Origin of the sequence: Pseudothioclava nitratireducens (genome assembly GCF_029210495.1) — a bacterium.
GTDB lineage: Bacteria > Pseudomonadota > Alphaproteobacteria > Rhodobacterales > Rhodobacteraceae > Pseudothioclava > Pseudothioclava nitratireducens.
The window spans coordinates 1-54700 of the sequence record NZ_JARGDK010000008.1 but is presented as its reverse complement, the minus strand read 5'-3'; the positions used below and the strand labels follow the sequence as shown (position 1 = coordinate 54700).

60 protein-coding genes (1 of these 60 cut by a window edge) are annotated in these 54700 nt (G+C 64.0%); 23 read left to right on the top strand and 37 right to left on the bottom strand.

From position 1 onward, the window contains the following. Together clpA and P0X85_RS10770 are read left to right on the top strand one after the other, a co-directional pair. Window positions 1-2301: the 3' portion of an ATP-dependent Clp protease ATP-binding subunit ClpA gene (gene clpA, locus P0X85_RS10775; protein WP_275812747.1), read on the top strand. 24 nt of this gene lie to the left of the window's left edge; the window shows 2301 of its 2325 coding nt (coding positions 25-2325); its start codon lies off the left edge, out of view; the stop codon is at window positions 2299-2301. Further along, window positions 2298-3263, top strand: coding sequence for a M23 family metallopeptidase (locus tag P0X85_RS10770; protein ID WP_275812744.1), 966 nt, complete (start codon window positions 2298-2300; stop codon window positions 3261-3263). Before clpA ends, P0X85_RS10770 begins: the two co-directional genes overlap by 4 nt. 3 nt (window positions 3264-3266) lie before the next feature. Here the strand turns inward: P0X85_RS10770 and P0X85_RS10765 are convergent, their stop codons facing one another. The 3 genes from P0X85_RS10765 to P0X85_RS10755 form a co-directional block, all read right to left on the bottom strand. Continuing rightward, window positions 3267-4658, bottom strand: coding sequence for a peptidoglycan -binding protein (locus tag P0X85_RS10765; RefSeq protein WP_275812740.1), 1392 nt, complete (start codon window positions 4656-4658; stop codon window positions 3267-3269). A gap of 3 nt (window positions 4659-4661) precedes the next feature. Then, window positions 4662-5852, bottom strand: coding sequence for a biopolymer transporter ExbB (locus tag P0X85_RS10760; RefSeq protein ID WP_275812737.1), 1191 nt, complete (start codon window positions 5850-5852; stop codon window positions 4662-4664). A 73-nt stretch (window positions 5853-5925) separates the two neighbouring features. After that, window positions 5926-6459 carry a gamma-glutamylcyclotransferase gene (locus P0X85_RS10755; protein WP_275812734.1) on the bottom strand — a complete coding sequence of 178 codons (534 nt, stop codon included), beginning with the start codon at window positions 6457-6459 and terminating at the stop codon, window positions 5926-5928. 62 nt (window positions 6460-6521) lie between these two features. On the opposite strand from P0X85_RS10755, the gene P0X85_RS10750 reads away from it, so the two are divergent. Next, window positions 6522-7499 carry a DUF2125 domain-containing protein gene (locus P0X85_RS10750; RefSeq protein ID WP_275812731.1) on the top strand — a complete coding sequence of 326 codons (978 nt, stop codon included), beginning with the start codon at window positions 6522-6524 and terminating at the stop codon, window positions 7497-7499. Here the strand turns inward: P0X85_RS10750 and P0X85_RS10745 are convergent, their stop codons facing one another. The 8 genes from P0X85_RS10745 to modA all read right to left on the bottom strand — a co-directional run bounded on the left by P0X85_RS10745 (window position 7500) and on the right by modA (window position 14960). Next, entirely contained in the window at window positions 7500-8102 is a 603-nt protein-coding gene (locus P0X85_RS10745) for an extensin-like domain-containing protein (RefSeq protein WP_275812727.1), read from the bottom strand. It lies immediately after the preceding gene. Further along, entirely contained in the window at window positions 8099-9028 is a 930-nt protein-coding gene (locus P0X85_RS10740) for a prephenate/arogenate dehydrogenase family protein (RefSeq protein ID WP_275812724.1), read from the bottom strand. Before P0X85_RS10740 ends, P0X85_RS10745 begins: the two co-directional genes overlap by 4 nt. Continuing rightward, a complete protein-coding gene (hisC, locus tag P0X85_RS10735; protein ID WP_275812721.1) occupies window positions 9025-10113 on the bottom strand; it encodes a histidinol-phosphate transaminase in 1089 nt (362 codons plus the stop codon). Before hisC ends, P0X85_RS10740 begins: the two co-directional genes overlap by 4 nt. Before the next feature lie 194 nt (window positions 10114-10307). Further along, window positions 10308-10928 (bottom strand): 30S ribosomal protein S4, encoded by a 621-nt coding sequence (rpsD, locus tag P0X85_RS10730; RefSeq protein WP_275812719.1) that lies wholly within the window; start codon window positions 10926-10928, stop codon window positions 10308-10310. Between the two features lie 256 nt (window positions 10929-11184). Next, the gene (locus P0X85_RS10725) at window positions 11185-12246 is read right to left on the bottom strand and encodes a Hint domain-containing protein (RefSeq protein ID WP_275812715.1); all 1062 of its coding nucleotides are present in this window, start codon (window positions 12244-12246) and stop codon (window positions 11185-11187) included. Window positions 12247-12407: 161 nt separating this feature from the next. Continuing rightward, a complete protein-coding gene (gene modC / locus P0X85_RS10720; protein ID WP_275812931.1) occupies window positions 12408-13508 on the bottom strand; it encodes a molybdenum ABC transporter ATP-binding protein in 1101 nt (366 codons plus the stop codon). Beyond that, complete coding sequence (gene modB, locus P0X85_RS10715) at window positions 13505-14200, bottom strand: molybdate ABC transporter permease subunit (RefSeq protein ID WP_275812712.1); 696 nt, start codon at window positions 14198-14200, stop codon at window positions 13505-13507. The genes modC and modB overlap by 4 nt, the downstream gene beginning before the upstream one ends. Before the next feature lies 1 nt (window position 14201). After that, on the bottom strand, window positions 14202-14960 hold the full coding sequence (gene modA / locus P0X85_RS10710) for a molybdate ABC transporter substrate-binding protein (RefSeq protein WP_275812709.1): 759 nt from the start codon (window positions 14958-14960) through the stop codon (window positions 14202-14204). A gap of 133 nt (window positions 14961-15093) precedes the next feature. On the opposite strand from modA, the gene P0X85_RS10705 reads away from it, so the two are divergent. Both P0X85_RS10705 and P0X85_RS10700 read left to right on the top strand, forming a co-directional pair. Continuing rightward, window positions 15094-15582, top strand: coding sequence for a cupin domain-containing protein (locus tag P0X85_RS10705; protein WP_275812705.1), 489 nt, complete (start codon window positions 15094-15096; stop codon window positions 15580-15582). A gap of 185 nt (window positions 15583-15767) precedes the next feature. Then, window positions 15768-16481, top strand: a complete 714-nt coding sequence (locus P0X85_RS10700) for a hypothetical protein (protein WP_275812702.1) — start codon at window positions 15768-15770, stop codon at window positions 16479-16481. Window positions 16482-16571: 90 nt separating this feature from the next. Here the strand turns inward: P0X85_RS10700 and ychF are convergent, their stop codons facing one another. Further along, complete coding sequence (ychF, locus tag P0X85_RS10695) at window positions 16572-17669, bottom strand: redox-regulated ATPase YchF (RefSeq protein ID WP_275812698.1); 1098 nt, start codon at window positions 17667-17669, stop codon at window positions 16572-16574. 117 nt (window positions 17670-17786) lie between these two features. Between ychF and P0X85_RS10690 the strand changes: the two genes are divergently transcribed. Together P0X85_RS10690 and trpA are read left to right on the top strand one after the other, a co-directional pair. Then, on the top strand, window positions 17787-18209 hold the full coding sequence (locus P0X85_RS10690; protein ID WP_275812695.1) for a VOC family protein: 423 nt from the start codon (window positions 17787-17789) through the stop codon (window positions 18207-18209). A gap of 76 nt (window positions 18210-18285) precedes the next feature. Beyond that, complete coding sequence (trpA, locus tag P0X85_RS10685; RefSeq protein WP_275812691.1) at window positions 18286-19077, top strand: tryptophan synthase subunit alpha; 792 nt, start codon at window positions 18286-18288, stop codon at window positions 19075-19077. A gap of 177 nt (window positions 19078-19254) precedes the next feature. Here the strand turns inward: trpA and P0X85_RS10680 are convergent, their stop codons facing one another. Continuing rightward, window positions 19255-20034, bottom strand: a complete 780-nt coding sequence (locus P0X85_RS10680) for a ZIP family metal transporter (RefSeq protein WP_275812687.1) — start codon at window positions 20032-20034, stop codon at window positions 19255-19257. 156 nt (window positions 20035-20190) lie between these two features. Between P0X85_RS10680 and P0X85_RS10675 the strand changes: the two genes are divergently transcribed. Beyond that, window positions 20191-21354, top strand: coding sequence for an alpha-hydroxy acid oxidase (locus P0X85_RS10675; protein ID WP_275812684.1), 1164 nt, complete (start codon window positions 20191-20193; stop codon window positions 21352-21354). 27 nt (window positions 21355-21381) lie between these two features. Here the strand turns inward: P0X85_RS10675 and P0X85_RS10670 are convergent, their stop codons facing one another. After that, window positions 21382-22128, bottom strand: coding sequence for an NERD domain-containing protein (locus P0X85_RS10670; RefSeq protein ID WP_275812681.1), 747 nt, complete (start codon window positions 22126-22128; stop codon window positions 21382-21384). Window positions 22129-22366: 238 nt separating this feature from the next. Here P0X85_RS10670 and P0X85_RS10665 point away from each other — a divergent pair, with 238 nt between their 5' ends. Together P0X85_RS10665 and pth are read left to right on the top strand one after the other, a co-directional pair. Then, window positions 22367-22990, top strand: coding sequence for a 50S ribosomal protein L25/general stress protein Ctc (locus tag P0X85_RS10665; RefSeq protein ID WP_275812678.1), 624 nt, complete (start codon window positions 22367-22369; stop codon window positions 22988-22990). A 160-nt stretch (window positions 22991-23150) separates the two neighbouring features. Then, window positions 23151-23843, top strand: a complete 693-nt coding sequence (gene pth, locus P0X85_RS10660; RefSeq protein WP_275812675.1) for an aminoacyl-tRNA hydrolase — start codon at window positions 23151-23153, stop codon at window positions 23841-23843. Here the strand turns inward: pth and P0X85_RS10655 are convergent, their stop codons facing one another. The 3 genes from P0X85_RS10655 to P0X85_RS10645 are packed head-to-tail and all read right to left on the bottom strand — an operon-like array spanning window position 23844 to window position 26757. Continuing rightward, window positions 23844-24278: a VOC family protein gene (locus P0X85_RS10655; protein ID WP_275812672.1), complete on the bottom strand. Its 435-nt coding sequence runs from the start codon at window positions 24276-24278 to the stop codon at window positions 23844-23846. Between the two features lie 51 nt (window positions 24279-24329). Then, on the bottom strand, window positions 24330-25796 hold the full coding sequence (locus P0X85_RS10650) for a tetratricopeptide repeat protein (RefSeq protein WP_275812669.1): 1467 nt from the start codon (window positions 25794-25796) through the stop codon (window positions 24330-24332). Between the two features lie 13 nt (window positions 25797-25809). Continuing rightward, window positions 25810-26757: a thymidylate synthase gene (locus P0X85_RS10645; protein WP_275812665.1), complete on the bottom strand. Its 948-nt coding sequence runs from the start codon at window positions 26755-26757 to the stop codon at window positions 25810-25812. Window positions 26758-27008: 251 nt separating this feature from the next. Here P0X85_RS10645 and thyX point away from each other — a divergent pair, with 251 nt between their 5' ends. Further along, entirely contained in the window at window positions 27009-27923 is a 915-nt protein-coding gene (thyX, locus tag P0X85_RS10640) for an FAD-dependent thymidylate synthase (RefSeq protein ID WP_275812662.1), read from the top strand. Between the two features lie 21 nt (window positions 27924-27944). Here the strand turns inward: thyX and P0X85_RS10635 are convergent, their stop codons facing one another. Both P0X85_RS10635 and P0X85_RS10630 read right to left on the bottom strand, forming a co-directional pair. After that, window positions 27945-28412, bottom strand: coding sequence for a TIGR02391 family protein (locus P0X85_RS10635; protein WP_275812659.1), 468 nt, complete (start codon window positions 28410-28412; stop codon window positions 27945-27947). 4 nt (window positions 28413-28416) lie between these two features. Then, on the bottom strand, window positions 28417-29091 hold the full coding sequence (locus tag P0X85_RS10630; protein ID WP_275812655.1) for a DUF5343 domain-containing protein: 675 nt from the start codon (window positions 29089-29091) through the stop codon (window positions 28417-28419). A 235-nt stretch (window positions 29092-29326) separates the two neighbouring features. Here P0X85_RS10630 and P0X85_RS10625 point away from each other — a divergent pair, with 235 nt between their 5' ends. Further along, window positions 29327-29767 (top strand): DUF1810 domain-containing protein, encoded by a 441-nt coding sequence (locus tag P0X85_RS10625; RefSeq protein WP_275812652.1) that lies wholly within the window; start codon window positions 29327-29329, stop codon window positions 29765-29767. 93 nt (window positions 29768-29860) lie between these two features. Here the strand turns inward: P0X85_RS10625 and P0X85_RS10620 are convergent, their stop codons facing one another. Further along, window positions 29861-30694 (bottom strand): alpha/beta fold hydrolase, encoded by an 834-nt coding sequence (locus tag P0X85_RS10620; protein WP_275812649.1) that lies wholly within the window; start codon window positions 30692-30694, stop codon window positions 29861-29863. A gap of 60 nt (window positions 30695-30754) precedes the next feature. Between P0X85_RS10620 and P0X85_RS10615 the strand changes: the two genes are divergently transcribed. Then, on the top strand, window positions 30755-31345 hold the full coding sequence (locus P0X85_RS10615; protein ID WP_275812646.1) for a hypothetical protein: 591 nt from the start codon (window positions 30755-30757) through the stop codon (window positions 31343-31345). Window positions 31346-31348: 3 nt separating this feature from the next. Here the strand turns inward: P0X85_RS10615 and P0X85_RS10610 are convergent, their stop codons facing one another. The 4 genes from P0X85_RS10610 to fabA all read right to left on the bottom strand — a co-directional run bounded on the left by P0X85_RS10610 (window position 31349) and on the right by fabA (window position 34674). Next, entirely contained in the window at window positions 31349-32020 is a 672-nt protein-coding gene (locus P0X85_RS10610) for a haloacid dehalogenase type II (RefSeq protein WP_275812643.1), read from the bottom strand. Between the two features lie 78 nt (window positions 32021-32098). After that, complete coding sequence (locus tag P0X85_RS10605; RefSeq protein ID WP_275812640.1) at window positions 32099-32887, bottom strand: enoyl-ACP reductase FabI; 789 nt, start codon at window positions 32885-32887, stop codon at window positions 32099-32101. Window positions 32888-32907: 20 nt separating this feature from the next. Further along, complete coding sequence (gene fabB, locus P0X85_RS10600) at window positions 32908-34137, bottom strand: beta-ketoacyl-ACP synthase I (RefSeq protein WP_275812637.1); 1230 nt, start codon at window positions 34135-34137, stop codon at window positions 32908-32910. A 27-nt stretch (window positions 34138-34164) separates the two neighbouring features. Beyond that, entirely contained in the window at window positions 34165-34674 is a 510-nt protein-coding gene (gene fabA, locus P0X85_RS10595) for a bifunctional 3-hydroxydecanoyl-ACP dehydratase/trans-2-decenoyl-ACP isomerase (protein WP_275812634.1), read from the bottom strand. A 167-nt stretch (window positions 34675-34841) separates the two neighbouring features. On the opposite strand from fabA, the gene irrA reads away from it, so the two are divergent. Then, complete coding sequence (gene irrA, locus P0X85_RS10590; RefSeq protein WP_275812928.1) at window positions 34842-35258, top strand: iron response transcriptional regulator IrrA; 417 nt, start codon at window positions 34842-34844, stop codon at window positions 35256-35258. 33 nt (window positions 35259-35291) lie between these two features. On the opposite strand, the gene P0X85_RS10585 is transcribed toward irrA, so the two are convergent. Further along, window positions 35292-36050, bottom strand: coding sequence for an SDR family NAD(P)-dependent oxidoreductase (locus P0X85_RS10585; RefSeq protein ID WP_275812630.1), 759 nt, complete (start codon window positions 36048-36050; stop codon window positions 35292-35294). Window positions 36051-36174: 124 nt separating this feature from the next. Here P0X85_RS10585 and P0X85_RS10580 point away from each other — a divergent pair, with 124 nt between their 5' ends. Next, complete coding sequence (locus P0X85_RS10580) at window positions 36175-37185, top strand: permease (RefSeq protein ID WP_275812626.1); 1011 nt, start codon at window positions 36175-36177, stop codon at window positions 37183-37185. 12 nt (window positions 37186-37197) lie between these two features. Beyond that, window positions 37198-37431, top strand: coding sequence for a thioredoxin family protein (locus P0X85_RS10575; protein WP_275812623.1), 234 nt, complete (start codon window positions 37198-37200; stop codon window positions 37429-37431). Between the two features lie 55 nt (window positions 37432-37486). On the opposite strand, the gene efp is transcribed toward P0X85_RS10575, so the two are convergent. After that, window positions 37487-38056: an elongation factor P gene (efp, locus tag P0X85_RS10570; RefSeq protein ID WP_275812620.1), complete on the bottom strand. Its 570-nt coding sequence runs from the start codon at window positions 38054-38056 to the stop codon at window positions 37487-37489. A 100-nt stretch (window positions 38057-38156) separates the two neighbouring features. Between efp and epmA the strand changes: the two genes are divergently transcribed. After that, on the top strand, window positions 38157-39200 hold the full coding sequence (gene epmA / locus P0X85_RS10565; RefSeq protein ID WP_275812617.1) for an EF-P lysine aminoacylase EpmA: 1044 nt from the start codon (window positions 38157-38159) through the stop codon (window positions 39198-39200). Here the strand turns inward: epmA and P0X85_RS10560 are convergent. The 5 genes from P0X85_RS10560 to P0X85_RS10540 all read right to left on the bottom strand — a co-directional run bounded on the left by P0X85_RS10560 (window position 39197) and on the right by P0X85_RS10540 (window position 42125). Continuing rightward, a complete protein-coding gene (locus P0X85_RS10560; RefSeq protein WP_275812614.1) occupies window positions 39197-39577 on the bottom strand; it encodes a DUF2237 family protein in 381 nt (126 codons plus the stop codon). The two genes, epmA and P0X85_RS10560, sit on opposite strands and share 4 nt — an antisense overlap. A gap of 22 nt (window positions 39578-39599) precedes the next feature. Next, window positions 39600-40757, bottom strand: coding sequence for a serine hydrolase domain-containing protein (locus P0X85_RS10555; protein WP_275812612.1), 1158 nt, complete (start codon window positions 40755-40757; stop codon window positions 39600-39602). A gap of 102 nt (window positions 40758-40859) precedes the next feature. After that, entirely contained in the window at window positions 40860-41363 is a 504-nt protein-coding gene (locus P0X85_RS10550; RefSeq protein ID WP_275812608.1) for a MarR family winged helix-turn-helix transcriptional regulator, read from the bottom strand. A 115-nt stretch (window positions 41364-41478) separates the two neighbouring features. Further along, window positions 41479-41751, bottom strand: a complete 273-nt coding sequence (locus P0X85_RS10545) for an FAD assembly factor SdhE (RefSeq protein ID WP_275812605.1) — start codon at window positions 41749-41751, stop codon at window positions 41479-41481. Then, window positions 41748-42125 (bottom strand): helix-turn-helix domain-containing protein, encoded by a 378-nt coding sequence (locus P0X85_RS10540; protein ID WP_275812602.1) that lies wholly within the window; start codon window positions 42123-42125, stop codon window positions 41748-41750. The genes P0X85_RS10545 and P0X85_RS10540 overlap by 4 nt, the downstream gene beginning before the upstream one ends. Window positions 42126-42207: 82 nt before the next feature. Here P0X85_RS10540 and P0X85_RS10535 point away from each other — a divergent pair, with 82 nt between their 5' ends. Both P0X85_RS10535 and P0X85_RS10530 read left to right on the top strand, forming a co-directional pair. After that, complete coding sequence (locus P0X85_RS10535) at window positions 42208-43410, top strand: pyridoxal phosphate-dependent aminotransferase (protein WP_275812599.1); 1203 nt, start codon at window positions 42208-42210, stop codon at window positions 43408-43410. Window positions 43411-43445: 35 nt separating this feature from the next. Continuing rightward, window positions 43446-43862, top strand: coding sequence for a hypothetical protein (locus P0X85_RS10530; protein WP_275812596.1), 417 nt, complete (start codon window positions 43446-43448; stop codon window positions 43860-43862). Here P0X85_RS10530 and P0X85_RS10525 read toward each other — a convergent pair. The 5 genes from P0X85_RS10525 to ppk2 all read right to left on the bottom strand — a co-directional run bounded on the left by P0X85_RS10525 (window position 43859) and on the right by ppk2 (window position 48302). Beyond that, a complete protein-coding gene (locus P0X85_RS10525; protein WP_275812593.1) occupies window positions 43859-45217 on the bottom strand; it encodes an MATE family efflux transporter in 1359 nt (452 codons plus the stop codon). The genes P0X85_RS10530 and P0X85_RS10525 overlap by 4 nt on opposite strands. A 117-nt stretch (window positions 45218-45334) precedes the next feature. Continuing rightward, window positions 45335-45940, bottom strand: a complete 606-nt coding sequence (locus P0X85_RS10520) for a cytochrome b/b6 domain-containing protein (RefSeq protein ID WP_275812590.1) — start codon at window positions 45938-45940, stop codon at window positions 45335-45337. A gap of 3 nt (window positions 45941-45943) precedes the next feature. Further along, a complete protein-coding gene (locus tag P0X85_RS10515) occupies window positions 45944-46408 on the bottom strand; it encodes a c-type cytochrome (RefSeq protein WP_275812587.1) in 465 nt (154 codons plus the stop codon). A 128-nt stretch (window positions 46409-46536) separates the two neighbouring features. Then, entirely contained in the window at window positions 46537-47139 is a 603-nt protein-coding gene (locus tag P0X85_RS10510) for an SAM-dependent methyltransferase (RefSeq protein WP_275812584.1), read from the bottom strand. 83 nt (window positions 47140-47222) lie between these two features. After that, window positions 47223-48302: a polyphosphate kinase 2 gene (ppk2, locus tag P0X85_RS10505; RefSeq protein ID WP_275812581.1), complete on the bottom strand. Its 1080-nt coding sequence runs from the start codon at window positions 48300-48302 to the stop codon at window positions 47223-47225. Window positions 48303-48462: 160 nt separating this feature from the next. On the opposite strand from ppk2, the gene P0X85_RS10500 reads away from it, so the two are divergent. Together P0X85_RS10500 and parE are read left to right on the top strand one after the other, a co-directional pair. Beyond that, a complete protein-coding gene (locus P0X85_RS10500) occupies window positions 48463-49128 on the top strand; it encodes a glutathione S-transferase family protein (RefSeq protein WP_275812578.1) in 666 nt (221 codons plus the stop codon). Window positions 49129-49352: 224 nt separating this feature from the next. Beyond that, window positions 49353-51314 carry a DNA topoisomerase IV subunit B gene (gene parE, locus P0X85_RS10495; RefSeq protein WP_275812575.1) on the top strand — a complete coding sequence of 654 codons (1962 nt, stop codon included), beginning with the start codon at window positions 49353-49355 and terminating at the stop codon, window positions 51312-51314. Window positions 51315-51317: 3 nt separating this feature from the next. Here parE and P0X85_RS10490 read toward each other — a convergent pair whose 3' ends face one another. Next, entirely contained in the window at window positions 51318-52763 is a 1446-nt protein-coding gene (locus P0X85_RS10490) for a hypothetical protein (protein ID WP_275812572.1), read from the bottom strand. Window positions 52764-53029: 266 nt separating this feature from the next. On the opposite strand from P0X85_RS10490, the gene P0X85_RS10485 reads away from it, so the two are divergent. Both P0X85_RS10485 and P0X85_RS10480 read left to right on the top strand, forming a co-directional pair. Beyond that, a complete protein-coding gene (locus tag P0X85_RS10485; RefSeq protein WP_275812569.1) occupies window positions 53030-53614 on the top strand; it encodes an ANTAR domain-containing response regulator in 585 nt (194 codons plus the stop codon). After that, on the top strand, window positions 53611-54666 hold the full coding sequence (locus P0X85_RS10480) for a CmpA/NrtA family ABC transporter substrate-binding protein (protein ID WP_275812566.1): 1056 nt from the start codon (window positions 53611-53613) through the stop codon (window positions 54664-54666). Before P0X85_RS10485 ends, P0X85_RS10480 begins: the two co-directional genes overlap by 4 nt. Window positions 54667-54700: the final 34 nt, after the last annotated feature.

Sequence of the window (54700 nt, the reverse complement as noted above, 5' to 3'; positions counted from 1 at the left end):
GAACAAGCCATTCACGGTGCGCTGGCGCTTGCCAATGCGCGGCGCCATGAACTCGCAACGCTCGAACACCTGCTCTTGGCCCTCATCGACGAGCCGGACGCCAGCCGCGTGATGCGCGCCTGCGCGGTCGATCTCGACGAATTGCGCCAGACGCTGACCGAATTCATCGACGACGACCTCTCGACCCTCATCACCGAGGTCGAGGGATCGGAGGCGGTGCCGACCGCCGCCTTCCAGCGCGTGATCCAGCGCGCGGCGATCCATGTCCAAAGCTCGGGCCGCAATGAGGTGACGGGGGCGAATGTCCTCGTCGCGATCTTCGCCGAGCGCGAATCGAACGCCGCCTTCTTCCTGCAAGAGCAGGACATGACCCGCTACGACGCGGTGAATTTCATCGCCCACGGCGTCGCAAAAGACCCCGAATTCGGAGAGGCGCGCCCGGTGCTCGGCGCCGATGACGACCCCAAGGCCGAGGCAGAGGCCGCAGGCGGCGAGGCCAAGGAATCCGCGCTTTCGAAATATTGCGTGAACCTCAACGAGAAGTCGCACAAAGGCGATATCGACCCGCTGATCGGCCGCGAAGCCGAGGTGGAGCGCTGCATTCAGGTGCTTTGCCGTCGCCGCAAGAACAACCCGCTTCTTGTGGGCGATCCGGGCGTCGGCAAAACCGCCATCGCCGAGGGGCTCGCGCTCAAGATCACCCGGGGCGAGACGCCCGAGATCCTCTCGAAATCGACGATCTACTCGCTCGACATGGGCGCGCTGCTCGCGGGCACCCGTTATCGCGGCGACTTCGAGGAACGCCTCAAGGCCGTGGTCAAAGAGCTTGAGGACCACCCCGATGCCGTCCTATTCATCGACGAAATCCACACCGTGATCGGCGCGGGCGCGACTTCGGGCGGCGCGATGGATGCCTCCAACCTGCTCAAACCCGCGCTCGGCGGCGGCAAGCTGCGCTGCATGGGCTCGACCACCTACAAGGAATTCCGCCAGCACTTCGAAAAGGACCGCGCGCTCAGCCGCCGGTTCCAGAAGATCGACGTGAACGAGCCCTCGGTCGGCGACTCGATCAAGATCCTCATGGGCCTCAAGCCCTATTTCGAAGAGCATCACGACATCCGCTACACCAATGACGCGATCAAGTCGGCGGTGGAGCTGTCGGCGCGTTACATCCACGACCGTAAGCTGCCCGACAAGGCGATCGACGTGATCGACGAGGCGGGCGCGGCGCAGCACCTGCTGCCCGAGAGCAAGCGGCGCAAGACGCTTGGCCCCAAGGAAATCGAGGCCGTGGTCGCGAAAATCGCCCGCATCCCGCCGAAGAACGTCTCCAAGGACGATGCCGAGGTGCTGCGCGATCTGGAGAAAACGCTCAAGCGCGTGGTCTTCGGGCAGGACAAGGCGATCGAAACGCTGTCCTCGGCGATCAAACTCGCCCGTGCGGGCCTGCGCGAGCCGGAAAAACCCATCGGCAACTATCTCTTCGCCGGCCCCACCGGCGTCGGCAAGACCGAGGTGGCAAAGCAACTCGCCGATACGCTCGGCGTGGAACTGCTGCGTTTCGACATGTCGGAATACATGGAGAAACACGCGGTCTCGCGCCTGATCGGCGCGCCTCCGGGCTATGTCGGCTTCGATCAGGGCGGCATGCTCACCGATGGTGTCGATCAGCACCCGCATTGCGTGCTGCTCCTCGACGAGATCGAAAAGGCGCACCCGGACGTGTTCAACATCCTCCTGCAGGTGATGGACCACGGCAAGCTGACCGATCATAACGGGCGCACGGTGGATTTCCGCAACGTGATCCTGATCATGACCTCGAACGCGGGCGCCGCCGAACAGGCCAAGGCCGCCATCGGCTTTGGCCGTGCGCGCCGCGAGGGCGAGGATACCGCCGCGATCGAGCGCACCTTCACGCCCGAATTCCGCAACCGTCTGGATGCGGTGGTCAGCTTCGCGCCGCTCCCGCGCGAGGTGATCCTGCAAATCGTGGACAAGTTCGTCCTGCAACTCGAAGCGCAGCTGATCGACCGCAACGTCCATATCGAGCTGACGCCCGCCGCGTCGAACTGGCTCGCCGAAAAGGGCTACGACGACAAGATGGGCGCGCGCCCCCTTGGTCGCGTGATCCAGGAACACATCAAGAAGCCGCTCGCCGAAGAGTTGCTGTTCGGCAAGCTCACCAAGGGTGGCGTGGCGAAAGTCTCGGTCAAGAACGACGAGATCGTCATCAAGGTCGAAGAGCCGGACAAGCCGCGCCTCTCCGGCTCCAAGAAACCGCGGTTGCTGCCCGCCGGATGATCGGCAAAGCGGCCCTGCCCCTTCTCCTGCTCCCGGCCCTGCCCTGCATGGCCGGGAGTTTGCAATTCTCGCAGCCTCTCGATTGCACGCTGGGCGAGACCTGCTTCATCCAGAACTTCGTGGATCGCGACCCCGGCCCCGGCTGGCGCGACCATCTGTGCGGCGCGCTCAGCTATGACGGCCATCAGGGGACGGATTTCGCTTTGCCAACGGTCGCGGACATGGCGGCGGGCGTGACCGTGCGCGCCGCCGCGCCCGGCCGCGTGCTCCGCACCCGCGATGGAGAGGAGGATGGCGCAATGGCCGCGGGCGCAGATGTTTCAGCGGCGGAATGCGGCAATGCGGTCGTGATCGCCCACGAGGACGGCTGGCAATCGGTCTATTGCCACCTGCGCGAGGGCTCGGTCCGGGTCCAGCCCGGCGCGATTGTCCTGAACGGCGCGCCTTTGGCAGAGGTCGGCATGTCCGGCGCGGCGGCCTTCCCGCATCTCCATTTCGCGCTCTATCACAACGGCCAGCTTGTCGACCCGTTTCAGCCGGACCTGACCGAAAGCTGCACGCTCGCCCCCACCGACACGCTCTTCGAGCCAGAGCTGACCGCTGCCGCCACAGGCCTCATCGCCGCCGGGTTCGCCACCACCCCACCCGACTACGCGACGATCCAAACCGAATTGCCCCGCCTCGACACCACCACGGCAACCGCGCCCGCCCTCATCGCCTGGGGCTATGGTTGGGGCATTCAGGCAGGCGACATCCTGCGGGTCCACATCGACGGTCCGGGCGGTTTCAGCTTCACGCATGACACGCCCTTCGACGCCCCGAAGGTCCGCTTCTATCGCCTCGCAGGCAAGAAAATGCCGCCCGGCGGCTGGCCCCCCGGCCCCTATCGCGCCACTCTCGAAATCCTGCGCGCCGGCACCCCCGTCGCCACCCGCGAAATCCGGATCGAGATCACAGACTAACGCTCAGCGCTCGGTCAGCTTCAGCTCGATCCGCCGGTTCGCCGCCCGCGCCTCGGGGCTGGTGCCCCCCATGACCGGACGGAACTCCGCAAACCCGGTCGCGGCCAAGCGGCGCGGTGCAAAGCCCAGATCGTCGATCATATAGCGCACCACAGACAGCGCCCGCGCCTGGCTCAGCTCCCAATTATCCCGAAACTCACCCTGCCCCGACAGCGCCACGTCATCCGTGTGCCCGTCGACCCGGATGATCCAGTCGATCTCGGGCGGGATCTGCCCGGCCAAGTCCTGCAACATCTGCGTGACCTGCGCGATCTGGCCCTGCCCCGCAGGCGAAAGCGTCGCAGAGCCGGGCGCGAACAGCACCTCCGACGAGAACACGAACCGATCCCCCACCACGCGCACGCCCTCGCGCCCGGCCAGCAATTCCGACAGCCGCCCGAAGAACTCCGAGCGATAGCGCGCCAGATCGCGGGCCTCCTCTTCGGCCTTGATCCGCGCCGCCTCTTCCAGCGCCGCGCGGCGTTTCTGCTCTGCCGCCACCTGCGCCAGCGCCGCGTTCAACTGCGAGCCAAGCGCCTCGACCTGCACCTGCGCCGAGGCGTCGCGCGCCTGCGCATCGTCCAGAAGCGCCTGCAACTCGCCCAACTGCCCGCGCAGTGCCGCAATCTGCTCATTGAGCAGCGCCACTTTGCGCGCGTTCTCGGTCGAAAGCTGTTTCTCCTCGGCCAGCGCCGCCTCAGCCACCGCCTTGAGCGCCGCCTCCTTCTCAGCCGCGCTCAGTTGCACATCCAGCCGCGTCTCCAGATCGGTTTTCGCCGCCTCCGCCGCCGCCAGAAGGGTCAATGTCTCCTCGGCATCGGCCCGCGCCTGCTCCAGCGCCAGCGTCATCGCCGCCAACTCGTCGCCCGAGGCCTGCAACTTGCCGCGCAGCTCCTCGATCGTCGCGCGGTCGAGCCGCAATTCCTCGGCCCGGGCAATCGCCTCATCGCGCGCCGCATCGCGCTCGGTCAAAAGCGCGGCCACCTGCGCCTCAAACGCCGTGATCCGCTGGCCCGCCGCCTCAAGCTCCCCCTCGCGCGCCTCAAGCTGCGAGGTCAGCGTGGCAATCAGGCTCGCCTGCGCGCTGGCCTGCTCGCGCGCCTCGCCCAAAGCCCCCGTCAGATCGCTCACCTCCGCCTCGCGCAGCGACAAGGCCGCGGCCAGCCCCGCCACCTGCTCGGTCAGCGCCGACAGCTCGTTTTCCTTGGTCGAGATCGTCTCGCGCAGCACCGATTGCACGATCATGAAGATCGACAGCACGAACATCAGCACCAGCAAAAGCGCCGTCATCGCATCGACGAAGCCCGGCCAGATCGTTGCCGAGAACCTCTGTCCGTTCCGCCGCGCCAGCGCCATGGATCAGCTCCCCGTGCTTCGCGCCAAAATCGCACGTGTGAGCGCCGCGAAATCGTTGCGCAGCTCCGCCATGCTTTCCTGCCGTCCCGCCGAAATCTCTTCGAGCAGCCGCAAGAGTTGTGTGTCGATCGAGCGCAGCCGCATCCGCAATTCAGCCTGCGTCTGAAGCTCTTCCTCCTGCTGCGCCACCGCCATGGCATTGGCCTCGAGCGCCCCGGTCAGCCGGTCTTGCCCCTCGGCCATCCGCTGCAAACTCAGCGATTGCGCCGCGCGGGCATCGACTTCGGACCCCATCCGCTCAGAGAGCACAGACACCGCCTCGACCAGATGCGCGAGCCGCTGATCGGTCGCCTGGCGCCCCATCTCGGCTTGCGCGAACAGCCCCTGAAGCCCTTGCATCTGCTCGGACATGTGGTCGAGGATTTCGGCCACGACCGACGCCTCGCCATCGCCTTCGGCAGCGGCAAACGAGAGCCGCGTGATCGAGGAAATCCATTCCTCCAGCTCACGGTAAAAGCGGTTCTGCCCATGCGTCGCGAACAGCTCCAGCAACCCCACCACCAAAGAGCCGGCAAGGCCCAGAAGCGACGAGGAAAACGCCGTCCCCATGCCGCCCAGCTGTGCCTCCAGCCCGGTCATCAGGTTGTCGAAAACCGCGATCCCGCTCTCGCCCTCCTGCGGCGCGAGCGAGCGGATCGTCTCGACCACCGCCGGAACGGTCGTCGCCAGCCCGTAGAACGTGCCCAAAAGGCCAAGGAAAATCAAAAGGTTGGTGACGTAGCGCGTGATGTCTCGCGCCTCATCGATCCGCGTTCCCACGGATTCGAGGATCGAACGCGCCGAAGAGGTTGCGATCTGCCGCGAGACCCCACGCGCGCCCAAAAGCGCGGCCAACGGCGCCAGCATCTGCGGCGGCGTGTAATTCGGCCGCCCCGGACGGTCGGCGGCAAAGCTCTCGATCCAGTTCACCGCTTTGACAAGCTGGAACACCTGCCAGAAGCAGGACAACAGCCCCACCACGAACACCCCAAGGATCAGCCCGTTCAGCCAGGGGTTCGCAAGGAAGATCGGAAACACCCGCGCATAGGCGAACCAACCGCCCAGACCCACAAGGGCCAGCACGATCAGCATCAGCGTAATCTGCCGGACGGGTTGCGAAAATTGCGGTTCGAACCGCTCGCTGCGGGGGCGCATGTCTGGCCTCTCTGCCTGCCTCATTGCGGGCAGGATAGGCGCGCCACGCCCCCTTTGCCAAGGGCGAAGGCGATCACGCCGTCAGCATCCGCACCTCTTCGGCCAGCCAGTCGAGATCGGGGTCGTTCAGCCCCATCTCATGCAGATGCCGCGCGGTGTTCCACAGGTAGTCACGGTTCGGCCCGCGCCCGCCCGTCGCCCCCGCGATGATCCGCGCCTGCTCGGCCAAGGGCAGATCGCAATACTGGTGATGCGCCTTGTCGATCACATAGGTCACCGCCTCGACCGCGCGCCCATCCACCAGATCGAGCGCGATCCGCCGCTCCAGATAAGCGTCCGTCACCAGCTCCCGCGCCCGCAACTTGGCGATCACGCGGTCTTCCTCGTCGGGGCGCACGGCAAAGCCCATCCCGTGACACATCGCACCCTCGGCCGCATCGAGCGCCAGCACCAGCCCCGGCGCTTCGGGCGTTCCGCGATGCACCATCGAGCGCATACAGAACGAGCGATGCCAGCCCTTCGCACAGGCCTGCACCGCCTCGGCCGGATCGAACCCCGGGTCCCACAGCAGCGACCCATAGCCGAAAATCCATAACTGTTTCGTCATCGCGCTTTCCCTTTGCGGGTTGACCTTCTACATCTGCGGGCAGGTTTTGGAAAGGGTCCGGCATGAAGCGTCTCATCACTGTCGTCGCGGTTCTGGCCGCCGCTTATGCGGGCTACTGGTATGTCGGCGCGCAGGCGGTCGAGGCGGGTGCGCGTGCGGCCCTCACCGAGGCGCGCGCCAATCGCTGGGGCGATGCGGGCGCGGTCACGCTTGCCGGCTTCCCCTCGCGGTTCGATCTGACCTTCGACGGCCCGCGCCTGCAAAGCCCCGATGGGAGCATCGCATGGGCGGCCCCGGTGGCCCAACTCTTCGCCCTCTCCTACCGCCCGAACGCGATCATCGCATGGCTCCCGCCCGAGCAGGAACTCCAACTCGACGGCCAGAGCTACCAGATTCGCAACGAGGACATGCGCGCCTCCGCCCGCTTTGGCCTCGCCACAGACCTGCCGCTGGCCGAGGCCACCGCCGTGATCGAGGCCCCCGAGATCGCCGCCTCCGGCCTCGGTCCCCTTGGCAAGGCCCGCCAGCTGCGCGCCGCCCTGGCCGAGGCCTCGCCGCTCGAAGACCTGCCCAACGCGCCGACCTATCGGATCGGCCTTGAGGCGCTCGACGTGGACAGCCTGCTGCTCGGCGCACCGATCCCGCGGGTGACGCTCGACGCCATCGCAGCACTCCGCGCGCCCCTCGACCGCGCCTCGCTCGAAGCCGGAGAGATGCCGCGCCCGCAACAGGTGGACCTGCGCGGACTGCATCTCGACTGGGGCGGCAAGCGGCTCGATGTGACCGGCATGGTCACGCTCGACCGCGCGGGCAACCCGGACGGCACGCTGGAACTGCGCACGCAGGACTGGCAGGCATGGCTTTCCGAGGCGATCGCGCGCGGGTTGATCCCCGCCAAGCAGCAAATCCTGATCGGCAGCGTCGCCCAGGGCCTCGCCCAGCAAAGCGCCGATGGCGCGCTCGTGTTGCCGCTCAGCTTCCGGGGCGGCAAGACCTATCTCGGCCCGCTCGCCCTTGGCCCCGCGCCGCGCTTCTGGTGATTAACGGCAATAGGGCCCGCTCCGATAGCGGGCCGTGTCGACATGGATATGGTCTTGGTGGAAGCGGTCGGATTTCGGCCCGAGCACCGTCCCGAACGGCCCGCAGGCCGACCCGTGCACGGCCTTCATCACCTTGGGCGTCCTGGTCCAGTCGCGCAGGACCGTCAGTTCCGACCCGTCGCGCAGGATAATCCCCGACACATCCACCGCGCGCCCCCGCCCATGCTCGGAAATCCGTGCGCCCGATTGCGAGTTGCGCGGGCGGCAGACATAGGAGGCCGCGATCCGCAGCGACTTGACCCCGCCACCGCGCGTGCCGACCGCAGGCTTGATCCCGGTATCGACCCAGGTCTTGAGCGCCCGCGCCGTGGTGCAGTCGATCCGCGCGGGCGTGCTCAGCCGCACCCCGGAGACCGCCGTGACCGACAGCCCATCCTCAAGCCCGCAACCATCCACGCGCCCCTCGATCGGGTCGATCGCCTCGCCCTCCAGCCCCGGAATACCGCAAAGCATCCCGGATGAGGCGTAATCCACCGATTTGCTGCGCCCGCAGGACATTTGCGTGGCCAGCGCCGCCAGCGCCAGAAGCGTGACCGCCCTCATGCGCCCGGCTTCGGTGCAGGCGCGCGCCCGAAATCGGGGGCGTCGGTGTCCTGACCGGCCTCGATGATGCCGCGGCGAATGGCGCGCGTGCGGGTAAAATAGTCATGCAGCATGTCGCCATCGCCCATCCGGATCGCGCGCTGCAACATGAACAACTCCTCGGTGAACCGCCCCAGAATGTCGAGCGTCGCCTCCTTGTTGGTCAGGAAGACATCGCGCCACATCACCGGGTCGGAGGCCGCGATCCGCGTGAAATCCCGAAACCCCGAGGCCGAGAACTTGATCACTTCGGATTGCGAAACGCGGCGCAGGTGGTCCGCCACGCCCACCATCGTGTAGGCGATCAGGTGCGGCGTGTGCGAGGTGACGGCCAGCACCAGATCATGATGCGGCGCGTCCATCTCCTCGACATTCGCGCCCATCGCCTCGACGAAGCTGCGCAGCCGCGCGACCGCGTCGGGCTCGCTCTGCGCCACCGGCGTCAAAAGCCACCAGCGGTTGACGAACAGCGTCGCAAAGCCCGCACGCGGCCCCGAATGCTCGGTCCCGGCCAGCGGGTGACCGGGGATGAAATGCACGCCCTCGGGCAGATGCGGGCCGACCGCGTCGATCACCGCCTGCTTGACCGAGCCGACATCGGTCACCGTCGCACCCGGCTTCAGATGCGGCGCGATCTCGGCGGCGATGGCATCCATCGCCCCCACGGGCACACAGAGGATCACCAGATCCGCGCCGCGCACGGCCTCGGCCGCGGTCTCGAACACCTCCGAACAAAGCCCGATCTCCAGCGCCGTCGCCCGCGTCTCGGCCGAGCGCGCATGGCCCACGACTTCGCGCGCCAATCCCTTCCACTTGACCGCATGCGCGATGGACGAGGCGATCAGCCCCAGCCCGATCAGCGCCACCCGGTCGTAGATCACGCTCATGCCGCGCCCGCCTTGAACAGCCCGATCAAATGCGCGACCCGGCGGCAGGACGGCTCGTCGCCCACGGTGATCCGCAGGCAGTTGGGCAGGTTGTACCCCGCCACGCGCCGCACGATCAGCCCCTCGGATTTGAGATAGGTATCGCAGGCCGCCGCCTCTTCCTCCGAGGCAAACCGCGCAAGGATGAAATTCGCCGTCGAAGTATCCGACGGCACGCCCTTCTCGGCCAGCGCCTCGGCCAGCCAGGCGCGCAGCCGGGTATTGTCGTCGCGGCAGCGCTTGACCCAATCCTGATCGCGCACCGCCGCCTCGCCGACCTCAAGCTGCGGCGTCGACATGTTGAACGGCCCGCGAATACGGTTAAGCACGTCGATGATCTCGCGCGGGCCATAGCCCCAGCCGATCCGCAACCCGCCCAGCCCGTAGATCTTCGAGAAGGTCCGGGTCATGAACACGTTGGGCAGACGCGTCGCCAGTTCGGCGCCGCCATCATAGCCCTCGACATATTCCGCATAGGCCCCGTCGATCACGAGGATCGCCTGCTTCGGCAGCCCCTTCGCCAGCCGCTCCAACTCGGCCAGCCCGATCATCGTGCCGGTGGGGTTGTTCGGATTGGCGATGAAAACCAGCCTGGTCTTCTTGGTGCAGGCCGCAAGGATCGCATCGACATCGGTCGTGCGCTCGCGCTCGGGCACCGACACCGGGGTCGCGCCCGCCGCCATGGTCGAGATGCGATACATCAGGAAGCCGTGCTCGGTGAACACCACCTCGTCGCGCGGGCCCGCATAGGCCTGACAGAGGAAGTGGATGATCTCATCCGAGCCGACCCCGCAGATGATCCGGTCCGGGTCCAGCCCATGCACATCACCGATCGCCTGCCGCAGCCCGGCGTGGTCGGTGTTGGGATAGCGGTGCAGCTTGTGCCCCGCGCGCTGGAACGCCTCCTTGGCCTTGTCGGAACAGCCGAACGGGTTCTCGTTCGAGCTGAGCTTGATGGCATCCGAAACGCCCGCGACATGGGCCTGCCCGCCCTCGTAAAGGGCGATATCCATGATGCCGGGCTGGGGACGGATTTGCGTGGTCATGTCGGTTTCCTCGTACTTCGGCGCTTTCTAGCGGGCGGCGGGACGCAATGCCAGCGCAAGTTGAGTGCGCCCGCACGCCCGCGCCCCAAACCGGCGCGCGCCCGCAACAGGTCGCCCCCGAAGGACCGCGCCGGACAAACGAAAAGGCCGCCCAACCGGACGGCCTTTCCAGAACTCGCAGGTGTCGGCGAAGATCAGTTCTTCGCGTAGAATTCGACGACCAGGTTCGGTTCCATCATGACCGGGTAGGGCACGTCCGACAGCGACGGCGTGCGCACGAACGAAGCGGTCATTTTCGAGTGGTCCACATCGAGGTAGTCCGGAACGTCGCGCTCTGCGGATTGCGAGGCTTCCAGAACCAGAGCCATTTGCTTCGACTTGTCACGAACGGCGATCACGTCGCCTTCTTTGACGCGGTAGGACGGAATGTTGACGCGCTGGCCGTTCACGGTCACGTGGCCGTGGTTCACGAACTGACGTGCAGCGAAGACGGTCGGCACGAATTTCGCGCGGTAAACGATCGCATCGAGGCGGCGCTCGAGCAGACCGATCAGGTTTTCACCGGTATCGCCCTTCACACGCTCGGCTTCGGCGTAGATGCGGCGGAATTGTTTCTCGGTCAGGTCGCCGTAGTAGCCTTTCAGCTTCTGCTTGGCGCGCAGCTGGATACCGAAGTCCGACAGCTTGGCCTTGCGGCGCTGGCCGTGCTGACCCGGGCCGTATTCGCGGCGGTTCACCGGCGACTTGGCGCGGCCCCAGATGTTCTCGCCCATGCGGCGGTCGATTTTGTACTTGGCAGACGTGCGTTTGGTCACGGCTGATCTCCTTCTTTAGGGTTCGAAGGGCGTTGTCCTCCTCCGTCCACCCTTGCGGGCTTCGGGCGACAGGTTTCCCCTCGCGGGGTCCACCAACACCAATGAATACCCCGGCAGCCTGCGCTACCGGGATGGCGGGCTTATACAGCCGCCCCCGCGCGAGTCAACACCCGCTCCCTCATTCTGCCGCAAATATCCCGGGGGTGAATGGCGCCCAGCGCCAGAGGGGGCAGCGCCCCCTTGCGCGTGACCGCGCTCAGGCCGCGAAGTCGTGGCGCAAAATCGCCGCTTCCGAGCGCCGCAGCGCGCGCCGCGCGTAACCGCCATAGCTGAACGGGTCTTCGCCCGCATCCGGCACGATCTCCAGAAGCCCCGCGCGCTGATCCTCCGCGATCATATCGAGCGCCGTCGAGGCCGGATGGAAGCTCTCGGTCTCCATCCCATTCGCCCAAAGCACCTGATGGCGCTCCAGCATCAGATGGATGTAATGCACCTCCGGCAGGCCCTGCTCGATGCGCACCGACTGGTCGTTGACCAGATCGCAGGCCTGCACCAGCACCTCCGCCTCATTGAACAGCGCCCGCGCCTGCGGACCGCGCAGCAGCATGCGGTGCTGCGGCGAGACCAGCAGGTCTCCGGTCGGCCGCCCGATCCCGAAGGCCCCCGCGCGGATACGCACCGGGCGCAGATGCGGCATCGCATAGAGCCGCGCGCCCGTCATCCGGCGCGAGCCGACCCAGAGCAATTCCTGCGCGCCATCGTCGCGCGTGCTGATCCGGTCGCCCGGACGCAGCGCCTCGACCGGGCGCTTGCCGTCCGGCGTGTCGATCAGCGTGCCCGGCGTGAAACAGATCACCCCCGGCTGCTCGATCCGCAGCGGCTCGGGCCGCAGGTCGATCGTGCGCTCGACCACCCACAGCTCGCAATTGGCCGGCGGGATGCGCCCCGCGAACATCAACAGACGCGCTGACGCGTCCTCCAATTCGATCAGCGTGACGATATAGACCTGATAGCCATCGGTGACGGCAAAGCTCTGATCGGGGGCCATGATCTCCGGCTCGACCGCGTTGATCTCACGCCCTGCGACCGCCGCGCCCACCAGACGCCGCACCATACGCGCAGCCTTTTGCCGGATTTCCGCCTCGCCCTCTGCGCCCGACAGGATCAAGAGATCCTGCGGACCGTCGACACGGACAGGCTCTCCCCACCAACGCCAACAGGCGCCGACCGTGACGCCCGCAAGGGGTGCCGCGACAACGCCGTCGAGTTCCGTCTGTGCCCAAGAGATGACAAACGTGCCCTGATAGCCCGTTTTCATTGCCTGTATGTCCCGCCTCATTTTATGGACCTTTTGGCCCTTGATTAAGACGACGCTAACACGGGTGATTCGGCTTGTGAATCCCCTTTATTCACGAAAATGACATTCGACGCCCGGAGGGGGAAAACGTCGCGCGATGCCCGGCCTCGCCTCGCGCGCGGTCAGTCGGGTCTCGCCGCCTGATCGCGTGCAACCGACACCGCCTTGAGGACTGCGAACAACTCCAGCCCCGACCTCAACCCAAGCGCCGAGACCGAGCGCGCCGTGACCCGCGCCAGCAGCGTGCTCTGCGCCCCCGCCATCCCCGCACCAAGCTGCACCAGCGCCCCGTCCGCGCCCACGGGCCGCACATCGCGCACCACCGCCGGGATCACGTTCAGCGCCGAGATCCCCTCGGGCCGCACCAGTGCCAGCATCACATCCTGCGCGCGCACATGGACCCGCAACGCCGCGCCCTCGGGCCGGTCCACGCGCGGCACCCAAAGCACCTGCCCACCGGCCTGAACCTCGCTCAGCCCGTCGGCGTGATGCGCAACCACCCGCGCCTCCAGCATCGCACCGGCCTCGCGCGCACCCAAAGGCGTCAGCCCCGGATCGCCCAAAATCTGCGCCGCCGAGCCCTGCCCGCTCACCCGCCCCGCCTCGATGGCCACGACACTGGTCGCCAACCGCGCCACCTCGCCCGCGGCGTGGCTCACGTAAAGGATCGGGATCGACAGCTCGTCGCGCAGCCGCTCGAAATAGGGCAGGATCTCGGCTTTGCGCGCCTCATCCAGCGCCGCCAGCGGCTCGTCGGCAAGGATCATCTCCGGCCCCGCCAAAAGCGCGCGCCCGATCGCCACCCGTGACGTTTCCCCCCCCGACAGCCGCGCGGGCCGCCGCGCAAGCAACCCCTCCAGCCCCAGCATGCCCACCACCCGGTCGAACTCCGCGCGTCCGGGCGGCACCGGCGCCAGCTTGCGCCCGTAATCGAGGTTCTGCCGCACACTCATATGCGGAAACAGCCGCGCATCCTGAAAGATATAGCCGATCCGGCGCTTCTCGGGCGGCAGCCACAGGCCGCGCTCGGTATCGGCCAGCACCCGCCCGCCGATCTCGATCCGCGCATGATCGGGCCGCAGCAACCCCGCCACCGCATTGACCACCGTGCTCTTGCCGGACCCCGAGCGCCCGAACAGCGCCGTCAGCCCCGCCGGGGCCTCGAACCGCGCCGCAAGCGTGAACCCCTCGAACCGATGCCGCAGATCGACCGAAACCGTCATGCGCCCGCCACCCGCCGCGCCAGCGCCCGCGCGATCCATTCCGACACCAGCAAGGCCCCCATCGCAATCACCACCGACACGATCACCAAGCGCAGCGCGGCGTCTTCCCCCCCCGGCACCTGCAAGAACGCGTAAATCGCCAGCGGCATGGTCTGGGTCTCGCCCGGAATGTTCGACACGAAGGTAATCGTCGCGCCGAACTCGCCCATCGCCTTCGCAAAACCGAGCACCGCACCGGCCAGCATCCCCGGCAAGATCAGCGGCAGCGTGATCGTCGCAAAGCGCCGCATGCGTGACGCGCCCAGCGTCGCCGCCGCCGCCTCAAGGCGCGGATCGACCGCCTCCAGCGAAAGCCGGATCGCCCGCACCATCAGCGGAAATCCCATGATCCCCGCCGCCAGCGCCGCGCCCGTCCAGCGAAAGGCGAACCCCATCCCCAGATCGGCCAGAAACCCGCCCACAGGCGCGCGCGGGCTCAAGACCACGAGCAACAGATACCCGGTCACCACCGGCGGCAGGATCAGCGGCAAATGCACGATCCCGTTGACGATCTGCTTGCCCGGAAAGGCCCAGCGCGCCAGCGCCCAGGCCGTCAACAGCGCCAGCGGCATCGCCACGACCGTCGCCCAGGCCGAGACCCGGATCGACAGCCGCACCGCCTGCCACAGCTCTGGTCCCAGCCAGCCCTCCATCTCACTCACCGATCACATCAAAACCGTGGCGCGTGAACACCGCCCGCGCGGCCTCGCCGCCCAGATAGGCCAGAAACGCATCCGCCGCCGGGGTCTCGCGCCCCGCGATCCGCGCCACCGGATAGGTGATCGGCGGGTGCGTGTCCGCCGCAAATGTATCCAGCACCCGCACCCGAGGCTCCGCCTGCGCATCCGACCGATAGACGATCCCCAAAGGGGCCGCCCCCGTCGCCACCAACGCCAGCGCCGCGCGCACATTCTCGGCCTGCGCCACGCGCGGCGCCAATGCCTCCCACTGGCCCAGCGCCTCCAGCGCCGCCTCGCCGTAGATCCCCGCCGGAACCGCCTCGACCAGCGCCATCGCCAGCCGGTCGTCCCCCAGCACCGCCGCCAGATCGTCGCCCAGACCCACCTCCGGCCCGTCCGGCGCCCCGATCAGCACCAGCGCATTGCCCAGCAAATCCCGCCGCGTGCCCGCCACCAACAGCCCCTCGGCCTCGACCGCATCCATCCAGCCCGGATTGGCCGAAAGGAACAGATCCGCCGGCGCCCCCGCCATGATCTGCCGCGCCATGGCCGAGGACCCGGCAAAGGACAGCCGCACCTGATCCCCGGTCTCCGCACCAAACCCCGCGGCGATCTCCTCGAGCGCGGTCTTGAGGCTCGAAGCCGCAAACACCGTGACCGTTTCGGCCCGCGCCAGACCCGACCCGGCCAGCATCAGACACAGCGCCGCAAGAGCAAGACGAAGACCGGACATGGGGGCGCTCCAAGCAATATGTTTCGCAAAACATATCGCTCAGCCAACCCGCCCGCGCAAGCCTTTTCTGCGCGCCATTGCGCCACGCCCCTTCAGGGTCCACACTCCCCCAGAGCCGCGAAAGGACATGCCGATGACCGAGCCGACCTATCTGCTGACCGCCGCCGAGATCGCCGCGATGGAGGGGCTCAACAAGACCCACTTCCTCAACCCGCGCGCGCGCCGCGTGAACAAGTCGCTCGGTGACCGCACCGGCCTCACCGGGCTCGGCTTTCACATCATCGAAGTGGCGCCGGGCGATCTGAGCACCGAATACCATGTCCATCACCACGAGGACGAATGCGTCTACGTCCTCGCGGGCACCGGCACCGCCCGGATCGGCGAGACCCGCCACGCCATCGGCCCCGGCGATTTCATCGGCTACCGCGCGGGCGGCCTGCCCCACGCCATCGAGAACACCGGCACCGAGATACTCCGCCTCATCGTCGCGGGCCAGCGCCTGCCCCATGACGTGGGCGACTACCCCGACCAGCAAAAACGCATCTACCGCAACACCGGCCTACCGTGGCAACTGGTCGATCACGACGCCATCGAAGAGGTGCAGGCAGGCGCGAAGAAATAGGAAGAAATTGGAGTGAGAGGCTGCTTTGAGCCCTTTTTACCTCATTGCGCATGCGGGGGATTTCGCCGCCGCAGCGTAGGTCCGTAGGAAAGCTCGACCCTCTGCGGAAAGACGCGTCACCTTCCTATGGAATTTGTTGCTCTCTATAGTAGCGATAGAAACGTAGCGAGCCTAAGGAGCATTAGATGATTGATCGGCGCTCAACTCAGATCCATTCTCAGATTCTCCGGGTCGAAAAAATCTTTGAAGAGCTGGCTATCGCTTACAAACGCGACCTCGAGAACAAAAGCATCAGCGATGAAGCTTTAGTGCTTACGCATGAGGTAGTAGAAAAATGTGCCAACATTCTAGATCAGACCATGACCTTGGTCTTTGAGACCAAGATTTTGCCCAAGCTATCAGAGCCGCCGAAAAGAGGGGGTTATTTTCCTGCAGCCAAGAACGAAGACAGTTACCTATCAGGCATGGGGCAATGGAAAGTGAAAGATCTTGGTGCTATCGACGCCGATTTGGACGCCGCGCTAAGATCGCTCCAACCATTTTCCGCAAAAGAGAACGAAATATATGCGCGAATACGGGACCTGGCATCTAAAAAGCACACCGCCTTGGAGCCACAAGTCAGACGCGAACAACCTATCGTTACGACGGTCGGCCACAGTGGAAACTCGGTTGTAAGGTGGAATCCGAACAACGTGACATTTGGTGCCGGAGTTCGGATTTCTGGGGTTCCAGTCAACCCTCATACGCAGATGCCAATCGAAGATCCCCAACTTTCCATTCGCCGCGAAGTATGGGTCAGCTTTCACCTAGCAGGCACCGGAGAAGATGCGTACCGGCTTTGCTATGACGCGGTGAATGCTACTAAGCGAGCTGTAAAATTGCTTCTAGAAAGCAAGTAGATTTGCACGGGTCCACGCCGCCCACAAACTGCGCCTTCCGCCTGCCCCTGCGCAACCGCAGCGACCGTCCGCTCCTCCCCGCTCAACCCCTCACGCATTAAAGAGGAAGTGCAGAACGTCGCCGTCCTTGACCTCGTAGGTCTTGCCCTCGACGCGGAACTTGCCTGCCTCTTTCGCGCCCGCCTCGCCCTTGTAGGCGACGTAATCGTCATAGGCGACGGTCTCGGCGCGGATGAAGCCGCGCTCGAAATCGCCATGGATCACCCCCGCCGCCGCCGGTGCCAGCGTGCCCTTGCGGATCGTCCAGGCGCGCGCCTCTTTCGGGCCCACGGTGAAATAGGTCTGAAGCCCGAGCAGGTCATGGCCCGCGCGGATCAGCCGGTCGAGACCCGCCTCTTCCAGCCCCATCTCGCCCAAAAACATCTCGGCCTCTTCGGCATCGAGCTGCGAAATCTCTTCCTCGATCTTGGCCGAGATCACCACCGTGCCCGCGCCCTGCTCGGCCGCCATCTTGGCCACCGCCTCGGATTTCGAATTGCCCGAGGCCGCGCTCTCTTCCTCGACGTTGCACACATAGAGCACCGGCTTCGCGGTCAGCAGTTGCAGCATGTTCCACGCCTTGCGGTCGTCATCGGCGACCGTCACGGTGCGCGCCGGGCGGCCCGCCTCCAGCGCCTCTTTCGCCGCCAGCATCAGCCGCGCGTCTTCCTTGGCCTGCTTGTCGCCCGAATTGATCTTGCGCTGGATATTGGCCAGCCGCTTTTCGAGCGATTCAAGATCGGCGATCATCAGCTCGGTCTCGATGGTCTCGGCATCCGCGACCGGATCGACCCGGCCCTCGACATGGGTCACGTCGCCATCCTCGAAACACCGCAGCACATGGGCGATGGCGTCCACCTCGCGGATATTGGCAAGGAACTGGTTGCCCAGACCTTCCCCCTTGGACGCGCCCTTCACGAGGCCCGCGATATCGACAAAGGTCATCCGCGTGGGGATGATCTCCTTGGAGCCCGCAATCGCCGCCAGCCGCTCAAGCCGCTCATCCGGCACCGCGACCTCGCCGACATTCGGCTCTATCGTGCAGAAGGGGAAGTTCGCCGCCTGCGCCGCTGCCGTCTTGGTCAGCGCGTTGAACAGGGTCGATTTGCCGACATTCGGCAGACCCACGATGCCCATCTTGAAACCCATATCGCCCTCCTGATTGCGGCTGCCGCTTCATAGGCGCTGCCTTGCACCTGCGCAAGCGGGCGGGGACTCGGGGCCTCGAAAATGCTAGGCTGGGCAGAGATCAGGGAGGATACCGGCATGAGCTTCGACCCCTACATCCACTTTCAGGGCAATTGCGAAGCGGCGATGACCTTCTATGCGGCGCTGTTCGGAGGCCAGCTTCAGATGATGCGCTACGCGGACCTGCCGCCCGGCGAAGACAGTGGCCCGATCACCGAGGCGGACGCGCAAAAGGTGATGCATGCGACGCTGCTCGTGGGCGAGCGCTGCCTGATGGCCTCCGACTCGCCCGAGGCCTTTCCCGGCGCCCCGCAACAATCCGTCTCGATCTCGCATTCCGAACCGACCCGCGCCAGCGCCCAGGCAATCTATGACGCCCTCGCCGAGGGTGCGCAGGAAATCGCGATGCCCTTCGGCGACACGTTCTGGGCGGATGGCTTCGGAATGCTGCGCGACCGGTTCGGGACGACATGGATGATCATGGGCCCGCCCCTGATGTGACGCCCGCCCCTTTGTGCCCATTGATTTTCCCGCGCCTATCGCGCAAACCCCGGGGAACGGATGCAAAGGGACTGCCATGACTCGGATCGACGCCAAATTCGCCGCGCTCAAAGCGGAAGGGAAGAAAGCCTTCGTGGCCTATATCATGGCGGGCGACCCGGATCTGGAGACCTCGCTCGAACTGATGAAAGGGATGCCCGCGGCGGGCGTCGACGTGATCGAACTGGGCATGCCCTTTACCGATCCGATGGCCGATGGCCCGACGATCCAGCTTGCAGGCCAACGCGCACTCGATGGCGGCCAAACGCTGCAAAAGACGCTCGACATGGTGGCCGAGTTCCGCAAAGGCGACGCCACCACCCCCGTGGTGATGATGGGCTACTACAACCCGATCTATAACCGCGGCGTGGACAAGTTCCTCGAGGATGCCAAAGCCGCCGGGATCGACGGGCTGATCGTCGTCGACCTGCCCCCCGAGGAAGACGCCGAACTCTGCATCCCCGCGAAAGAGGCCGGGCTGAACTTCATCCGCCTCGCAACGCCGACCACCGACGATAAACGCCTGCCGAAGGTGCTCCAGAACACCTCGGGCTTCGTCTATTACGTCTCGGTCACCGGCATCACCGGCGCGCAAGCCGCCCAGGCCGCCGAAGTCGGCCCCGAGGTCGCCCGCATCAAATCGCAAACCGATCTGCCCGTGATCGTGGGCTTCGGCATCACCACCCCCGAGGCCGCCACCACCATCGCCAGCGTGGCCGATGGCTGCGTCGTGGGCTCGGCCATCGTGAAACTGGTGGGCGAAGGCAAACCCGTCTCCGAAGTGCTCGCCACCGTAGCCGCCCTCGCCGAAGGCGCGCATAAAGCCTGAGCGCGCTGAGGAGGCTGACCGCAAAAGGGGGGCTGTCTGCCCCCCTCTGGCTACGCCATTCACCCCCCGAGGATATTTGACGCGATTGGAAGCAGACGCGGTCTCTGCTGTTCCAATCGCCTGAAATATCCCGGGGGTGAGCGCGTCAGCGCGAGGGGGCAGCGCCCCCTCCCAACCTCAGGCCGCCAGCGTCACGTCAAGGAACATCATCAGGATCAAACCGAAAAGCAGCCCCGCCGTCGCGCGGTTCTGATGCCCGTTGCGGTGCGTTTCCGGCAAGATTTCATGGCTGATGATATAGAGCATCGCCCCCGCCGCGAAGGTCAGACCCCAAGGCAGCAGTTCCGCACTGAACGACACCGCCACCGCGCCCAGAAGCGCGCCAACCGGCTCCACCAACCCCGTCATCATGGTCACGACAAAGGCGCGCGTCCGCGTATAGCCCTGCCCGATCAACGCCACCGCCACCGCGAGCCCCTCGGGAATGTCCTGCAAGGAAATCCCGGTCATCACCGAGATACCATTGGCCTTGTCCGCCGCACCGAATGCCACCCCGATCGACAGGCCCTCGGGGAAGTTGTGGATCGCGATCGCCACCACAAAGAGCCAGATCCGCGCCAGTGCCGCGCGGTCAGCACCGCCCTCGGGGCCGGTCTCGAAATGTTCATGCGGCAGCGTCCGGTTCAGCCACGCCACGAACCCCGCGCCAATCGCAATCCCCACGCTGGCAATCGCCGCCGCGATCCAGAGCGAGTTGTGCAACTCCTCCGCCGCCGCGATCCCCGGCAGGATCAGCGAGAAATAGGAGGCCGACAGCATCACGCCCGCCGCAAAGCCCAGCATCGTATCCGATGTCCGCTGGCTCATCCGCTTGCCGATCAGCGCCGGGATCGCCCCCGCCGTGGTCGCCGCCGCCGCGACCATGCCGCCGCCCAGCCCGTAAAGAATATCCTGCATCCGCGATCTCCCTTTGCGCGCACTCGACCCGAAAACCCGCAAAATGACAAGCCGGAATGCCGCAGCCGCGAATTGGTCAGCTTCGCTCTGAAAAAGTTTGCACGGCCCCGTCAAAATTGGTAACACAAACTAACCAATCAGCCAAGGGAGGCCGCCATGCCCGTCATTACCTGTATCGAGGACCTCAAGCGCCTGCACCGCAAACGCACGCCCAAGATGTTCTACGACTATGCAGAGAGCGGCTCTTACTCGGAACAGACCTTCCGCGAAAACACCTCCGATTTCGCGCAGATCCGCCTGCGCCAGAAAGTGGCCGTGGATATGTCGGGCCGCTCGACGGCCAGCCAGATGATCGGGCAGGACGTGGCGATGCCGGTCGCGCTTGCGCCGGTGGGGCTCACGGGGATGCAGCGCGCCGATGGTGAAATCAAGGCCGCGCGCGCCGCCGCCAAATTCGGCGTCCCCTTCACGCTCTCGACCATGTCGATCTGCTCGATCGAGGACGTGGCCGAGCACAGTTCCGCCCCCTTCTGGTTTCAGATCTACACGCTCAACGACGACACGTTTAACCGCAATGTCATCAACCGCGCCAAGGCGGCAGGTTGCTCGGCTCTGGTGATTACCGTCGATCTTCAGATCCTCGGCCAGCGCCACAAGGACCTCAAGAACGGCCTCACCGCGCCGCCGAAATTCACCCTGCCAGTGCTGTTGGACCTCGCCACGAAATGGCAATGGGGCCTTGAAATGCTCGGCACCAAGCGGCGCTTCTTCGGCAATATCGTGGGCCATGTCGAGGGCGTCTCCGACCCCTCTTCGCTCTCGACCTGGACCGCCGAGAAATTCGACCCCACGCTGAACTGGGACAAGATTAAGAAGCTCATGGATATGTGGGGCGGCAAGGTGATCCTCAAGGGCATCCTCGATGTCGAGGACGCCGAGATGGCCGCCGCCGTCGGCGCCGATGCGATCGTGGTGTCGAACCATGGCGGGCGGCAACTCGACGGCGCGCTCAGCTCGATCCGCATGCTGCCCTCGATCGTCGAGGCGGTCGGCACCAAGACCGAGGTCTGGCTCGATTCCGGTATCCGCTCGGGTCAGGACGTGCTCAAGGCGCTGGCCTTGGGCGCCAAGGGCACGATGATCGGGCGCGCCTATGTCAACGGGCTGGGCGCGATGGGCGAACCCGGCGTGACCCGCGCGCTTGAGGTGATCCAGAAGGAACTCGACATCTCGATGGCGCTCTGCGGCGAAAAACGCGTGCAGGACCTTGGCCGCGAGAACGTGCTGCTGCCGAAGGATTTTCTGGAGAGTTACGTGTGAGGGGGGGCACCCGCCAGGTTTGAAGTTTCACGTAATCCTTCTGATGCCCCGACACTTCGGGAACCTCGAACACCCCAGAAATCGCTCACCCGTCTTGCGCGCGTGTCGCTCAACCAGAGCGGCACCGCACGTGGGGCATCGGGGGCGCTCTTCTGCGCGTTCAGAAATCAAAGCCTTGACATGCTTCACATGCGCACGACGGTTTTCCAAATTGGAAACGAGTCTGCCGCCATCGAATGCCTGCATCACCCGAGCAAGCTCACTCTCATCCAGAATGACTGCCCTCTGAGCCAGAACATATTGTGTCAACGCTCGCGCGCCCCAAAAAACCGTATCAGGCATAGAGGTCTTAGGGACTGCAGGGCCAACGAATGCCACAAGATTGAATATCTTGTCTTTCTCCACGCCCAGCGTGGCCTGAATGGTCTTTGCGTGTTTGTAGTTTTGTCTCAGAGGGTTCTGAAATTTTTCCTTCCGTCGATAGACAACCTGAGTCCAGCTCGACTGGTCTGCGGCGCCAAATATCCACCCCCTCATGTTTTTGGTTTCGACGACAAAAATTCCAAAGCGTGAGACAATCACGTGGTCAACCTGAGTTGTGCCCTCATCTGTGCGCAGGATGAGATCATTCAAGACCTGATAATCTTGCTCCGGAAGACGCTTGCGGAGCGTTGCCTCCATGTGCTTTTCACCAACCCAGCCTTTGAAGCGCGGCGACCGGATGAACCAAAGGATGCCGACGAGAGCAACGAATAGACCTATTTCCCAAGTCATTATGAAAATCTGTGCCTATTGAAACGATAACTCTGCTTATCCTTCCTTGCTCCGCAGCGAAACTGCTAACTGTCGCTGCGAGTGGATCGACAGATGAACTTGAAGGATGCTGTTCAGACTGCAGGACCATAAAGCCCCCTTTCCCCTTGCCTTTCCGCCCGATTCCGACTATCCGCGCACGCTCATGGGCCCGACACCCTTGGAGGCGGCCCGGAACTTTAACTTGGAGAACACCAAAATGGCTAAAGAGATCGAAACGATCGAAGCCGTCGTGCGTTCGGGGACGGGCAAGGGGGCCGCTCGGCAAGCACGTCGTGAGGGCCGCGTGCCCGGTATCGTCTATGGCGACGGTAAAGACCCGATGCCGGTCAGCTTCGACTACAACAAGCTGCTGACCCGCCTGCGCAAAGGCCGCTTCATGTCCACCCTCTTCAACCTCAAGGTCGAAGGTCAGGAAGACGTGCGCGTGATCTGCCGCGGCGTGCAGAAGGACGTGGTCAAGGACCTGCCGACGCATATCGACTTCATGCGCACGCACCGTAACTCGCGCATCAACCTGTTCGTGCATGTTGAATTCATCAACCACGAGAAAGCACCGGGCCTCAAGCGCGGCGGCACCCTCACCGTGGTCCGCCCCGAGGTGGAACTGAACGTGCTCGCAGGCGACATTCCGGAGCAGATCGTCGTCGACCTGACCGGCCGCGACATCGGCGACGTGATCCATATCGGCGACGTCGAGCTGGTGAACGGCGCCAAGCCGACCGTCGAGCGTAACTTCGTGATCGCCAATATCGGCGCGCCGTCGGGCCTGCGCTCGGCTGACAACGAAGCCGACGAAGGCGAAGAGGGCGGCGAGGAATAATCCTCCCCCACCCGATCGAATTCAGCGGGGCCCTTCGGGGCCCCGTTTGCATCTCCACCTCACCAAACCCGCTAATACGCCGGCAAGAGGTGCCGCAGGCGCCGAGGGGGCTGGCCCCCTGCCCCGACCGCGGCTAAAACCACCCCAAAGGAGAGGCGCGATGAAACTCTGGGTCGGTCTGGGCAATCCCGGCGCGAAATATGCGGGCAACCGCCACAATATCGGCTTCATGGCGCTCGACCGGATCGCCGCCGATCACGGCTTCGGCCCGTGGCGCGCGCGCTTTCAGGGACAGGTCTGCGAAGGCCGCTTCGGCTCTACCCGCGTCACGCTCCTCAAGCCGGAAACCTTCATGAACCTCTCCGGCCAATCCGTCCGCGCCGCCGCCGATTTCTTCAAGATCGACGCGCCCGACATCACCGTCTTCCACGATGAACTCGACCTCGCGCCGGGCAAATGCCGCCTGAAGACCGGCGGCGGGCACGCGGGCCATAACGGGCTGCGCTCGATCCACGCGCATCTCGGCCCCGATTACGACCGCGTGCGCCTCGGCATCGGCCATCCGGGCGACAAGAACCGCGTCGCGGCCTATGTCCTCTCCGACTTCGCCAAGGCCGAGGCCGGGATGCTCGACGACCTGCTGCGCGGGATCTCGGACGGGGCGCCGGCCCTCGCCACCGGCGAAGGCCCGAAATTCCTCAACGCCGTGAGCCTGCGCACCGCCCCGCCGCGCAGTTCCACCGGCGCCGCCAAACCCGAGACCGCACCGCCCGCCCCGGCACCCCAAAAAGAAAAGGCTGCAACCGATACGCGCAGCCCCTTCGACAAGCTCAAGGATCACTTCCGCAAGTGATTACCAATGGCCGGTATTCTCCATGCTGGCCCACGGCTCCTTCGGCGGCAGCGCCTCGCCCTTTTGCAGCAACTCCACCGAGACATTGTCGGGCGAGCGCACAAAGGCCATATGCCCGTCGCGCGGCGGCCGGTTGATCGTCACCCCCGCCGCCTGCAGCTTTTCGCACAGCGCATAGATGTCATCGACCCGGTAGGCCAGATGCCCGAAATGACGGCTGTCCGAGGGCAACCCCTCATCGCCATCCCAGTTATAGGTCAGCTCCACATCGGCGCGGCCATCGTCCTGTCCGGGCGGGCACATGAACACCAAGGTGAACCGCCCCCCCTCATGGTCGATCCGCCGCCGCTCGCGCAACCCCAGCAATTCGTAAAACGCCTTCGAGGCCTCAAGGTCCTTCACCCGAACCATCGTATGCAGATATTCGATCGTCATGCCTGCTCTCCTTTGCCCCCAAGCTAAGCCATCCCGGCCCGGCGGCAAGGGTCAGAAGGTCGAGCGCAACCCCAGCGCCACCGACACCTCGGTGTTCGAATAACGGCTGACATTGCTCTCGGTCCGGACCGCGCGCAGCTTCATCTCCGGCGAGAACCCGGCCGTGCCGATCTTTGGCGACCATAGCCCCAGCTCGCCATAGATGGTCTCGTCCTGACGCCCGCCGGGCGGATGGAAAATCACCACCACGAAATAGGGGTAAACGGTCTTCGAAGCACCGGCGGCCAGCGACATGTGCATCGGCCCGATGGTCCAGTCCGGCTCATAGCGCAGATTGGCCGAAACCGACCAGTTGCGCGCATTGATACTGTCGGATTGCGTCTGCGAAAGCCCAAAGCCCAAGGCCACTTTGCCGCGCCGCAGCCCAAGGTCCAGCGAGCTGCGGATATCCTCGCGCGCACTCGACGCGTAATCGCGCTGCTCCAGAAGCCCGCCGAAACTGGCGCTGATCCCGGGCCGCTCCGGCGCCTCCTGCGTGACCGGCATCGCGCCCCGCGCCGAGATCTGCTGATAGCGATAGGACGGCTCTCCGCCCTGCCAGACCTGCCCCAGCTCACCCGCAAAAGACAGGCTCGCGCCTTTGCCAAGGCTCATAGCATGCTGCCCGCGCAAACCGAACGCGGCGGCACTGAAATCCGAATTCCTGATCGGGCGCGGCGGCGGCGGCGTGACGCCGGGCGGAACCAAAGCCTCCGCGACCGGGTCGCCCCAAAGTTCTACCGCCTTGAGATAGCCCGTGAACCCCAGCGAGGTCTCGCTCCGCGCGCTGCGCGCAACGCGGTAATCGACGCCGAAACTCGCCGTGCCGATAATCCCGCCCAAGGCCATCGCGTCGTCGCTCAGAATACCGACCGCGTCGAACCCGTCGATGACATTGTAACGTTCATCCGCGCCGCCATTGACGTTGTTGGAGGGCTTGAGCCCAAGGCTCAGCCGCCAGCGCAGCGGGTTCGTGGCGCGCAGGCGCCGGTAGTCGTTCACCCCCTGCGCCCGATACCGCGCATCGGGGGCATGCTGGATCGTCTGCCGCGCCCAGTATTGCGCGGCCTGCATGCGGTTCTCGCCCAGCGCGATCTGCGCCGAGAGCCGCGCGGCCTCGTAATGCTGGCGCGGACTTTCCGCATAGCGAAAAGCCTTGGCGGCGGCCTGTCGGGCGACCCCGGTCTGGCGCGTCTGCGCCATGATGCGCGCGACGATGAAATGGGCCAGCGGGTCCTTCGGATCACGTCGAAGCAATATCTCCGCCAGCGCCAGCGCTTCGGCCGGCCGGCCCTCGGCCGCTGCCAGAGTCGCCGCCCGCTGCACAAGCGGCGTCGGCGCCTCGTCGGCGCGCATTGTCGGCCCCGGCGCGCCGCCCGCCGCCGCCCCGGACGGCACCTCGGCCAGGGCCGCGCCACCGCCCTGCCCCGCACCAAACAGCGCGGCGGTCGCCAGAAGGACTGTCAGAAAGTTCCGCATCGCCCGCAAGGGCTCACGGCAGAACGTTGTCACAGATCGGCAGCGTATTGTTCGGGCCACATTGGGTCAGAACGAAAACGCCGTGCTCCTGCTCGTTTTCGTAAAGGTCCGAAAACTGCGTCAGGTGAACGATGCCCCCGACCGACTGGGCGTCATTACCACCGAAAATACCGCCATAGCTGCCAATTGCGTTTTGACCCTCGTCCTCCGCGCCACCCTCGAAGGTGCCATCGTCGTTGATGCTCGTCGGTACCAGAATGACGTTGGGCAGAGGAATGCCTTCATCGACCAGAGAGCGGTCGTAGATCGACCCGCTGACCACGTTATCCGCGCCGAAATCGGCGGTGAGATAGATGTCGCCCTCAACCCGCGAGGGTTGCGCCGGGATCACCACCGGGTCCGTTCCGGGGGCCACCGGCAGCGCGATGTCATCCGCCCCACCCTCCTGCCGCGCGTCCACATTGGTCACCGCTGCATAGGTGCCCGCATAGGACACCAGCCCGCCCAGACCGTTCGCCCCGATCTCAGGCCGGTCGAACTGCCCCTCCCGGTGATACAGCCCGCCCGCATAGTACCGGTTGTCCAGACCGCCATCGCCCGCCGCGATCGCCGTCACCGACCCGTCCTGCGACGTCGCGACCAGCGCCACATAGAGGCGGTCCAGCGCGTCTTCCTGAATCGAATAGGCCGAATAGCCCGGCAGATCGAGCGCCGCCGCCCGATCATATTGCACCAGCTCGGGGTTACTGTCGCCGCCCTCGATCGCGACCTCCAGCGAGGTGCCATCATAGGCGAAGGAATGCATGTTTACCGCAAGTGCCGCCGGAACCTCGCCCGACACGCCGTCGCCGCCGCCATCGGTCTCACCATCGGTGCCTTCACCCGAAGACCCCACCAGCGCGGCCCCATCGCACGCCGCAAGAAGAAGAATAACCGCGAACGGCAATAGCTTGCTCGACATATTGTTTTCTTTCTTTAGATCACGCCTCACCTGACCCGTTGACCGCTTTCAATCGCTCTTTGGATTATGCCTCATGTGAAAACGTGCCGAAAACCTGCCCAAAAGTCAATTTACCATCCCCCCGCCCCGCCAGAACGCCCGCCCCCGTGCCCCTCTTGCGACACTTCGCACGCACGCCACCTCATCTCGCGGTTCCGTGAACGCCCCGCGCCAGATATAGTGGCAACCGAATCTCACGACCGGAGGCCCCCATGTCGCTCACCCCCGAACAGCTCGCCGAAATCGAAGAGCAGCGCGCGATCACCGCGCCCACGCGCCGCGCCGTCTCGCCCGGCATGGAAGAGCGCCTCTACACCGCCCACCCGGTCCTCGACCACGGGCTCGTCCGCGTCATCGACTACATGGGCGACGACGCCGCCATCTGTCAGGCCGCCCGCGTCTCCTATGGCCGCGGCACCAAGGCCGTCTCGGACGATCGCGGCCTGATCCGCTACCTGATGCGCCACTGGCACTCGACCCCCTTCGAGATGTGCGAGGTCAAGTTCCACGTCAAACTCCCGGTCTTCGTCGCCCGCCAGTGGATCCGCCACCGCACCGCCAACGTGAACGAATACTCGGCCCGCTACTCGATCCTCGACCGCGAGTTCTACATCCCCGCCCCGGACGCGCTCGCCGCGCAATCCACCGTGAACAATCAGGGCCGTGGCGAAGTCCTCGAAGGCGCCGAGGCCCAGCGCGTCCTCGACCTCCTGCGCGAGGACGCCATGCGCAGCTACGACCATTACGAGGACATGCTGACCCCCGACGCGGAGGCGGGCAAACTCGGCCTCGCCCGCGAACTCGCCCGCATGAACCTGCCCGCCAACATCTACACGCAGTGGTATTGGAAGATCGACCTGCACAACCTCTTCCACTTCCTGCGCCTGCGCGCCGACCACCACGCGCAATACGAAATCCGCGTCTATGCCGAGACCATGTGCGACATCACCCGCGACTGGGTCCCCGCCGCCTACGAGGCCTTCGAGGACTACCGCCTCGGCGGTCAGAACCTGTCGGGCAAGGCGGTGGAAGTCCTGAAACGTCGACTCGCCGGCGAAGAGGTGACGCAAGAGAGCTCTGGCATGAGCAAGGGCGAATGGCGGGAGTTTATGGGGGTTTGGGGGTGAGGCATGACTGGACTGCGCCCATCAGGGCGCAGTCTTTTCAAGGCGCCGCAGAAGGACGGATGCAACTGACAGGTGATCAAGACAGAGGTCGATTGGATCAACTAGGTTTTCGTGACCTCGCGGATTGCGAATTGCCGACATGGCACCCGCGAAAATGAACCGATATCCGGACTGCTCATCAATCTCACTCTCGTTGGACAGAGCCGTCAGCTTGATTTTAGGATTGGCCTCATTGAATGCGGTCATCATTAATTTGAAACCATTCTCTTTCAGCTTTGAAAGTCTTTTGACCTTATTGTCGATGTATTTGAAGGTTTCAAACGTCGCCTGAGAATAGTGACCGTTATCAAATAATTTCTGCGCAACGCGAGCAATTTCAGGGTGAATGTTTCGCTCATCGAACGGATGAGACCCGCCGCCTTCCTTCTCCACTGTTGGTTCATCAGTTAGATGGCCGGCATTCCGCACAAAATTTTCGAATTTGCCCAAAGTACTAATCATTAATTAGGTTCGCCTTGATGCTCTTGAAGATCGCATCGTAGGTTTCTTGCGTCCCGTTTGCAGGCAGATTGATCTCAATTCGAACGGTCAACGCCATATCTCGCCGCGGCTCTTTCTTATCGGCTTGGTCGCTAACTTTTGTCGCAACACCTACCGCTGAAGCATTCATCTTCTTTGATGCCGCCGGTTTAGATTTCACTGCGGACGCGGGTTTGGTTGTAGTCGATGCGGGCTTATCGCTTGGATGCTCATGGCCGGCGAGCGCCCGGAAAGTAATGAACACCCCAGCCTGCCTGCCGCCGATTACTTCGCTTGTTTTGTCGGTAGTCCGAAAGTATGAGGTTAGCTCACTCTTGCTTAGAGACCAAGCATCATCGCCTCGCAGATCGAATAAGTCGTGATAAGCCTCCTTGACGAGCCCCTCGAAAGCACTGGGAAAGGCATCATCACCGAGAACAAATGCATCCTGCCCCTTCTTGGTGCGCTTGCCCTCTTCGTCGATAACGCCGATGAATTGCAAAGCATTGATGACGTAACTCTCATTGTTCGAGGCTAAGCCAAACTTCTTTACTGTTTCAGACGTAACGGTCGCAGGAAAGTTCTTCCTCAGAAAACCAATCATTTGCGAAATATTGCCGGCCCCCGAGATGTATGGATGAGATGCCAAATCTTGCCCTCCTAAATTTTCGATGCTTAAGCCTTATAGTATTGATCTCAATTTATAGTCTTAGGCCATAGCTTGGCAACTACTTGTTGACGCACATTAATTCGCGCCCGCATCGCCAAGGAGCTTGTCACCGTCCGTACACGCGGCAACATGAAGGCTCCCCCCTTTCGTATGGCGCCCCTAGAACAAATTTATTTCGCTTCGGGCTACTCACTGATTGGACTACCACTTCTTTATGACCCACCGCTTCCACGCCCCCCAAGCCCGTGACTATCCGACCGCCCTTGCGGAACTGCGGGCGGGGCGCAAGCGCACCCATTGGATTTGGTGGATATTCCCGCAACTGGCCAGCCTTGGCCGCAGCCCGCGCGCCATCGACTTTGGCCTGCGCGATCTGGCCGAGGCCCGCGCCTGGCTTGCCGACCCCGTTCTGCGCGCCCGGTTGATCGAGGCGACAGAGGCCGTCCTCGCCCATCGCGGCACCCCGCCCGAGGACATCATGGGCCCCGTGGACGCGCTCAAGCTGCGCTCCTGCGCGACACTGTTTGAGGCCGCCGCCAGCGACCCCGCCACCCGCGCCCCCTTCACGGCGCTGCTCGACGGGTTTTACGGCGGCACCCGCTGTCCCCTGACCTTGGCCGAGATTGCCCCGGACCGCTCCGCCCCCGCGCCCTGACGCGCCGGGCCGCCTGTGGGGGTCGCGCGGGCCACCCGGAAACCGATCTGGCGCAAAGCTGGCGCAAAACCAGCTAAAAGCTGGCTTTCGCCCTCAGCCCTCGATTTTGCCCAGCCATGCGTGGAGTGCGGCCACCGATTCCGGCTCGTCGAGATAGGGGATATGCCCCCGTCCGGGCACTTCCGCGAACACCATATCGGGCCGCGCCGCCCGCATCCGATCCGCCGCCGCCCGGCTCAGAAGTTCAGAATTTGCGCCTCTTATCAGGCACATAGGCAGACCCGTGCAGGCCTCGAACAAGGGCCAAAGGTCCGGCATCTCCCCCTCGAACGCCGCAAGGAAAGCCTCCCGCAGCGCCGGGTCATAGTTGATTTTCAACCCGCTCGGCGTCTCGATATAGTGGTGGCGCACCTCCTGCCCCCACCGCTCCGCCGAAACGCCCTCGAACCCCTTCATAATAAAGGGTAATTTCGCCGCCAGCTCGTCATAACTCGCCGCCGCCGGGTTGCGCCCGATATAGTCGAAAATAACCTCCAATCCCCCCCTCTCCAACTCCGGCCCAACATCGTTCAAACACAGCCCAAGCATCCGATCCTTCGCCGTCGCAGCCAGCACCAAACCGATCAAGCCACCCCGCGAAGTCCCTAGAATCGCTGCACTTTTTAGCCCCAGATGATCCAGAAGCTGCAATGCATCCAGCCCCTCGCGCGGCACCGTATAGGTCGCCGCCCCCGTGAAGTCGCTCGCCCCCCGCCCCCGGTAATCCATCCGGATAAACCGGTATCCCACCATATGCGGCGCGACGTAATCGAAATCATGCACATTCCGCGTCAATCCCGACAACGCCAGCACCGGCAGCCCCTCGCCCTCGTCCAGATAAGCGATCCTCGCCCCGTCATCGGCCGTAAAATATTGGGTTTTCGACATAATTCCCCCTTTGGCACAAAGCCGTTTGGGCCTACCCTATCGTCAAACAGGAGCGCCGTCATGCCCGAGACGCTGGAAAAACTGCAAGCCCGCCTCGCCGAAATCGAAACCCAGATCGAAGCTGAATGGGACAAGCGCCGGGCCGAGATGCGCTATCACCTCGAGCGCCGGAAAATCGTTTTCGATCAGGGCATTAAAGACGCCCACCGACAGATGCGCGTGCGCTGGTCGACCTTTCTGCGGCGCACCCGTCCGATGGTCGTCCTCACCGCCCCGGTGATCTATTCCGTCGTGATCCCCTTGGCACTGCTTGATCTCTTCGTCACGCTCTACCAGTGGATCTGCTTCCCGATCTACGGCATCGCCAAGGTTCGGCGCGGTGACTACATCGTCATCGACCGCCAAAATCTCGCCTATCTCAACGCGATCCAGAAATTCAACTGCGTCTATTGCGGCTACGGGAACGGGGTCATCGCCTATGCCCGCGAAGTTGCCGGGCGAACCGAGAAGTTCTGGTGCCCAATCAAGCATGCGCACCGGGTCAAGGGGACCCATCGCTATTACGGCGAGTTCCCAGAATTTGGGGACGCTAAAGCCTATCGCGAGCAGTCCGACCGACTCCGTGAAGAGCTACGAAACCCGCCAGAGTAGCCTCTAGATAAGTTCGGGAATACCTGCAAGGTCGGACAGTTGATGCGTGGGGCGCGCGGGAAGATGATCCACAGGAAGCCCCGCGCGATTGACCCACGCAACCCGGAACCCGAAGCGCGCCGCCCCCGCCGCATCCCAGCCGTTGGATGAAACAAAGAGCACTTGATCTGGCGGGACGCCCATGCGGGCCTCCACGAGGGCGTAGACATCGGCGGCGGGCTTAAAACGTTTCACAGAATCCACGGAAAGCACGTCGTCGAGCAAGTGACCGATGCCTGCCGCATGGACCGCGGCCCCAACCATATCAGGCGACCCATTGGTCAGGATCGCGCGCCCGACGCCGCGATGATGCAGCGCATCGAGCATTGCCGGAACCTCGGGAAAGGCTGGCAACTCGCGGTAGAGCCCCATCAGTTTCTCGGCCAGCGCGGGGTCATCCAAACCCTGTGCGGCCATCGCCCAATCGAGCCCGTCCCGGGTCAACTGCCAGAAATCGACATAGTCGCCCATGACCTCACGCAGCCACGAATATTCAAGCTGCTTGCGGCGCCAGTCGGCGGCCAGACGCGGCCAGAGATCTGCCAAACGAGGCTCGGTCGCGGACATATCCCGGGCGGCCGCGTCCACGTCGAACAACGTTCCATAGGCATCGAAAACAACGAGTTGAATGGACATGGCGGCACCTCCTAAGGCGAATGGTGCCATGAAAAAAAGGGGCCCGAAAGGCCCCTCTCAGATCGGTTTGCCGACCTATCAGATATTGTCCGCCTGCGGCATCCCCAGAACGTGGTAGCCACCGTCAACGCGGATGATCTCACCAGTGGTGCAGGCACCGTAATCCGAGCAGAGGTAAACCGCCGTGCCACCGACCGCCTCGAGCGTGGCGTTGGAGCCGAGCGGCGCGTTCGCTTCGGTGTGGCGATACGTCTTGCGCGCACCACCGATCGCCGCCCCCGCGAGGGTCTTCATCGGGCCGGGCGAAATCGCGTTCACGCGGATGTTCTCACGCCCCAGATCGTTCGCCAGATACCGCACAGAGCTTTCCAGCGCGGCCTTGGCGACCCCCATCACGTTGTAGAACGGCGTCACCCGGTTGGAGCCGCCATAGGTCAGCGTGATCAACGAACCGCCATCGGTCATCAGTTCGGCCGCACGGCGCGATACGTCGATGAAGCTGTAGCACGAGATCTCGAGCGCGGTTTTAAAGTTCTCACGCCCGGTATCCTTGAAACGCCCCGCCAGCTCGTTCTTGTCGGCAAAGGCGATTGCATGGACGAGAAAATCGAGCTTGCCCCAACGATCAGCGATCTTGGCAAAGGCCGCGTCAAGCGAGGCCTCGTCGGTCACATCGACATCGACCAGCAGGTCGGACCCAACCGACGCCGCCAGCGGCTCCACGCGTTTGCCGAAGGCTTCGCCCTGATAGGTAAAGGCCAGTTCCGCCCCTTCGGCGGCCAGCGCCGAGGCGATGCCCCATGCGATCGAGCGCTCATTCGCAACACCCATCACGAGGCCGCGCTTGCCCTTCATCAGATCCGCCATATCGGTCGTCCCCCGAAAGATCAGTCTTTGAACTTGCTCATGACGAGCGTCGCGTTGGTGCCGCCGAAGCCGAAGCTGTTCGACAGAACCGAGTCGAACTCGACATTCTCACGCAGTTCGGTCGCAATTTCCTCGGGGCGGATCGCCGGATCCAGCTCGGTGATGTTGGCCGAAGCGGTGATGAAGCCACCCTCCATCATCAGCAGCGAATAGATCGCCTCGTGGACACCGGTTGCACCGAGCGAGTGGCCGGTGAGCGACTTGGTGGACGAGATCGGGGGCACATTGCCCTCGCCGAAGACGCGGCGAACCGCCTCGACCTCGGTCACGTCGCCTGCGGGCGTCGAGGTGCCATGCGCGTTGATGTAGCTGATCTTGCGGCCTTCGGGCAGGGTCGCAACGGCCAGGCGCATCGAACGCTCACCGCCCTCACCCGACGGGGCCACCATGTCGTAGCCATCCGAGGTCGCGCCGTAGCCGGTCACTTCGGCATAGATCTTGGCGCCGCGTGCCTTGGCGTGCTCAAGCTCTTCGAGCACCACGACACCGCCGCCGCCCGCGATGACAAATCCGTCGCGGGTCGCGTCGAAAGCGCGTGCCGCCGTTTCGGGCGTGTCGTTGTATTTCGACGACATCGCGCCCATCGCGTCGAAGAGGCACGACAGGGTCCAGTCGAGTTCCTCGCCGCCGCCGGCGAAGATCACGTCCTGCTTGCCCATCTGGATCAGTTCGGCCGCGTTACCGATGCAATGCGCCGAGGTCGAGCAAGCCGAGGTGATCGAGTAGTTCACGCCCTTGATCTTGAACGGCGTGGCGAGGCAGGCCGAGTTCGTCGACGACATGCAGCGCGTCACCATGAACGGGCCCATCCGCTTGGGGCTGCCCTTCTCGATGACGATCTGGTGCGCCTGGAAGAAGTTGGAGGTCGACGGACCGCCCGACCCCATGATCAGGCCGGTGCGCGGGTTCGAGATGTCGCTCTCCTCAAGGCCGGAGTCCTTGATCGCCTGTTCCATGGCGATGAAGTTATAGGCCGCGCCCGCGCCCATGAAGCGCAGGTTACGCTTGTCGATATGATCTTCGAGCACGATCTGCGGCATGCCGTGGACTTGGCTGCGGAAGCCATGCTCGGCATATTCAGGGGCGAAAACGATGCCCGAGCGGCCCGCGCGCAGGCTGGCCGAGACTTCTTCGGCATTGTTGCCGATGGGCGAAACGACGCCCAGACCGGTGATAACGACGCGGCGCATGAGCAGCCTCCTTGATTATGGTTGCGATCAGCTCTCGGAGAGAGCGACCTTCATATCCTTGACCTGATAGATCACTTCGCCATCGGCCTCGACGATCCCGTCGGCAACGCCCATGGTCAGGCGGCGGGTCTGCACGGCCTTGGTGAAATTCACGCGGTAGGTCAGCATCTTGCGGTCCGGGCGCACCATGCCGGTCAGCTTGACCTCACCCACGCCAAGCGCATAGCCGCGCCCTTGCCAGCCACGCCAGCCAAGGTTGAAGCCAGTCAACTGCCAGAGCCCGTCGAGACCAAGGCAGCCCGGCATGATCGGGTTGCCGGGGAAGTGGCAGTCGAAGAACCAGAGGTCCGGGGTGATGTCGAACTCGGCGATCACATGGCCTTTGCCGTGCTCACCGCCATCGCCCGAGATCTCGGTGATGCGGTCCATCATCAGCATCGGCGGCGCAGGAAGCTGGGCATTGCCCTCTCCGAACAGCTCGCCCCGGGCGCATTTCAGTAGATCTTCTTTCCCGAAGCTCGTCGGAAAGCCTGCCATATGATGTCCCCCCAGAAGGCTGTCTTTGCTTTCCTCTAGCACCCGCGCAGACGCACACGCAAGGCCCGCCCCCGCCAAGCAAACGGCTTTGATGCGAAAAGCGCATTGAAATAAGGGATCGCAGGGTGCATATATTGTCGCAGGGAGACGACGATAACATGAAGACGATGTTGACGGCTGAACAGGAACGCGGCCAGCAATGGCTTTCGGAAGGTGGGCTTCGCCCGACCCGCCAGCGGCTTTCGTTGGCGACGTTGCTCGTGGGCGACGGTCATGATCGCCATGTCACCGCAGAAAGCCTTTATGCCTCTGCCGTCAATGCCGGTGAGCGCGTCTCTTTGGCAACCGTCTACAACACCCTACGCGCCTTCTGCGATGCGGGCCTGATGCACGAGATCACCGTGGATGGCACGCGCTCGTATTTCGATACGCGCATGGACGACCATCCGCATTACTTCTGGGAAGACGAGAACCGGATTTCCGATGCCCCCTCCGGGGAGCTGGAGCTTGCCCGGATCCCCGCCCCGCCCAAGGGCACCGAGATCAGCCGCGTGGATGTCGTGATCCGCGTGCGCAAGCTCTGAGCCGCGCCGCCCGGACCATACAGACGACCTCGCTCAGATCGACCCCGCCTCAACCATGAAGTTGCTGGCGGTGCACATGGCCGCGTCATCCGAGGCCAGAAACAGCACCATCCGCGCGACATAGACAGGCTCGATCAGATCAGGCAGGCATTGATCCTGCCGATGCTTCTCAAGCGCTTCGGGCGTGGCCCAGAGGGTCTTTTGCCGCTCCGTCATGATCCAGCCCGGAACCACAGTGTTGATCCGGATACGATGCTGCCCGAGGTCGCGCGCCATGGTCCGCGTGAGCCCGTGCACCGCCCCCTTGGCGGTCGCGTAGGCCGGAAAGTTCCCGACCGCTTCCCACCATGAATTCGAGCCCATATTGATGATCGAGCCTCCACCCGCCGCGATCATATCGGGCGCCACCGCCTGAATGGCGAAGAACATGTGGCGCAGGTTGCCATCCATCCGCTCGTCCCAATACTCCGGCGTCACATCACGCCAATCGTGGCGATCGTCGCGCGCGGCATTGTTCACCAGAACCTGCGCGGGGCCGATCCGCGCACGCAGAGCCGAGATTGCCGCCCGCAACGCCTCGATGTCACGCAGGTCGGCATGCGCCCAACTCACCGCCGCGCCCAAGCGCGCGCAAAGCGCCTCGCTCGTCTCACGGTCAAAATCGATGAACCCGACCTTCGCGCCCTGCGCGGCAAAGGCCTCGACAATCTCGGCCCCGATCCCTGAAGCCCCACCGGTCACCAGAACGGTCTTGCCCTTGAGGCTCGGATACTGTGCGAAGTGGTCTTGCATGTGATCCTCCTGTTGGGCCCCAACATGGGCACAAACAATCGAGCCGTCCAGCCGTGGATTCGATCTGGATCAAGGCCCTCATTCAGAGATCCGGGTAAACTCTCTGGGTGGCAAGAGGCCCAGAATGCGCGACGTGTTTTCATGGTTCAACGACCAGATTCTGAGGATGGAGTGGCTCTCCGATCTCGTGGCTGCCATGCTGACGGCAATCGGCATCGACCCGCTCGGTCGCTGGGGCGGGAGCCTGCATTTCTTCGCCTATGACGTGATCAAGATCTTGATCCTTCTCGGCTCGATGATCTTTGCTCTGTCCTATGTGCAAAGCTACTTCCCACCCGAGCGCTCGCGCGCGATCTTGGGCGGCAGACGGGGCTTGGGCGCGCTGACCCTCGCAGCCCTTCTGGGCACGGTGACGCCCTTCTGCTCTTGCTCGTCGATCCCTCTGTTCATCGGCTTCGTCGCCGCCGGGCTGCCGCTAGGGGTCACCTTCGCCTTCCTGATTTCCTCGCCACTCGTCGATTTGGCCTCGGTAATCCTGCTTGCGGGCATCATCGGCTGGCCTGCGGCGCTGGCCTATGTCGTGCTGGGTGTGGTGCTGGCGGTCGCTGGCGGTGCTCTGATCGGTGCGATCCATATGGAGAGTGAGGTCGAGCCCTTCGTCTATGCGGCCCCCGTGCATAACGGAGACCCCGGCGCGCCGCTCACCCGTCGGATGCGGCTGGCTTATGCCCGCGAGCAGTTGGTCGATATCGTCGGACGGGTCTGGCCCTACGTGTTGATCGGTGTTGCGGTCGGCGCACTGATCCACAATTGGATTCCGCAGGCGCTCATCGACGGCGTGCTGGGCCAAGACAAATGGTGGGCGGTGCCGCTGGCGGTGGTCGCGGGCGTGCCGGTTTATGCCGACATCTTCGGAACGCTCCCCGTCGCCGAGGCGCTGGTCGGGAAAGGTGTCGGCACGGGCACGGTGCTGGCCTTCATGATGGCCGTGACGGCCCTCTCGCTGCCGTCGCTCATCCTGTTGCGCCGCGTGGTTCGGATGCGCTTGCTTACGCTCTTCGTCGCAATCGTTACCGTCGGGATCATCCTGACTGGCTATGTCTTCAACGCCCTTATTCCGCTTCTGATGGCCTAGAAAGGACCAATCATGCAGATCAAGATCCTCGGTTCCGGCTGCCGCAAATGCCAAACCCTCGCCGCCAATGCCGAAGCTGCACTGGCGCAAGCCGGACGAACGGGCGAGGTCAGCAAGGTCACCGATTTCGCTCAGATCGCGGCCTATGGCGTGATGTCGACCCCGGCTCTTGTGATCGACGAAAAGGTTGTCACCTCGGGCAAAGTCCTTTCGGCGGACGAAATCGCGGCGCTTATGAACGGCTGAGCCAAAACGCAAAAGGCGCCCCGAAGGGCGCCTTTGGATCAAAAAGCTCGAAGGGTCAGTCCTTCGCGCGTTCCACGTAGGAATTGTCTTCGGTCGTGATGACGATCCGGGTACCCACGCCGATATGCGGCGGAACCATCACGCGGATACCGCCGGTGCAGGTCGAAGGTTTATAGGACGAGGACGCCGTCTGGCCTTTCACGACAGGTTCGGTTTCCTCGACCTCGACCACCACCTTCTGCGGCAGTTCGATCGCGATCACGTTGTCGCCGTGCAGCTTGAGGAAGCAACGGATACCGTCACGCAGGAAAACCTTGGAGTCGCCGATGACATCCTCGGAAACCGTGACCTGCTCGTAGCTCTCGGGGTTCATGAAGTGGAAGCCTTCACCATCCTCGTAGAGGAAGTCATATTCGCTTTCTTCCACATGCGCGCGCTCAACCGAATCCGTGGTCTTCCAGCGCTCCGAAACCTTGGTCCCGTCCGAGATGCGGCGCATGTCGACCTGCGTCACGGGCGTGCCCTTGCCGGGGTGGAAGTTCTGGGCGGTCAGCACGACATAGAGCTGTTCGTTGATCTCGACCACATTGCCCTTGCGCAGTTGCGAGGCGATCACTTTGGCCATGGTATGGTTCCTTGCGAATAACGGGTGGCAGGCTCTGGCGCCCGGCTGGCATCGCGCCTAAACCATTCGGAACGGAATTTCCAGCCAGAAAGCCGCTGACATGACCGAACGTCCCTGGTGGCACCCCGACCGTCACGCCGACCGCCGCCCCGCATTGCTGGCGCGCAACCGGATTCAGGGCGCGATCCGGGGCTGGCTCGCGGTCGAAGGCTTCGTCGAAATGGACCCGCCCGCGCTTCAGGTCAGCCCCGGCAATGAGGCGCATCTGCACGCTTTCGCCACCGATGCGATCGGCCATGACGGGGTGGCCCGGCGGATGTATCTGCACACCTCGCCCGAATTCGCGATGAAGAAACTGCTCGCCGCCGGGGAGCCGCGTATCGCGGCGTTTTCACATGTCTGGCGCAATCGCGAGAGCGGGCCGCGCCACGCGCCCGAATTCACCATGCTCGAATGGTATCGCGCGGGTGAAGACTACACCCGGCTCATGGAGGATTGCGGGGCGTTCCTGCGGCTTGCCGCCGAGGCTGCGGGCAGCACGGTCCTGCGTCATGGCGGGATCGAATGCGATCCCTTCGCCAAGCCCGAGCGGCTTTCGGTCGCCGATGCGTTCACCCGTTTCGCCGGGATCGACCTGCTGGCGACCTGCGCTGTGGGCGGCGCCACCGATGCCGACGCGCTGCGCGCGCAATGCACTGCACGCGGGATAGCCACGGCGCCCGATGACAGTTGGTCGGACATGGTGTCCAAGGTGCTTGTGGGTATGGTGGAACCACATCTGGGTCATGGCCGCGCGACGATCCTCGACCGCTACCCCGTGGCCGAGGCGGCACTCGCCCGCCCGGCCCCCGACGATCCGCGCGTGGCTGAACGGTTCGAGCTTTATGCCTGCGGGGTGGAACTGGCCAACGGGTTCGGCGAGTTGACCGACGCGGCCGAACAGCGTCGCCGCTTCGAGGCCGAGATGGACGAGAAAGAACGCCTCTATGGCGAGCGTTACCCGCTCGACGAGGATTTTCTCGCGGCTCTTGAGATCATGCCCGCCGCCAGCGGCATCGCGCTTGGCTTCGACCGGCTGGTGATGCTCGCAACCGGCGCCCCGAAGATCACGGATGTGCTCTGGGCACCCGTCGCCAGCGCCTAAACCTCGCCACGAAAGGCGTGGTCGCGCAGGATTTCAAGCGACACCACCCGAAGCGCACGCTCATGCGTGGCCTCCAGCACGACCTGCGGCGCACAGCCCTCGTCATGCGCTTCGAGGAACCGTCCGGCGCACAGACACCATCGGTCCCCCTGCTTCAGCCCCGGAGAGTCGAACTCCGGGCGCGGGGTCACAAGATCGTTGCCGACATAGCTTGACCAGACCAAAAACTCATCCGTGACGATCACGCAGACCGTGTGGCTGCCTGCATCCTCCCAGCAAGTGTTGCACAGCCCATCCCGAAAGAACCCGGTGCGCGGGGTCATCGAGCAGGGCTGCAAAACCCCGCCCAGCACGTTGACTGCTGGCAGCATCTCCATCGGCGGGCCTCCGGGCGGCGGTCTAGTCAGACTGCGCAATTGCCCGGAACATGGCAAGGTTTTCCGCATCCACCCCGGCATCCTCGAAGTTCCGGTCGGCCATATTGGCGGCAATCACAGTGCGCGTTTCGGGGTTCACATAGATGAACTGCCCGTAGATGCCCTGCGCCTGATAGTCGTTGCCGTGTTGGGCACTGTCGACCGGCACCCACCATTGATAGCCATAGCCCGCGCCGCCCGGCGCCTGATGCCGGGTCGAGGCCGCGACCCAATCAGCGGGCACGATCTGTTCGCCCTGCCATTGGCCGCCTTGCAAGAACATCTGCCCGATCCGCGCGTAATCGCGGGTGCGCAGATTGAGCCCGCCCAGAACGAACCCGGTGCCGTCACCATCGGTGAGCATTATGGGCGACGCCTCAAGGCCCATGCGCGCCACGATCCGCTCCTGCATGAGATCGACCGGGTCGCGCCCCGTCGCCCCCGCGATCACCATGCCAAGCACATGCGTGTCGATGGAAACATAATGCATCCGCGCGCCCGGTTCCGCCGCCCGGGCTGCCAAAGACGCGGCAAAGGCGTTCATCGAACCGCCAAGCGCCAGCACCCGGCCCATCTTGTTGATATCAGAATTGAAATCCAGATAGTCCTCATTGAAGGCAACGCCAGACGACATCGTCAGAACGTCCCGGATCGTCGCGCCCTCATAGGCCGAACCCCGCAAATCCGGCGCAAAATCGACGACCTGAGCGTCGAGATCAGCTAGAGTGCCATCAGCATGAAGCGTGCCGAACAGGGCCGAAAGCACAGATTTCGCCACCGACCAACTGATCCGCAGGTCCTCGGGCCCGGTGCCAAGGTGGTAGCTCTCATGCACCAACGCACCCTCGCGCAACACCACCAGCGCTGTCACGGCGCGGCGCGTGATCCACTCTTGCGCGTCAGGAGGCAGAGTCATCGCCGCGCCGCTCGGCAAAGGCGCCACCGGTCCCGTGCCCCTGTCCAGCACACGATGATGGAACAGCCGGTCCATATGCGAGAAATTCTCGACGATGTTCTCGGCCTCGAACAGGGTATTGACCGCGAGCAGTCGCCCCAACTCCTCGCGCTTCCACAGCGCCAGCCCGGCCAGCAGAACCGCGAGAACAAGCGCCGCACGCAGCGCGATCCGAATGATACGCATGATCCATCCTCCCCCGAGCAAGGAACCATGCAGGGCCGGCATGACGCAAGAGAGCCGTAGCGGCACGCAGAGGATGACCCCGATCGCTCCGCAGATGAACGCTCAGTAGATATAGCGGATCTGATCGGTCCAGTAACGCTCCATCCGGCGCAGGGTGCGGTTCAGCTCATCCATCATGTCGAACGTGATGACGCCGCGGGTTTCCATGCCGACCGCATGCCGCTCAAACAGGGCCGCTACGGCATCACGCATATCGCGCCCCTTTGCGGTCAGACGGACACGCACAGAGCGGCGATCAATCTCACAGCGTTGATGGTGCATGTATCCGGCTTCCACCAACTTCTTGAGGTTGTAAGAAACGTTCGAGCCTTGGTAATAGCCGCGACTTTTCAACTCGCCTGCCGTCACCTCATTATCGCCGACATTGAACAGCAAGAGCGCCTGAACCGGGTTGATGTCGAGCAGGCCAAGCCGTTCGAATTCATCCTTCACCACATCCAGCAGCAGCCGGTGCAACCGCTCAACCAGTGAAAGACTGTCGAGATAGCCCGCCATGACCCCCGGATGGGGGGCGGCATCATGCATTACAGGGGTCTGCAAGGTCATTATTTTCTCCGCATCTCTCGCTGCCCGTCCACAGGTTTCGCGCAAAAAGGCGAACGAGCGGTTAAGAACAGACCGGAAACGGAAAATTTTTGACGATTGCGCGCGAAACCCGCGATCAGGCCGTGCCGTGGCGCGCCCGCGCAAAGGCCGCGATCTCGGTCAGGAGTTCCAGATATTCGCCCGGGCAAGGCTGCGTGCCCGAGACCCAAGGATAAAGATCCTGATCGTTCTCCTCGAGCAGCCGATCATAAAGATCGAGCCGCTCCGCCCCCATCTGCGCAAGCGTCGCATCCGCATAGGGCCCAAGGATCAGGTCCATTTCCTTCGTCCCCCGGCGCCAGCTACGCATTTTCATCCGTTTGAGCCGCGCGTCATGGGTCTCGGTCATTGGGGCTCCCCCGTTGTCAACTTGCGCTCGAGCCGGTCGAGCCGCGCATCGAGTTCCGCCAGCACCGTGCGAATGTCGCGGATCTCGCGCAGCGTCTCGCGCTCCGCATCTGCCTGTGCCACCGCGCCGGGCGGTCCGTCAAGTCCTTCGCCCTCTCCGGTCAGTAGCCACATCAGCGACACGTTGAGCATCCCCGCCACCATCTGAAGGCGGTTTGCGCGCGGGTCGTCACGGTCTTCCTCCCATGCGGCAATGGTATCGGACTGCACACCAAGCCGTTCGGCCAGCGCATCTTGCGTCAAACCGGCCGCTTCACGCGCGCCGGCCAGCCGGTCCCCGAAAGTTGCCTGCGCCGCTTCATACCAATCGTTCATCGCTGCCTCCTCTTTCGCTTGATCGCTCTCGGTCCCGACCCTAAGAGGTTCAGGACCAAGATACAAACCAAGGGGCGACGCCATGGCCTTCCTTTCCGACACGCTGGCCCGGGTGAAGCCCTCGCCGACCATCGCCATGACCAACAAGGCCGCCGAGTTGAAAGCGGCCGGGCGCGACGTGATCGGCCTCTCGGCGGGCGAGCCGGATTTCGACACGCCCACAAACATAAAGGATGCGGCCATCGCCGCGATCCATGCGGGCAAGACGAAATATACTGCCGTCGATGGCATCCCGGAACTCAAGGCCGCAATCTGCGCGAAGTTCAAGCGTGAGAACGGGCTCGACTATTCCCCCGCGCAAGTATCGGTCTCGTCGGGCGGCAAGCAGGTCCTTTTCAACGCGCTGCTGGCCACGCTCAACCCGGGCGACGAGGTGATTATCCCGACGCCCTACTGGGTGAGCTATCCCGACATGGTCAAGATCGGTGGCGGCACTCCGGTGTTCGTGCCGGGCGATCCCGGACGGGGCTACAAGATCAGCGCAGAGGCGCTGGAGGCTGCGATCACGCCGCAGACGAAGTGGTTCCTGTTCAACTCGCCCTCGAACCCCTCGGGCGCGGGCTATGCGCGCGACGAGCTGAAGGCGCTGACCGATGTCCTGCTGCGCCATCCGCATGTCTGGGTGATGACGGATGACATGTATGAACACCTCGCCTTCGACGGGTTCACCTTCTGCACCCCCGCCGAGGTCGAGCCGCGTCTTTATGACCGGACGCTGACCGTCAACGGGGTCTCCAAGGCCTATGCGATGACGGGCTGGCGGATCGGTTACGCGGCCGGACCCGAACCCCTGATCGCGGCGATGCGCAAGGTGCAGTCGCAATCGACCTCGAACCCGTGCTCGGTCAGCCAATGGGCCGCGGTCGAGGCGCTGAACGGTCCGCAGGATTATCTCGCCACCAGCCGCGTCGCCTTTCAACGCCGCCGCGATCTCGTGGTGGGGATGCTCAACGATTGCCCCGGCCTGACATGCCCGACGCCAGAGGGCGCGTTCTATGTCTACCCCTCGATTGCCGGGCTGATCGGCAAGCGCACGCCGAGCGGTGTCGAGATCACTGATGACGAGGTTTTCGCAACGCAACTGCTCGAAGCAACCGGTGTCGCGGTGGTGTTCGGTGCGGCCTTCGGGCTTTCGCCCAACTTCCGCATCAGCTACGCTACCTCGGACGCGGCGCTGAAAGACGCCTGCACCCGGATCAAAGCCTTTTGCGAAGGGCTGTCATAAGGCCGATCAACGGCCAGAACGAAGTGAGGACCAGAATGGCGGGCGATCTGCCGGACTATTATTTCCGCGTTAAGGAAAACGGCGCGATCGTGTTTCGGATCGACTCCGAGAACCGGCAGCGGCGGATCGAGATGGATCAGATCGCGACCGTCAACGTCAAGAATGGCGAAATCAAGCCACAGGGCGACCGAGCGCTGACCCCTGAAGACATGGCGGCGATCCGGGAATGGATGGAGGCGCGGGTCGCGCTTTTGGCCGAGCGCGATATCGACGACATTCTGCGCGCGGTCGATTACCTCAACCTGACGACGCATTGGGTGCAATCCAAAGCCACCGATGCCCAGCTGGAGCGGGTGACGGACGATCTCTTGCTGGCGATGCACGACCTGCGCACGGTGCTGGTTCGCAAGAAAGCCGACCGCCTCATGCGCTCGGACAGTCCCGCCGATTAAGGCCGCGCGGCCACGGGGCGCATCCAGGGGCCGGTCCAGAACCGCCACGCCAAAGCGCCCCCCGCAGCCGCCAGCCCCACCATCAGACCGAGCCACAGCCCCTTCGGCCCCCAGCCAAAAACGAAGGCCAGCAGATAGCTTGCCGGAACGCCCAGCGCCCAATAGGCGGTGAGCGTGATCCACATCGGCACGCGCGTATCCTGCACCCCGCGCAACAGCCCGATCGCCATGACCTGAAGCGAATCGAAGATCTGGAACAGCGCGGCCATCGCCAGAAGGCCGACCCCTACGAGCAGGATGGCCGGGGCCTCTGCATCGCTCGCATCGAGGAAAAGACCCACGAGCTGCTCGGGGAACAGAAGGAAGATCGCAACCGTCAACACGCCGAAACAGAAGGAGAGCATATGTGCGGCGACGGCGCCCGTGCGCATATGCTCGACCAGCCCCGCACCATGCGCGCGCCCAGTGCGCACGGTCGCCGCATGCGAAAGCCCCATATGGACCATGAATGTGATCGAGGCGAGTTCCAGCGCGATCCCATGCGCGGCAAGTTCGCGCACCCCGATCCAGCCCATCATGATCGCACTGGCCTGAAACATCGTGGCCTCAAACACCGAGGTGAGGCCGATCGGGACACCCATCCTTGCCACTGACCAGAAGGCCTCCCAGTCGGGCCGCCAGAACCGTTGAAAAAGACCGACATGGCGCAGGTCCGGGGCCAGCCCGGCATAAAGCGCGGCCATGATCGCGCCGGTCAGCGCGACCACGACCGAGGCAATGGCAGCGCCTTGCAGGCCCAGCTCCGGCGCCCCCCAATTCCCGAAGATCAGCGCCCAGTTGAGCACCACATTCAGCGCCACACCCACCAGTGTGATCCAAAGCACGACCTGCGCGCGCTCTTGTGCGGCGAGATAGCTCTTGAGCGTCGCAATCACCAGCGCCGGGCCAAGGCCAAGCCACGCCACCCGCAGATAAGCCTCGGCCATGGCCGAGAGCGCCGGGTCCTGCCCGAGAAGCCGCAGAATTGCCCCGGAAAACCAGAATACCGGGAAGGCCAGCAGCGCGAAGATCATCGAGAGCCAGAGCCCCATCCGCGTATCGCGCCGCATCTGCGTGTCGTCACCCGCACCCAGCGCCGCCGAAACCCGCCCCATCACGGCAAAGGCGAAGCCGGTTCCCAGAAGGAACATCAGAAAGAACATCCCCGCCGCGAGCACTCCGGCGGCCAGTTCGTTCACCCCGTACCAGCCCAGCATCACCGTATCGGTCACATGCAGCGCCATTTGCGCCACATTCGACCCAATCAAAGGCAGCCCCAGCACCAGAACGGCGCGGAGATGAGCGGACAGGGGCATCCGCGCGGCAGAAACCGCAGGTCTGTCGAGTTGTTCGGAAACCATCGCGCGACGCTAGCGCCGCCGCGGGGCGAGGTCCAGAGGCTTCGCACCCCCGGACCCGAAGTCAGTCTGCGCTCAATCGCTCTTGCGACCGGTGATCATCGGCGTGACGAGGTTCTCGCCCTTCCAGCGCTTGTAGAAGCCGATGGCGGCGATATGCGCCACAACGCCAATGAGGGCAATCATGCCCAGCGGCTCATGCAGGGCCAGCGCTTTGCGCGCAGTCTCGATCGACACATATTTCGCAAGCGGCCCGACATTGATGTAATCCTCTGGATCGGCCAGAAGCCCGGTCATGACCTGCAACCCCAGAACGATCAGGATACCGACGACGAAAAGCGCGCCGACCGGATTATGCCCCCGCGAATGGCTCGGCGCGCGCTTTGGCAACGTGCGCGCATAGGCGAGCACAGCGCCCGGACCTTTGACAAAGTTCGTGAACCGCGCGTTCCTCGGCCCGACAAATCCCCAGATCACCCGCAGCACGACAAGCGCGGCAATCGTGTAGCCGCCGTAAAAATGGAGTGTCATCTGATCGGGGCCGAATTTACCCAACCCGAAGGTCACGACAAAAGCAATGACCAAGGCCCAGTGGAAAATCCGCACCACCGGGTCCCATATCTGCTCGGCGGAAGGGGTTGGCGCCGAAGCGCCCGCCCCCGTGGTCTGATCCGACGCCATGGCTCAGTAATCCTTGGCGCGGAAATCGTCGTGGCAGGCCTTGCAGGTGCCACCGAGCTTGCCGACCGCCGGACCAAGCGCCTCGCGCCCGTCCCCGGCGACCGCCGCGAGTTCCGCAACCGCCGACCGGAAGGCCGCGCCCTTTTCACCCATCGCGGCCATGTTCTCCCAGATCACCGGGAGCGCGCGGGTCTGCCCCGGCAGATCGGCATTGGAGGTGCCCGGCGCGAACAGACCCTTGGGGGAATACTGGGTCAGAACCGAGAGATTGGCGGCATGGCCCTTGGCGGCTTCGGCGTCATAGTCGATCTCGCCCTTGGCCATCGCAGCCAGCCCGTCCATCTCGAGCCCAAGCAGGCGGTAATAGCCAATCCGCGCCTTGGCGATATCCTCGGGGCCTCCGGCCACGGCCAGCCCAGCAGGCAGGATCATCGCGGTGGCAAGTGCTGCGGTCATGAATTTACGCATCATGGTCTCCCTCATTGAAAATGCATGTCTGAAAACATCTACGGGACAGGCCCGCAAATCTGGCGTGACATAGTCACGAAACCCCTGCGACAAACCGTCCGCAAGCGAAAAAATGTCGCTGATCCGGTTCAATCGACTGGTTTTTGTGCAATGAAATCAATCAGGGCCGCGCGCCCCACATGGCCAGCGCCCTCACACAATTCTGCATCGTAATCCGCCTGATGCAAGACCCGCCAGCCGGGGAAGGCCCTTCGCAAAAGGTCGAGTGTGTAAAGCTGCTCAACCGCCCCCGGACCGCCCGAACCATAGCCCGGCTGACGCGTGGCAAACCCGTGGATCAGCATCAACCCTCCGGGCTGCAAGGCTCGCGCAGCACCCGCGAAGATACGGCTCCGCTCCGCTGGGGGCGCAAACTGGATAAAGCAGGCGAGAATGACGTCATAGGCGGCCTCGGGCCAGTCATAGGCAAACAGATCCGCCGCCTGCACATTGAGGCTCACGCCCTGCGCCCGCGCCAACGCCCCGGCCTTGGTCCGCGCAGGCGCCGAAGCCTCGAGCGCGGTCACCTCTGCACCGAGACCGGCAAGATGGACAGCATTGCGCCCCTCGCCCTCGGCAAGGCTCAGAACCCGCGCGCCAGGCGTGATCCGCCATGCCTGCCGCGCGACGAAATCCGCAGGCTCGGTGCCATAGAAATAGCGTTCACCCGAAAACCGGTCGTCCCAGCTCATGCGCCCCCCTTTACGCGTTCAGGCTGCCAAAACAAGACGGGCGCAACAAGACATTGCCGCGCCCGTCTCGATCGGAGCAAGGATCACTTGGTCGCCGGGGCTGGCTTCGTTACTTTCGCCGTTTTCACCTTCGCGGGTGCCTTGCGCTGTTCAGGATGGAGCGACGCGCCGAGGATATGATCGGCCGAATGGATCACGTGGCTCGCATGGCCCACGATCAGCGGATCGGGCGGCGTTGCAATGTCGTGATCCTTATCCGGGTAATCCAGCGTCGACAGGAAATGCTTCATGCAGTTCAGCCGCGCCCGCTTCTTGTCGTTCGACTTGACGATGGTCCAAGGGGCGTCGGCGGTGTCAGTGTAGAAGAACATCGCCTCTTTCGCCTCGGTGTAGTCGTCCCACTTGTCGAGTGACGCAAGGTCGATCGGCGACAGTTTCCACCGCTTGAGCGGGTCGGTCTCACGCGATTTGAAGCGCCGGCGCTGCTCTTCGCGCGTGACAGAGAACCAGTATTTGTAGAACCGAATTCCCGAGCGCACCAGCATCCGCTCAAGCTCGGGGGTCTGGCGCATGAACTCCAGATACTCGGTCGGAGAGCAGAACCCCATCACCCGCTCAACACCCGCGCGGTTATACCACGAACGGTCGTAGAAGGTCATCTCGCCCTCGGTCGGGAGATGATTGATATAGCGCTGGAAATACCACTGCCCGCGCTCTTCGTCGGTCGGCTTGTTGAGCGCCACGACGCGCGCGAAACGGGGATTGAGATGCTCGGTGAAGCGCTTGATCGTGCCGCCCTTGCCCGCCGCATCGCGCCCTTCGAAGAGGATCACGAATTTCTGCCCGGTCTCCTGCGCCCATTTCTGAACCTTGAGAAGCTCGGCCTGAAGCTGCGCCTTTTCGTGCTCATAGGCCGGACGACCCAGCTTGCGGCTGTAGGGGTATTTGCCAGTCTCGAAGGCCAGCCGAACCGCGTTCGGGTCAACCCGCGGGAAGCTGCGCAGCCCCGTATCGCCAGCCGCGCCCGGCACCACCGCCGGATGCGGCTCTGCAGGGTCTGCGGGTTTCGTTACAGGCACAGCGGCACCCGACTTTGCACTGACCTCTCCCTGCGGTGCCTCAGGCTTGGCCTGCACCGCCCCATTCGCGATTTGATCTGCCATACGCGTCCCTCCGATCATCCTGTGAAATCGCATGGACTCTAGCAGCGAATGGCAAACCCCGCCTTGATGCGGGTCAAAACTGACAGAAAACGTGGCGCGCCGGGCCTTTCCATCGCCAGCGGCTTCGGGCAGGCTGTCCCGACATACGGCAGGAGCCCCCATGATCACACTTTACGGCATGCACCGCTCGCGCGCGACGCGCAACCTTTGGCTGCTTCACGAGCTGGAAGCGGAGTTCACCCTCAAACCCGTCGTTCAGGCCTACCGGCTTGAAGCGCGTGGGATCGACCCGTCGGCAGCGGACGCGCCCTTCAACACGCGCAGCGCGGAATTCCTCAAGCTCTCGCCAGCGGGCGCAATCCCGGTGCTTGAGGACGAGGGCCTGATCCTCTCCGAGTCGCTTGCGATCAACCTCTATCTTGCCCGCAAACTCGGCGGCCCGCTGGCCCCGCGCGATGCCCGTGAGGAAGCGCAAATGGTGCAATGGGCACTCTATGGTGCAACCGCCATCGAGGAGCCCGCGCTCGAGATCATGTTCGCCTATGCCAAGGGCGAGACCGAAGGCGGGCAACGCATCATCGAAGCCAATGCCGACAAGCTGCAACGCCCTTTCGCAGCACTCGAGGCTCATCTCGAAACCCATAGCCACATGGTGGGCGGGCGCTTCACTGTGGCCGATATCAACATGGCGGAAATCGTGCGCTACGCGCAGCCGCACAAGGCGCTGATGGCGGCATATCCCCGCATCACGGGCTGGCTCGAGCTGTGCCAGGCCCGCCCGGCCTTCAAGAAAATGTGGGCCAACCGCGAGACCGAACCCGCCTAAGGGGGCTGTCCGCCCCCTCTTTGCCTCGGGCAAATTCACCCCCGAGGATATTTCCGGCAGCGTGACATCAAAACGCGTCTGCTTTCATCAAACCCGCAATATTCCGGGGGTGAGCGCGGCACGCGCGTGGGGGCAGCGCCCCCTCTTCGGGCGCTCTTGCCTTGCCCCGCCGCCCCAAGGTGCTGTATCTCTTGGCGCCAAAGCTACCACAGAAAGCGAGCAGCATGGCCGACGACCTTCTCTCTTCGCAACCGGAGCAGACCACCTATGACGCCTCCTCAATTGAGGTGCTCGAGGGGCTGGAGCCGGTGCGCAAGCGTCCGGGCATGTATATTGGCGGCACCGATGAACGCGCGCTCCATCACATGGTAGCCGAAATTCTCGACAACTCGATGGACGAGGCCGTGGCCGGCCACGCGAACCGCATCGAGGTCGAGATGCTAGCCGATGGCTCGGTCACCGTGCGCGACAACGGGCGGGGTATCCCGGTCGATCCGCACCCGAAGTTCCCCGGCAAATCGGCGCTGGAGGTGATCCTCTGCACGCTCCACGCCGGCGGCAAGTTCTCGAACAAGGCCTATTCGACCTCGGGCGGTCTGAACGGGGTGGGTTCGTCAGTTGTGAATGCGCTCTCGGACCTGATGATCGTGCAGGTCGCGCGCAACAAGGAACTGTTCGAGCAACGCTTCTCGCGCGGCAAGCCGCAAGGCCCGGTCGAAAAGCTCGGCCCCACGCAGAACCGTCGCGGGACCACGGTGACATTCCACCCCGACCCCGAGATTTTCGGGCACCTGACGCTCAAGCCCGCGCGGCTGTTCAAGATGGTCCGCTCCAAGGCGTATCTCTTCTCGGGCGTCGAGATCCGCTGGAAATCCGAGATCGACGACGGCGAGACCCCGGTCGAGGCTACGTTCCATTTCCCGAACGGGTTGTCCGATTATCTCAACGAGGTGCTGAACGGCACCATGACCTATGCGGACAAGCCTTTCGCAGGCAAAGTCAGCTTTGAAGAGAAATTCGGCGTGCCCGGTTCGGTCGAATGGGCAATCAACTGGACCCCCGCACGGGACGGCTTCATCTATTCCTATACCAACACCGTGCCCACCCCCGAAGGCGGCACCCATGAGAGCGGCTTCTGGGCTGCGCTCCTCAAGGGGGTGAAGGCTTATGGGGAGCTAACCAACAACAAGAAGGCCGCGCAGATCACCCGCGAGGACCTCACGACCGGGGGCTGCGCGCTTCTGAGTATCTTCATCCGCGAACCGTCCTTCGTCGGCCAGACCAAGGACCGGCTGTCCACCGAAGAGGCGCAGAAATGGGTCGAGTCCTCGGTGCGCGACCATTTCGACAACTGGCTGGCCTCGGATACGAAATCGGCGGGCGCGATCCTCGATTTCCTTGTGCTGCGCGCCGAAGAACGGTTGCGGCGGCGTCAGGAAAAAGAGACCCAGCGCAAGACCGCCACCAAGAAACTGCGCCTGCCCGGCAAGCTGGTCGATTGCTCGGCCACCAACCGCGAGGGCACGGAACTCTTTATCGTCGAGGGCGACTCGGCAGGTGGTTCGGCCAAGATGGCGCGCGACCGCAAAACACAGGCGCTTCTGCCGCTCCGCGGTAAGATCCTGAACGTGCTGGGCGCGGCCTCGAGCAAACTCGGCTCGAACCAGGAAATCAACGACCTCACGCAGGCGCTTGGGGTGAACCTCGGCGCACGGTTCAGCGTGGACGATCTGCGTTACGACAAGGTCATCATCATGACCGACGCAGACGTGGACGGCGCGCATATCGCAAGCCTTCTGATGACCTTCTTCTTCACCCAGATGCGCCCGCTGATCGACAAGGGGCATCTCTATCTCGCCTGCCCGCCGCTCTACCGGCTGACGCAGGGCGCGCGGCGGCTCTATGTGGCCGACGATGCCGAGAAGGAGCAGTGGCTCGCAAAGGGTCTGGGCGGCAAGGGCAAGATCGACGTGCAGCGCTTCAAGGGTCTTGGCGAGATGGACGCCAAGGACCTGAAGGACACGACGATGAACCCCGAGACGCGCAAGCTGATCCGGGTGACCATCGACGACGAGTTCCCCAACGAAACGGGCGATCTGGTGGAACGGCTGATGGGCAAGAAACCCGAACTGCGCTTCCAGTACATCCAAGAAAACGCCCGCTTCGTCGAAGACCTCGACGTCTGAGGCTTACCGCATCAGGAGCGTCCCGATCACGTCGGGCCGCAGCACGCTGTCATCGCAGGCGCTCGCATCGTCCAGCGCGCGGCAGGCGCGGTAGAGTCCACGAAGCGTAAGCGGTCCGGCCAACCCGTCCAGCGGCCCACGATAGAGCCCATCGGCTTTCATCTGGCTTTGCAGGATATAGATCGCACTGTTCGGGCTCGCCTTGTAGAGCGCACGACCAAGCCAAGCGGTTTTCCATTCGGGGTTTTCGACGAAAGCCTCTGCAATCTTTGCATAAGCCGAAGGGCGGCGCGCCTCGGCTGCGTCGATGGTCCACGCATAGCGCGCCTGATCGAGCGGATCGAGCAGAGGCCCGTATTGCGCAAGCGCGGCGCGCGCGGCGTCTCGGTCCTTCATAACGTTCATCGCATTGCCGTCTCGCAGAAGCTCTACGAGGAAGGTCGCGGCCTCGGCATTCCCGCCCGCGGCCGCTTCATGCAACCGCTCAAGCGTTTTCGGACCGCTGGCCACCATCGAGATACCCCACATCTGACGGATCGCATCGAGCACCTCGACCTGCGGATCGCCCGCCGCCCGCGCCTTCTCCGCATAACCATCGAACTTGTGTCGCGAGAAATTGCCGCCGCCGAGATAGCCATACATCGCCCCTTCGGCGAGGATCGACCACGCATGCCCCTGCCCGAGGCTGCCAGCGCGTTCGAGATATTCCTCTGCGGCAGAGGCATCGCGTTCGCTCCACATCAGCGCCTCACCGTAATGCATCAGCCCCTTGCCATTCCCCTTGGCCGCCACCTCTTCATAAAGCGCAAGCGCGCGCAGCTCATCCTTGGGCAGGCCGATCCCGTAGAGCAGGAAATCCCCGAGCGCGACGCGCGCGGGCACATCACCCGCAGCAACGGCCGCCTCAAGCAAAGGCAGGCCCGCCTCCACATCGCGCGGATACACCCAGCCGCCGATCAGTTGCTCACCCAGAATACGCTGCGCCTCGCGCTCGCCAGCGTCTGCGGCAAGTTGCAGCAGGGTGCGGGCCCGTTCCGGATTGGGTTCCGTGCCCGTCCCCCAAAGCAACGCCCCGCCGAGACTCATCCGGGCCTTGGCATGACCGCCCTGCGCCGCCGCTTCCAAAAGGCCCAGCGCGCGCTCCGTGTCAGCCGCCGTGTAATAGCCGTCGAGCAAGATCTTCCCAAGGCTCGCCTTGGCCGCCAGATCGCCCTGTTCAGCCGCCTGCCCCAAAAGCGCAAGCCCCGCAGGCACATCCGCCGTCACATCGCCCTGACCGTAAATCAGCGCCTCGCCACGTGCGCGCAGGTCGGACGGCGCACTGGCCTGCACAGTTTCGACCGGCTGCGCGGCGACTGGCGCGAGCGATGCCCAAGACACCCCCACGAAGACCGCAACCAGAAAGCTGTTTCCCATCAAACTGCGCACATGCATGATCGACCTCCGCATTTATCGTCCAAGTGTAAGCGCGCGCGGGAAATTTGTCCTTGAGATACAATAAGAAATCCCCGCATCCGCCGAGCTCTCGCGCAAATTCCACGCCCGTGAGTCTCTTTCGTCACCACCCGACGCTTCACGCATCGCATATTTTTTGAACGGAAGCGGCCGCCGACGCCCACGTTTTGCGCAATAGTCACGCCTGCCGTTTGCGGGATGACAGCCTGATTGCCCAAAGAGGCCACAGGTGACTAGGTGAGGCGCAAAGGACCAGCGCCATGCCCGAAAAACTCTCTATCGCCCTTGTCGAAACCGATCCCGAACGGGCCACTCTGATCGAGGCAAGCCTGCGCGAGGCCGGAGATTTCGCCATCACCCCGATCATCGAGACCTCGGGGCTTGCGCGACGCATCCGCGATCTGAACCCCGACGTGGTGCTGATCGACATGGCCAATCCCTCGCGCGACATGCTTGAGGAACTTGCGTCGGCCTCGGGGCCGCTTGAGCGTCCGGTTGCCATGTTCGTGGACCGCGAGGATGAGGGGATGACCAAGGCCGCGATCGAGGCGGGGGTCTCGGCCTACGTCGTCGCCGGATTGCGCGCCGATCGGATCAAGCCGATCCTCGACGCCGCGATCGCGCGGTTTCACATGTTCCACCGCATGCGCGCAGAACTGGCCGCAACCAAGCGTGCGCTCGAGGAACGCAAGGTGATCGACCGCGCCAAGGGGGTTCTGATGAAGGCGCGCGGGATCGACGAGGACGCCGCCTACGCGCTGCTGCGCAAGGCGGCCATAGATCAGGGCCGCCGCGTGGCCGATGTGGCCGAAGCGCTCGTGTCTACTGCGGGGCTGCTGTCATGAGTTCCGCGACCCTCACCGTTGGCTTCATTCCTCTGGTCGATGCCGCCCCCCTGATCGTCGCGCACGAGCTTGGCTTTGCCGAGGAAGAGGGCTTTTCCCTTGCGCTACAGGCGGCACCCTCCTGGGCCACGTTGCGCGATATGCTCGCAATGGGTCAGATCGAGGCGGCGCATATGCTCGCACCGATCCCGGTCGCCATGGCGCTAGGGCTCAGCGGACCCGCGACGCGGATCGACATCCTTCAGGTGCTTTCGGTCAACGGCAACGCCATCGGTGTGTCGCGTGATCTGGCGGCGAAGATGCGCGCGCAAGGCTACGAGTTCGACTTTGCCGACGCGGCGGCGGCGGGGCGCGCACTGATCGCGGTCGCCCCCTCGCGGCTGCGCATCGGCATGCCCTTCCCCTTTTCGATGCACGCGGAGCTGCTCTATCACTGGCTCGGCGCGCTTGGGCTTTCGGCCCCCGCCGATCTGGATATCCGCACCGTTCCGCCGCAGCTGATGGCCGAGGCCATGGCCGAAGGCGAGATCGACGCCTTTTGCGTCGGCGCTCCATGGGGGTCGATCGCGGTCGAAACGGAAGTGGGCGAATTGCTGCTGCCCGGCACGGCGATCCGGGCGTTCTCTCCGGAAAAGGTTTTGGCGGTGCGCCATGACTGGACCGAAGCCGAACCGGACCTGACCGCGCGCCTGATGCGGGCGACGTGGCGCGCGGGGCGCTGGCTTTCGCGCCCTGAGAACCGGATGAGCGCAGCCGAAATCCTTGCTCAGCCGGGCTATCTTGACATGCCCGCCGAAATCATCGAGCGCTCTTTGACGGGAAGCCTTGTCATTTCGCAGCGCGGTGAGATGCGGCGGGCGCCGGGCTATCTGGAGTTTTTCGAGGGTGCCGCGACCTACCCCTGGGCCTCTCAGGCGGCCTTGATCGCCACGCGTCTGGCGGCCCGCAACGGGCTCGACCGCAAAGCTGCGGCGGATGCCGCCCGACGGCTTTGCCGCACCGATCTCTACGGTAGCGTCCGTCAAGGTGGTGTAATTTCCCAGATGGCCTGAGGTCATGATCAGGCGGCTTTCGTGGTTATGCTGA

Bases quoted from the DNA above. Each gene is read 5' to 3' on its own strand.
- P0X85_RS10770 (WP_275812744.1), top strand. From the start codon at position 2,298: ATGATCGGCAAAGCGGCCCTGCCCCTTCTCCTGCTCCCGGCCCTGCCC.
- P0X85_RS10765 (WP_275812740.1), bottom strand. From the start codon at position 4,658: ATGGCGCTGGCGCGGCGGAACGGACAGAGGTTCTCGGCAACGATCTGG.
- P0X85_RS10760 (WP_275812737.1), bottom strand. From the start codon at position 5,852: ATGCGCCCCCGCAGCGAGCGGTTCGAACCGCAATTTTCGCAACCCGTC.
- P0X85_RS10755 (WP_275812734.1), bottom strand. From the start codon at position 6,459: ATGACGAAACAGTTATGGATTTTCGGCTATGGGTCGCTGCTGTGGGAC.
- P0X85_RS10750 (WP_275812731.1), top strand. From the start codon at position 6,522: ATGAAGCGTCTCATCACTGTCGTCGCGGTTCTGGCCGCCGCTTATGCG.
- P0X85_RS10745 (WP_275812727.1), bottom strand. From the start codon at position 8,102: ATGAGGGCGGTCACGCTTCTGGCGCTGGCGGCGCTGGCCACGCAAATG.
- P0X85_RS10740 (WP_275812724.1), bottom strand. From the start codon at position 9,028: ATGAGCGTGATCTACGACCGGGTGGCGCTGATCGGGCTGGGGCTGATC.
- hisC (WP_275812721.1), bottom strand. From the start codon at position 10,113: ATGACCACGCAAATCCGTCCCCAGCCCGGCATCATGGATATCGCCCTT.
- P0X85_RS10725 (WP_275812715.1), bottom strand. From the start codon at position 12,246: ATGAAAACGGGCTATCAGGGCACGTTTGTCATCTCTTGGGCACAGACG.
- modC (WP_275812931.1), bottom strand. From the start codon at position 13,508: ATGACGGTTTCGGTCGATCTGCGGCATCGGTTCGAGGGGTTCACGCTT.
- modB (WP_275812712.1), bottom strand. From the start codon at position 14,200: ATGGAGGGCTGGCTGGGACCAGAGCTGTGGCAGGCGGTGCGGCTGTCG.
- modA (WP_275812709.1), bottom strand. From the start codon at position 14,960: ATGTCCGGTCTTCGTCTTGCTCTTGCGGCGCTGTGTCTGATGCTGGCC.
- P0X85_RS10705 (WP_275812705.1), top strand. From the start codon at position 15,094: ATGACCGAGCCGACCTATCTGCTGACCGCCGCCGAGATCGCCGCGATG.
- P0X85_RS10700 (WP_275812702.1), top strand. From the start codon at position 15,768: ATGATTGATCGGCGCTCAACTCAGATCCATTCTCAGATTCTCCGGGTC.
- ychF (WP_275812698.1), bottom strand. From the start codon at position 17,669: ATGGGTTTCAAGATGGGCATCGTGGGTCTGCCGAATGTCGGCAAATCG.
- P0X85_RS10690 (WP_275812695.1), top strand. From the start codon at position 17,787: ATGAGCTTCGACCCCTACATCCACTTTCAGGGCAATTGCGAAGCGGCG.
- trpA (WP_275812691.1), top strand. From the start codon at position 18,286: ATGACTCGGATCGACGCCAAATTCGCCGCGCTCAAAGCGGAAGGGAAG.
- P0X85_RS10680 (WP_275812687.1), bottom strand. From the start codon at position 20,034: ATGCAGGATATTCTTTACGGGCTGGGCGGCGGCATGGTCGCGGCGGCG.
- P0X85_RS10675 (WP_275812684.1), top strand. From the start codon at position 20,191: ATGCCCGTCATTACCTGTATCGAGGACCTCAAGCGCCTGCACCGCAAA.
- P0X85_RS10670 (WP_275812681.1), bottom strand. From the start codon at position 22,128: ATGACTTGGGAAATAGGTCTATTCGTTGCTCTCGTCGGCATCCTTTGG.
- P0X85_RS10665 (WP_275812678.1), top strand. From the start codon at position 22,367: ATGGCTAAAGAGATCGAAACGATCGAAGCCGTCGTGCGTTCGGGGACG.
- pth (WP_275812675.1), top strand. From the start codon at position 23,151: ATGAAACTCTGGGTCGGTCTGGGCAATCCCGGCGCGAAATATGCGGGC.
- P0X85_RS10655 (WP_275812672.1), bottom strand. From the start codon at position 24,278: ATGACGATCGAATATCTGCATACGATGGTTCGGGTGAAGGACCTTGAG.
- P0X85_RS10650 (WP_275812669.1), bottom strand. From the start codon at position 25,796: ATGCGGAACTTTCTGACAGTCCTTCTGGCGACCGCCGCGCTGTTTGGT.
- P0X85_RS10645 (WP_275812665.1), bottom strand. From the start codon at position 26,757: ATGTCGAGCAAGCTATTGCCGTTCGCGGTTATTCTTCTTCTTGCGGCG.
- thyX (WP_275812662.1), top strand. From the start codon at position 27,009: ATGTCGCTCACCCCCGAACAGCTCGCCGAAATCGAAGAGCAGCGCGCG.
- P0X85_RS10625 (WP_275812652.1), top strand. From the start codon at position 29,327: ATGACCCACCGCTTCCACGCCCCCCAAGCCCGTGACTATCCGACCGCC.
- P0X85_RS10620 (WP_275812649.1), bottom strand. From the start codon at position 30,694: ATGTCGAAAACCCAATATTTTACGGCCGATGACGGGGCGAGGATCGCT.
- P0X85_RS10615 (WP_275812646.1), top strand. From the start codon at position 30,755: ATGCCCGAGACGCTGGAAAAACTGCAAGCCCGCCTCGCCGAAATCGAA.
- P0X85_RS10610 (WP_275812643.1), bottom strand. From the start codon at position 32,020: ATGTCCATTCAACTCGTTGTTTTCGATGCCTATGGAACGTTGTTCGAC.
- P0X85_RS10605 (WP_275812640.1), bottom strand. From the start codon at position 32,887: ATGGCGGATCTGATGAAGGGCAAGCGCGGCCTCGTGATGGGTGTTGCG.
- fabB (WP_275812637.1), bottom strand. From the start codon at position 34,137: ATGCGCCGCGTCGTTATCACCGGTCTGGGCGTCGTTTCGCCCATCGGC.
- fabA (WP_275812634.1), bottom strand. From the start codon at position 34,674: ATGGCAGGCTTTCCGACGAGCTTCGGGAAAGAAGATCTACTGAAATGC.
- irrA (WP_275812928.1), top strand. From the start codon at position 34,842: ATGTTGACGGCTGAACAGGAACGCGGCCAGCAATGGCTTTCGGAAGGT.
- P0X85_RS10585 (WP_275812630.1), bottom strand. From the start codon at position 36,050: ATGCAAGACCACTTCGCACAGTATCCGAGCCTCAAGGGCAAGACCGTT.
- P0X85_RS10580 (WP_275812626.1), top strand. From the start codon at position 36,175: ATGCGCGACGTGTTTTCATGGTTCAACGACCAGATTCTGAGGATGGAG.
- P0X85_RS10575 (WP_275812623.1), top strand. From the start codon at position 37,198: ATGCAGATCAAGATCCTCGGTTCCGGCTGCCGCAAATGCCAAACCCTC.
- efp (WP_275812620.1), bottom strand. From the start codon at position 38,056: ATGGCCAAAGTGATCGCCTCGCAACTGCGCAAGGGCAATGTGGTCGAG.
- epmA (WP_275812617.1), top strand. From the start codon at position 38,157: ATGACCGAACGTCCCTGGTGGCACCCCGACCGTCACGCCGACCGCCGC.
- P0X85_RS10560 (WP_275812614.1), bottom strand. From the start codon at position 39,577: ATGGAGATGCTGCCAGCAGTCAACGTGCTGGGCGGGGTTTTGCAGCCC.
- P0X85_RS10555 (WP_275812612.1), bottom strand. From the start codon at position 40,757: ATGCGTATCATTCGGATCGCGCTGCGTGCGGCGCTTGTTCTCGCGGTT.
- P0X85_RS10550 (WP_275812608.1), bottom strand. From the start codon at position 41,363: ATGACCTTGCAGACCCCTGTAATGCATGATGCCGCCCCCCATCCGGGG.
- P0X85_RS10545 (WP_275812605.1), bottom strand. From the start codon at position 41,751: ATGACCGAGACCCATGACGCGCGGCTCAAACGGATGAAAATGCGTAGC.
- P0X85_RS10540 (WP_275812602.1), bottom strand. From the start codon at position 42,125: ATGAACGATTGGTATGAAGCGGCGCAGGCAACTTTCGGGGACCGGCTG.
- P0X85_RS10535 (WP_275812599.1), top strand. From the start codon at position 42,208: ATGGCCTTCCTTTCCGACACGCTGGCCCGGGTGAAGCCCTCGCCGACC.
- P0X85_RS10530 (WP_275812596.1), top strand. From the start codon at position 43,446: ATGGCGGGCGATCTGCCGGACTATTATTTCCGCGTTAAGGAAAACGGC.
- P0X85_RS10525 (WP_275812593.1), bottom strand. From the start codon at position 45,217: ATGCCCCTGTCCGCTCATCTCCGCGCCGTTCTGGTGCTGGGGCTGCCT.
- P0X85_RS10520 (WP_275812590.1), bottom strand. From the start codon at position 45,940: ATGGCGTCGGATCAGACCACGGGGGCGGGCGCTTCGGCGCCAACCCCT.
- P0X85_RS10515 (WP_275812587.1), bottom strand. From the start codon at position 46,408: ATGCGTAAATTCATGACCGCAGCACTTGCCACCGCGATGATCCTGCCT.
- P0X85_RS10510 (WP_275812584.1), bottom strand. From the start codon at position 47,139: ATGAGCTGGGACGACCGGTTTTCGGGTGAACGCTATTTCTATGGCACC.
- ppk2 (WP_275812581.1), bottom strand. From the start codon at position 48,302: ATGGCAGATCAAATCGCGAATGGGGCGGTGCAGGCCAAGCCTGAGGCA.
- P0X85_RS10500 (WP_275812578.1), top strand. From the start codon at position 48,463: ATGATCACACTTTACGGCATGCACCGCTCGCGCGCGACGCGCAACCTT.
- parE (WP_275812575.1), top strand. From the start codon at position 49,353: ATGGCCGACGACCTTCTCTCTTCGCAACCGGAGCAGACCACCTATGAC.
- P0X85_RS10490 (WP_275812572.1), bottom strand. From the start codon at position 52,763: ATGCGGAGGTCGATCATGCATGTGCGCAGTTTGATGGGAAACAGCTTT.
- P0X85_RS10485 (WP_275812569.1), top strand. From the start codon at position 53,030: ATGCCCGAAAAACTCTCTATCGCCCTTGTCGAAACCGATCCCGAACGG.
- P0X85_RS10480 (WP_275812566.1), top strand. From the start codon at position 53,611: ATGAGTTCCGCGACCCTCACCGTTGGCTTCATTCCTCTGGTCGATGCC.